Here is a 57,671-nt window from a genome sequence, read left to right on the forward strand (position 1 = left end):
TCTGACTCTGCTGACTCTGCTGACTCTGCTGACTCTGCTGACTCTGCTGACTCTGCTGACTCTGCTGACTCTGCTGACTCTGCTGACTTTGCTGACTTTGCTGACTTTGCTGAAGCAGCTTCTCTTACTGCATACCCAATATAATAAAAGGGCCACCCGGTTGGATGGCCCTTTTATTATGGCGATAATTCTGTTTCTTAAAGGGCGATTGATACCATCCCTTAAGTCATGTTATATGGGCCAATTTAGAACGGCCCTTTAAATAGACTACAATAATAAAATCAGTGGATTACCTGTGAGAGGAACGCACGGGTTCGCTCCGATTTAGGATGAGAGAAAAACTCCTGTGGTGGGGCCTGTTCGACAACCTCTCCACGATCCATAAAAATCACCCGATCCGCAACGGTACGCGCAAAGCCCATCTCATGGGTCACACAAAGCATCGTCATCCCGTCTTCTGCCAGACCAATCATCGTGTCCAGCACTTCTTTCACCATTTCTGGGTCCAGCGCGGAGGTAGGTTCATCAAACAGCATGATCTTCGGCTTCATGCACAGCGAGCGTGCAATCGCCACGCGCTGCTGCTGGCCACCCGACAGCTGGCCGGGAAATTTACGTGCATGTTCAGCAATGCGAACACGTTCCAGATAGTACATGGCCAGCTCTTCCGCCTCTTTCTTCGCCGTTTTACGAACCCAGATAGGCGCAAGCGTGCAGTTCTGCAGCACGCTGAGATGCGGAAATAAATTAAAATGCTGGAAAACCATGCCTACTTCGGTGCGAACACGCTCAATATTGCGCAGATCGTCGTTAAGCAGAGTTCCGTCAACCACAATACGTCCCTGCTGATGTTCCTCCAGATGGTTGATACAGCGTATCGTGGTGGATTTACCGGACCCCGAAGGCCCGCACAGTACGATTCGCTCACGTGGTTTGACGGCCAGGTTAATATTCTTCAACACGTGGAACTGACCGTACCATTTATTAACGTTTTCGAGCGTAATCATCATCGCATCGTCAGAAGGGGTAATAATTTGAGTCATTTAATTAACCTCAGTGCGGCGTACGCCCGGTGTGAAAGCGCTTTTCCAGATGCTGGCTGTAGCGCGACATGCTAAAACAGAAAATCCAGTAGACCAGTGCAGCAAAAACGTATCCCTCGGTTGACATACCCAGCCACGTAGGATCGACGGTGGCCTGCTGCACGCTGCTAAACAGATCGAATAACCCGATGATGATCACCAGGCTGGTATCTTTGAACAGGGCAATAATAGTGTTCACCAGGCTCGGGATCACCAGTTTCAACGCCTGAGGCAGGATAACTAACCTCTGCGTTTTCCAGTAGCCCAGCCCCAGTGACTCTGCGGCTTCGTACTGCCCCTTTGGTAGCGCCTGAAGGCCGCCGCGCACAACTTCAGCAACATAGGCCGACTGAAACAGGATAACCCCAACCAGTGCGCGGATAAGTTTATCAATGGTGCTGCCTTCCGCCATAAAGAGCGGCAGCATCACCGAGGACATAAACAGCACGGTAATGAGCGGAACGCCCCGCCAGAACTCGATAAACAGAATGCACAGCGTGCGTACAACCGGCATAGTTGAGCGACGACCCAATGCCAGCAGAACCCCCAACGGCAGCGCTCCGGCGATCCCGACCGATGCAATAATCAGCGTCAGCGTCAATCCTCCCCACTGGCGAGTTTCAACCCGTTCCAGACCGAAATAGCCGCCGTACATTAGTAGCCAGACGACTATCGGGTAAGCGATTACCCAGGCGGCAATATAACGTCCTCTGCGCGGAATACGGCTGATGAACATCGGAACGATCGATACCAGCCCGATAATCAGGGCCAGGTTGATCCGCCAGCGTAGCTCATGTGGATACAGACCATACATAAACTGGCCGAAACGTGCGTGAATAAAAATCCAACATGCCCCCTCTTTAGTACAGTCCGCACGGGTGCTACCAAACCAGTTAGCCTGAAAGACCAGCCAGTTCATGGTGGGGGGAATAACCGACCACATCACCCACAGACAAAGCAGAGTCAGCAGCGTATTGCTCCAGCTGGAAAACAGATTCTTCCTTGTCCAGGTCACCACACGCGCAAGCACGTTGGGAGCCGCGGGCGAAGTTTCATGAGTGACAACAGTCATAATTATCCGTTCTCTTAGCGCTCAATGAGGGCCATCTTGCGGTTATAAATATTCATGAGCAGCGATATCGACAGGCTGATAACGAGGTAAACCCCCATCGTAATAGCGATCGTTTCGATAGCCTGACCCGTCTGATTCAGCACCGTTCCGGCAAACAGCGACACCATATCCGGATAGCCAATTGCCGCGGCCAGCGAAGAGTTCTTCACGATATTGAGGTACTGACTGGTCAACGGTGGAATGATGACCCGCATAGCCTGCGGAATAATGACCTGACGCAGCGTAACTGGATTTGGTAAACCCAGCGAACGTGCAGCTTCGTGCTGGCCGTAGGGCACAGACTGAATACCCGAACGAATGACTTCTGCGATAAATGAAGACGTATAAATTGACAGTGCCAGCGTTAACGCCGCCAGTTCCGGTATCAGCACAAAACCACCGCGGAAGTTGAAACCGCGTAGCTCAGGGACATCCCAGTGCATTGGGCGGCCTGCAAACAGCGATGTTGCCAGTGGAAACAGGATCAGCAGAGCGGCAGCAGCAGGCCAGGTGGGGCGGAGCTGGCCTGTCTTCAGTTGATGCATTTTGTTGTAACGGAAGAGTGCTACGGTGATCACTACAGCCAGCAAAATCGCGATCAGGAACGGCCCGGTTCCTGGCGCATACTCAGGCCAGGGAATATACAGGCCACGGTTGCTGACAAACGCGATGTCGAAAGCGCTCAGTGCCTGGCGAGGGCCGGGTAAATTGCGCAATACGGCAAAGTACCAGAAGAAAATCTGTAACAGCGGCGGGATATTGCGGAATGTCTCAATATATATATTAGAGATCTTACGCAGCAGCCAGTTATCAGACAAACGCGCCAGGCCAATAAAGAAGCCGAGAAACGAGGCAAAGACAATACAGAGTGCGGAAACCAGCAGCGTATTGGTCAAGCCAACCAGGAACACGCGCCCGTAGGTATCGCCTTCACTGTAATCAATCAGGTGCTGGACAATACCGAAGCCAGCGCTGCGCTCCAGAAAGCCGAAACCGGAGGTAATGCCACGGTTTGCCAGGTTGATAATGGTGTTATGGATCAGATAACCCGCAACGAAAATTACCGCGGCGATCGCAGCGATCTGATAAAGCCATGCGCGAACCGCAGGATTACTGAATGAAAAATCCCTTTTTACGGTTGGGCGTTGAGACATGTTGAAACCTCAGTAACGAAAATTCTGATGCGGGCACCGCTGGAGCGGTGCCCGGTATTCGGAGGAATTAACGTACTGGCGGTGCGTACTGAATGCCGCCATCGTTCCACAGCGCATTCTGACCACGGGCAATCTTCAGCTGGCTGTCTTTACCGACATTGCGGTCAAAGACTTCCTGATAGTTACCGACCTGCTTAACAATGTTGTAAGCCCATTTATTATCGAGCTTCAGATCTTTACCAAAATCACCTTCTGCACCCAGCAGGTGAGCCATATCAGGCGTCGTTGGTTTTGCGGCCATCTGATCGACGTTTTTAGAGGTGATACCCATCTCTTCGGCATTCAGCATGGCGAACAGCGACCACTTCACAATCGTGAACCAGTCATCATCGCCGCGACGCACCACCGGCCCCAGAGGCTCTTTCGAGATCACTTCAGGAAGAACAATAAACTCATCAGGTTTGCCCAGCTTGATACGCAAGGCATACAGCTGAGACTGGTCAGATGCCAGCGTATCGCAGCGGCCGGTATCCAGCGCTTTAGCGGATTCGTCTGAGCGGTCAAAGGTGACCGGCGTGTACTGCATTTTGTTCGCTTTAAAGTAATCTGCCACGTTCAGCTCGGTATCGGTACCGGCCTGAATACAAACCGTTGCGCCATCCAGCTCTTTTGCACTTTTCAGGCCGGCTTTCTGGTGGGTCAGGAAGCCGATACCGTCGTAATAGTTCACGCCGGCGAAGATAAAGCCCATGCTGCCGTCGCGCGCGGAGGTCCAGGTGGTATTACGAGACAGAATATCAACCTCACCCGATTGCAGCGCGGTAAAACGCTCTTTAGCCGTAAGCGGGGTATATTTCACCTTCTCCGCATCACCAAACACCGCTGCGGCGGCAGCACGACAAACATCCACATCAATACCGGTGAACTTGCCGCTGGCATCCGCGTAGGAGAAGCCAGGCAAACCATCACTGATACCACATTGAATGAAGCCTTTCTTTTTAATGGCGTCCAGAGTGGTGCCCGCGTGGGCCTGATTGGCAACGGCAAACAGTGTTGCAGCGGCAATCAACGTGGAGAGCATCATTTTTTTCATAAAGCATCCTGTGTGGCGGGATCATATTGTTATGTTTTAACGCACGCTTTGGTGCGCTTGCCTGTCCGGCTATTCACTGCTTTGCAAACACGGTGCCAGGTTCGCATTACGCTGAATTCTTTGGAAAGCTTTACTAATAATCGGAAGGGGATTGAAAGTTTTATTAATATCGCGCACCGGAGCGGGGCGAAAATAGATGGTTTGGTCACAGTTGGTGCAAACAGTTTCACTATATGGAAACGCTGTGAGGAAGGTAACAATTTTGTAAGGATTTTGTAGGGGAATAGATAAAAGCCAGCGAGGATACGCTGGCTTTCAGACTTCAGTGGGGACTATCAGTAGAGGGAAGTCGCCCCAGTCGGGCGGGTTTTAAAGCGGCGATGTAGCCACATATACTGATTTGGCGCGCGCATAATTTCACGCTCAATTACCCGGTTCATATAGGCGGCGGCCTGTTGTTCATCATCGATCGGATAATCTTTTAGTTCTGGTTGGATAACCAACTCATAGCCGCTGCCATCCTCTTTGCGGATCAGCACGACGGTCACCATCGCCGGTTTTGCCATACGGGCCAGCATCCATGTACCGCTGGTGGTGGCGGCTTGGGGGACGGCGAACAGCGGGGCAAACACGCTGCCTTTCGGGCCATAATCCTGGTCCGGGGCAAACCACACGGCTTCACCCTGTTTAAGCGCCTGGACCATTCCGCGTAAATCACGGCGGTTGATCATCGCCTTGTTAGAACGCATACGCCCTTTGGTCTGCACCCATTCCATCAGCTTGTTATTGTGCGGACGGTACATCGCCATCATTGGCTGGCAGAGGCCCATCGCGCGGCCACCTAGCTCGAGCGACATAAAGTGCACGCCAATCACTAAGGCACCGCGGTCATCGCGCTGCGCTGCCTGAAGATTATGCAGGCCGTTAACCTTGAACCAGCGCTTAACACGACGATCTGACCAGAACCATGCCATTCCTGTTTCTATCAGCCCCATCCCAAGGGATTCAAAGTTTCCAACAATACGGTGCTCTAACTGTTCCCGGTCCATATCCGGGAAACACAGCTCCAGGTTACGGCGGGCGATGGAAACGCGGCGCTTCATGAAGCGCATTGACGTGCGCCCCATCCAGATGCCGAGTCGGTGTAATAACGGGTAGGGCAGCTGTACCAGCAAAAACAGTACGCTGACGCCAAACCAGGTAAGCCAGTAACGCGGGTGCAGATAGCCCCTCTGGAACTTAGGTGAATGCTTCATAATTACTCGTATAGCGTTAAGGGATGGTGAATCTGTATTGCATCAAAGAAACGGATAGCTGCGGTACAGTAACTCAGACACCCAATCAGGACGATGGTTTAATCGGTTTCCGCTACCGGCAAAACTTTACATTCGTGGGGGTTACGCACTGCGGTCAGAAAGGTGAGGGCGGCGGGCCTGCGAAGGCATTTCCATTGGCGCTGAGTGTACACAGGTTACAGGTCATCCTGGAAGGGGGTAAGCCGAATAATCTGAGAAGAATTGTAAGCGTGAAAATTGCCAGAACTGAATCTCTGAATTATCGGCAAAAAAACACGGTCAGATTTTTTTCCTTAAGCAGATCGGTATCGTTTATGCAGTTTATCAAACCATTAAAAAAGGCGCTTCCCATGCCGAGGAGCGCCTTTTATCAAACATGTAACTGATTAGTATCAGTTCATGCCGTATTTTTTTAGTTTCTTACGCAGTGTTCCGCGGTTGATACCCATCATCAGGGCTGCACGGGTCTGGTTGCCACGGGTGTATTGCATCACCATGTCCAACAGAGGCTGTTCTACTTCAGCCAGTACCAGCTCATACAGATCATTCACATCCTGACCATTCAGTTGAGCAAAATAGTTCTTCAGTGCCTGTTTGACCGAATCACGCAGTGGCTTTTGGGTCACCTGATCCTGTGAGTTCACGGTAGATACGGTCAGTACGTCAGAATTTACGCGTTGTTCGAACATAGTTCTGTCAGCTCTTTATTTCTAATTACGCAAGATTTTCGAAGTATGCCTCCAACGCCTCCAGCTGTTCGCTGGCATCCTCAATGGCGTTGAATGTGCGCCGAAACTGGTCGTTTGGGGCATGCTCCTGGAGATACCAGGAGACGTGCTTCCGGGCAATACGGTATCCTTTGCGGTGACCATAATAGTCGTGCAGTTCCCGTAAATGCTCGATAAGCAAGCGCTTTACTTCAGCTAGTGGCATCGGTGCCAGCAGCTCCCCAGTGTCCAGATAATGCTGGATTTCCCGGAAGATCCACGGTCTTCCCTGAGCCGCGCGTCCTATCATCAGGGCATCAGCCCCCGTATAGTCAAGCACAGCTCTGGCTTTATGCGGGTCAGTAATGTCTCCATTCGCGATAATCGGAATGGATACGTTCTGCTTAACTGTCCGAATGCTGTTGTACTCAGCTTCGCCGTTGAACAAACAAGCGCGTGTGCGTCCATGAATTGTCAGGGCCTGAATACCGCAGCGTTCAGCCAATTGGGCAATCTCTACGCAGTTGCGGTTGTCGCTGTCCCAGCCGGTGCGAATCTTTAATGTTACCGGTACGTCAACTGCATTGACCACCGCTGAGAGGATAGACTTCACCAGCTCAGGGTGCTGCAGCAGTGCTGAACCTGCCATTTTCCGATTCACTTTTTTGGCCGGACATCCCATGTTGATGTCAATGACCTGCGCACCTGATGCAGCATTGATACGCGCGGCTTGTGCCATCTCTTCCGGGTCACAACCTGCAATTTGCACGGTACGAATACCTGGCTCATCACTGTGTACCATACGCAACCGTGATTTATCGCTGGCCCAAACTTCAGGGTTAGACGACAACATCTCGGATACGGTCATTCCAGCGCCCATTGAATAGCAAAGGGCCCTGAACGGCCTGTCGGTGATCCCGGCCATCGGGGCTGCAATCAATCGATTACGAAGCTGGTGATTTCCTATGCGCATGAAAAAAAAGTGACCATAGTGTGTCCGCAAGGCGGCGTATATTACGCATTTTTTCAGGAAGATGAAAGGCCAAACTTTGAACAATCTAACGCTATCGATCAATGTCGCGCGTAGCTCAGCCCGTGTCGTATATTTTAATTCATATAAAACAACAAATTAAAAAAATATGCTGAAATGATGTACAAAGATTTTTCTTTTTTTGTGACCAATATAACAACATTTTTTACGTCAAATTGGGTGTTATTTGGCACATGTGACGTAAAGAACGCGCTGGCACAGTTCTAATGACCTGTGCCAGCGAAATTTTAGTGGCGGATACCGGTAATACGGCACCACTCCTCTTTCTCAGCGACCGGGTCGAGAGTAAAGGTGTCTGCGTAGGCTTCACAGACGCTTTCGGCCTGGCTCGCCAGTACGCCGGAAAGTCCCAAATGACCACCGCTTTTTGGCAACACGCTAATCAGCGGCGCCAGCTCGCGCAGCGGGCCTGCAAGAATATTGGCGACCACCACATCGGCACTCAGGTTGTCCGGCTGCTGGTGGGGCAGGTACAGCGACAGGCGTTCAGAAACACCGTTACGTTCAGCGTTGTCACGGCTTGCCTGAATGGCCTGAGGATCGATATCAATGCCAATCGCCTGTGCGGCCCCCAGTTTCAGCGCCGCAATGGCCAGAATGCCGGAGCCGCAGCCAAAATCAATTACTGTTTTACCCACCAGATCCAGGCCATCCAGCCACGCGAGACAGAGCGCGGTGGTTGGATGGGTCCCGGTACCAAAGGCGAGCCCCGGATCGAGCATGACGTTAACCGCCTCAGGGTCCGGCACATCACGCCAGCTTGGGCAAATCCACAGACGCTGACCAAAGCGCATCGGGTGGAAGTTGTCCATCCACTCGCGCTCCCAGTCTTTATCTTCAATCTGCTCGATCTTATGGTGAAAGCCCGATCCCAGCAGTGGGTGCTGTTCCAGCCCGGCAATCACGTCCGGCATCTCGGTTTCTGCATCAAACAGACCGATGACGTCGGTATCACCCCACAGGCGGGTTTCGCCCGGCAGCGGTTCGAAAACCGGATTATCGTGCGTATCCTGGAAGGTCACCGATACTGCGCCGTTTTCAATCAGTGCGTCACCGAGTTCTTCAGCCTGAGCGCCGGTGGTATTAATTTTCATCTGTATCCAGGGCATAGCAATTCTCTTATTCAAACAGGGTGGAGGCCTTCTGCGGTTCAGCAGCAGAATGGCCAAAACGGTTACCGGCAATAAACGCCAGCAGGCTGAGCAGCAGCGCAGGCACAATAGGATGGAAGCCCATCGGCTCAATGTGCAGGCTGGCCAGCAGTGTGTAGCAGGCGGCACCGGTAATCATGCTGCTCAGTGCGCCAGCGGCATTGGCCTTTTCCCAGTACAGCCCCAGCACCAGCGGCCAGAGGAATACGGCTTCAAGCCCACCGAACGCCAGCAGATTCAGCCAGATAATCATATCGGGTGGATTCCACGCCGCCAGAAGCAGCAGCAGACCCAGCACCAGCGTCACCAGGCTGGAGAAGCGTTTAAGCAGACGCTCGTTCGCCATATGCTCAGGTCGTACGCGCAGGTAGAGATCTTTCACGATCGTTGCCGATGATTGTAGCAGCTGGGCATTGATCGTTGACATTATCGCCGCCATTGGCGCAGCGAGAAAGATCCCGGCGGCCAGCGGCGGCAGTACCTGGATCATCAGTGTCGGGATCACCTGGTCGGGGATCGCCAGATCCGGTAGCACGGCGCGGCCCAGAGCACCGGCCAGATGCATCCCCGACATCAGAACGGCGACCACGATGGTGCCGAGGACGATGGCCATATGCACCGCTTTGCTGTCTTTATAAGAGATGCAGCGCACGGCAGTATGCGGCAGACCGATCACGCCAAAACAGACCAGCACCGAGAAAGAGGCGAGGAACGTCGGTGTCAGAATGTTATCCACCCCGGAAGGGGTTATCAGCCGGGGATCGATCGCTTCCAGTCGGGCAACGGCGCTGTGCATGCCGCCTGCCGCATGGATAACGGCGTACAGCAGTAGAAACGTTCCCAGCAGCATCACCAGACCCTGCATGGCATCGTTCAGCACACTGGCACGGAATCCACCAAAGGCGGTATACAGCGCAATGCTGCCGCCAAAAATCAGCAGTCCGGTATCGTAAGGAATGCCGGCGGCCGTTTCCAGCAGGCGCGCACCGCCGATAAACTGCACCGTCATCGCGCCGATAAAAGCCACCAGCAGACTCAGACTTGCCAGCCACACCAGCAGCGGGCTGCGGTAGCGGGCATACAGCATATCGTTGAGCGTGACGGCGTTATAGCGACGGGCAAGAATCGCGAACTTTTTCCCCAGTATGCCCAGCGCCAGCCAGACAGCGGGAACCTGTACCATCGACAACAGCACCCAGCCGAGGCCGTATTTATAGGCGGCACCTGGGCCACCGATAAAGGAACTGGCGCTGATATAAGTGGTGGTCAGGGTCATCGCCAGCACAAAGCCGCCCATGGAACGGCTGCCGAGGAAATACTCGGTGAGGAAGCTCCCTTCGCGGCGCTTGCGCACGGCAAACACCGACAGACCGGCGACCAGTAGTAAATAGCCAATCAGCGGTAAAATAATCTCAAGCTTCACTGTCATCCTCCAGGGGAATATCGCGGAAAACCACGCGAACCATCAGCCAGCAGAGAAAAATAAACAGGCCGGGCACCAGCAGGCAGGAGAGTTCAAACCAGTGCGGTAGCCCGGTGATGCCGGGCCGTTCGTCCCACAGCCAGGCAGTCAGCACCCAGCAGGCCAGATAGGCCACAGCAAGCCAGAACGACCAGCGGGCCTCTTTATTTGCCTGTAGAAAACGCGTATCCATCCGTATCTCCTCAGAGTGACGGCAAAGGTTGTTTCATGCTGGGATAGCAGAGTTAAGGCTCATGACCCGGCAATACCTTTAGAAGTGACTTACGGGGAAGGAGAATGGGCCTGACGATGCAGGCCCACGAGCAGGCAGGATTACTTCTCTTGCAGGCCGAGTTTCTTCTCCAGATAGTGGATGTTGGTTCCACCGTGCTGGAAGTTCTCGTCTGACATGATTTTCATCTGCAGTTCGATATTGGTTTTGATCCCGTCAATAATCAGCTCCGCCAGCGCATTTTTCATGCGGGAGATCGCCACATCGCGGGTTTCACCGTAGGTGATCAGTTTGCCAATCATTGAATCATAGTACGGCGGCACGCTGTAACCGGCGTAGATATGTGATTCCCAGCGCACGCCAAAACCACCAGGCGCATGGAAGCGGGTGATCTTGCCAGGGCTCGGCAGGAAGGTGTTCGGGTCTTCGGCGTTAATACGGCATTCCACCGCATGGCCGCGAACGGTCACTTCTTCCTGTTTGATTGATAGCGGTTGACCGGCAGCGATACGCAGCTGCTCTTTGATCAGATCCACGCCGGTGATCATTTCAGTAACCGGGTGCTCAACCTGAATACGGGTGTTCATTTCAATGAAGTAGAATTCACCGTTTTCAAACAGGAACTCGAAAGTACCCGCACCGCGATAGCCGATATCCACACAGGCTTTAGCGCAACGCTCACCGATATAGCGACGCAGTTCTTCAGTAATGCCCGGTGCTGGCGCTTCTTCCACCACTTTCTGGTGACGGCGCTGCATGGAACAGTCGCGCTCGGCCAGATAGATAGCGTTGCCCTGACCATCGGCCATAACCTGGATTTCGATGTGGCGTGGATTTTCCAGGTACTTCTCCATGTACACCATGTCGTTGTTGAAAGCCGCTTTGGCTTCCGCTTTCGTCATAGTGATGGATTGCTCCAGATCTTTGTCGCTGCGCACAACGCGCATACCGCGACCGCCGCCGCCGCCAGAGGCTTTGATAATCACCGGATAACCGATGCGTTTTGCAAAGGCACGGTTTTTATCCATGTCCTCGGTCAGTGGACCGTCAGAACCTGGAACGGTAGGTACACCGGCTTTTTTCATCGCGGTGATAGCGGAAACTTTATCGCCCATCAGGCGGATGGTATCCGCTTTTGGTCCGATAAAGATAAAGCCAGAACGCTCAACCTGCTCGGCAAAGTCCGCGTTCTCGGACAGGAATCCGTAACCCGGATGGATAGCCACCGCGCCGGTGATTTCTGCCGCCGAGATCAGCGCCGGAATATTCAGATAGCTTTTTACCGACTGAGCCGGACCGATGCAGACGGTTTCGTCTGCCAGCAGCACGTGCTTCAGGTCGCGATCCGCAGTGGAGTGTACGGCAACGGTTTTGATGCCCAGCTCTTTACAGGCACGCAGAATACGCAGCGCAATCTCACCACGGTTAGCAATTACAATTTTATCAAGCATGGTCCGCCTCGTTATTCGATGACTACCAGCGGCTCGTCAAATTCAACTGGCTGACCGCTTTCGACCAGGATCGCTTTCACTACGCCGGATTTATCGGCTTCGATCTGGTTCATCATTTTCATCGCTTCAACGATGCACAGGGTGTCGCCGGCGTTAACTTTCTGGCCAATTTCAATGAAGGCCTTCGCATCCGGGCTAGGAGTGCGATAGAAGGTACCTACCATTGGAGAGCGCACGATGTGGCCACTGATTTCAGCTGCAGCTGGTGCTTCCATAACCGGTGCGCTGGCAGGAGCAACGGCGGCGGCCAGAGCGGGCTGCGGCTGCTGCATCATTGGCGCAGCGTAAGCCTGCTGCATCATTGGATAGCCAACGTTAGCCGGGGAACGGCTGATACGAACTGACTCTTCGCCTTCAGAGATTTCCAGTTCAGCGATACCTGATTCTTCAACCAGTTCGATCAGTTTCTTAATCTTACGAATATCCATAAGTGTGGTTCCGTACTCTGTTTAATTAGATGGTGACAGGCGTTTTACCGCTGTCTGTAAAGCCCAGGAATAACCGTCGACGCCAAGTCCACAGATCACGCCGGCAGAAATATCAGAAAGATATGAATGATGGCGAAAAGGCTCACGGGCATGCACATTTGACAGATGAACTTCGATAAACGGGATGCTGACTGCCAGCAGCGCATCACGCAGTGCTACGCTGGTATGGGTGAATGCCGCCGGATTGATGACAATATAATCGACATTGCCTTTCGCTTCATGTATGCGATCAATTAACGCATGTTCCGCATTGGACTGAAGATGGCTCAGGGTAACGTTCAGCGCTGCGGCCTGTGCCGTCAGATCGCTGACAATCTCGCCCAGTGTTGTGTAGCCATACTTTTCCGGCTCACGCGTACCCAGCAGATTCAGGTTGGGACCGTTCAAAAGGAGTACATGAAACTTATCCGTCATCTTGCTGCTATCTCCTGCGATAATTGAGGCATCGCACAAAATACATCGTCAAAGCCGGTTTGTCACCTCATTCAGATGAAATTTGATGTCGGCTGGCAAACGAAGTCGGGCATTATAACGATATCAACGCAATTAGCAGCTAAATACTGGTCTTATCAGCGAAGATAATCCACAGCGCCCGTGAAAAAGACGCCGAAGATTTATCCCGTTGTGACAGAGAACACGCTATCTGCAGGGGCAGAACCGGTTACCACGGCCACCACTTGCGAAATGTTTTATAACGGAATGCCAGCAGGATCGCGGCAAGTAGCGCATAAATCCACGGCTGTGGCGAAAGTACCTTAACCGACCAAAGATAGTGAATGGGTGCCAGGATTGCCACCAGATAGACGGTGTAATGCAGCGTTTGCCAGTGTTTCCCTAATCGACGCTGGGCTTTCTGGAAGGAGGTGGCGGCCAGCAGCAGCAGGATAGTCCAGCTGATCAAGCCGAAGGTCAGATACGGTCGGTAAATCAACTCTGAACCCAGCAGGCCAATATTGTCGAACCCCAGTTCGAGCAGCGAATAGCTGACCAGGTGCAGGGTAGCCCAGGCAAAACACCAGAGGCCCAACAGACGGCGTACACGGATCAGCAGGGGTTGCTTGCCGTAGCGAGCGAGAGGCGTAACGACCAGGCTGGCCAGCAGAAACTTCAGCGCCATTCTGCCGGTAAAATGCTGGATATCTTTCGCCGGATCGGCGCTGAACCAGCCCTGATCGATTGAGAGCAACAGCCAAAGCAGCGGCAGAAATCCGGCCAGATGCAGCAGAACCTTCAGGGTGGTTATTTGTTTGGCGTTCAGGCGCATCACTTAAAAGTTTTCCCGTAAATCAAGACCGTGGTAGAGCGAAGCCACCTGTTCGGCATAGCCGTTATACAACAGTGTCGGCTGGCGCTTAACATCCAGAATGCCGCCGGAGCCTATCACGCGTTCACTGGCCTGCGACCAGCGGGGATGATCGACATGCGGATTCACGTTGGCAAAGAAACCATATTCGTTGGGTGCCAGCTGGTTCCAGGTCGTAGGCGGCATATCTTTAACCAGGCTGATTTTGACGATGGACTTGATCCCTTTAAAGCCGTATTTCCACGGTACGGTCAGGCGAATCGGCGCACCGTTTTGCGGCGGTAGCCCCTTGCCATAAACGCCGGTGGTCAGCAGGGTCAGCGGATGCATGGCTTCATCCAGCCGTAATCCTTCCACATAGGGATAATCCAGCCCGCCGCCGATAAAGCGATCCTGCTGACCGGGCATTTCGTCCGGAGCATAAACGGTCTGGAAGGCGACATAGCGCGCATTGCTGGTGGGTTCGGCGGCTTTTAGCAATTTACCCAGTTCGAAGCCAATCCACGGCACCACCATTGACCAGGCTTCAACGCAGCGCATGCGGTAGATTCGCTGCTCCAGTGGAAAGCGCTTAAAGATATCATCCATATCTAAAGTCAGTGGTTTCGCCACTTCACCGTCGATGGTGATCTTCCAGTCGGTGATTTTTAGCGTACCCGCATTGGCGGCGGGGTCTGCTTTATCCAATCCGAACTCGTAGAAGTTGTTGTATCCCGTGACTTTATCTTCCGGCGTTAGCGGCAAATCAGCCTGATACTGCGCGGGCTTGCTGAATTCCAGCACTTTACCCGGCATCGCTTTCGGGCGATCGTTGCCTTTAAACCAGGAAAGCACATCGGCCCGTGCGGCGTCGGGCAGGGTAAAAGCCGCGGCACTCATTCCCAGCATTTTTAACAACGTACGGCGGCGGGTATTAAATACGCTTTCCGGTGTGATGTCGTTTTCAGACAGCTTTTTCACGGATTTCATGGGATTTCTCGACAAAGACTGTGGTTGTTAGAGCATGGCCTGGAGAAGAAGTTTTAGCGAAGGTTTGCAGAAAAATGAAGTATGAATAGATAAATCAGCCCCGGCGAATACACCGGGGCGAAAGGATCAGCGAATGCGTACCAGCGTGCGGCCGGTTATCTGATTATTTAACAGTTTTTCAGCCGATTCTGCGGCCTGCGCCAGCGAAATCTCGGTAGTGGCCTGTTGATAGAACGAGGCAGGCAATACCTTGACCAGACGCTTCCAGGCGGTAATGCGTCGTGCGGTTGGAGCCATCACGGAATCTACTCCCTGCAGGCGTACATTGCGTAAAATAAACGGCATCACGCTGGTGGGCAGATCGAAGCCACCGGCCAGACCACAGGCGGCGACGACACCGCCCCACGAGGTTTGCGCCAGTACGCTGGCCAGTACCTGTCCCCCGGCGGCATCAATCGCGCCGGCCCAGCGCTGTTTTTCCAGCGGGCGGGAAGCTGCGCTGAACTCGCTGCGCGGCAAAATGTTATCCGCACCCAGCTGGCGCAGATAGTCGTGGGTTGACTCGCGCCCGCTGACGGCAGTGACCCGATAGCCCAGCGCATGCAGTAGTGCAATTGCCGTGCTGCCCACGCCACCGCTGGCAGCAGTCACCAGCACCTCACCACTTTCCGGGGTTACACCACCTTCTTCCAGCGCCATGACACAAAGCATCGCGGTCAGCCCGGCGGTGCCGATAATCATTGCCTGACGAGCCTCCAGGCCTTCAGGTAGAGCAACCAGCCAGTCTGCTTTTACCCGCGCCTGTTCGGCCAGCCCGCCCCAGTGATTTTCACCAACGCCCCAGCCGGTAAGCACCACCGACTGGCCGGTGTGAAAGCGTGGATCGCTGCTGGTGTGTACTTTTCCGGCAAAATCAATACCGGGTACCATTGGGAACTGGCGGATAATCTTTCCCTTACCCGTAATGGCCAGCGCGTCTTTATAGTTAATCCCTGACCAGTCAACATCAACCATGACCTCGCCCGGAGGAAGACTGCTGCTGTCGATCTGTTGAAGAGTGGCCAGCGTCTTGCCGTCTGCCTGTTCGAGAACCAGTGCCTGCATGTGAGTCTCCTGAGATTGCGTGTTCAATGAAAAAAGTACCTGGGACGACTATACTCGCAGAAACCTCTGATTATCTGACACCAGACAAGCAAACGGCATCCGGGTTATGGTATTTTTCCATCCCGTGTTACTCAGGCAAGGGGCCTGCTTTCCACCTGCCATTAATCTACGAGCGTGCATTACCGTTAATGGCGTATCTGTCACCGCAGTTGAATGGGCACAAGGATGCGATTAACCACCAAACTTTCTGCGATTATCACACTGCTCTGCACATTAGGAATGCTGCTAATGCTGGTGGGCTGCGTGCTGAGCTTCTTCTATATTAGCAACCAGAGAGCAGAATTTCGGGTTGAACGTATGGCTGACGATGTCGATCTTGCCTTACTAACCCAGTCTCCGCAGCAGATATCTCCCTGGCTCCACCAGGTCATGAACCCCTTACAGATTGAACGGATTGAGCTGAACGACGGCAGCAGTACCCTGCTGCAGGTTACCCGGCATCAGCAGTCGCTGCTGGATGATGAGCCGAACCGCTTTCGTCAGATCGATATTCATCTCCGCCAGCATCCTCATTTAACACTGCGCGTTATGTGGATCGATTCGACTAAAACCTGGTTCAGCTCGATGATCGGAGCCTCAACGTTATTGGCTATCTTTGCGGTAGTGGCGATCATGACATTTCTAATGGTGCAGGCCCACCGCTGGCTTTACCGGCAGTTGAAAGGCCTGGAAAAGCTGGAGGTGCGTGCGGAAGCAATCATCAAAGGTGAACGCCTCAGCGTCAGGCCGGGATCGATACATGAATGGCCGGCAAAAGCGAGTAGCGCAATAGACCTGCTGCTGGCGGATCTGAAGGAGGCAGGGGAGCAACATTACCGCGTCGATACGCTGATCCGCACCTTCGCCGCTCAGGACCCGCGTACCGGATTAAATAATCGCCTGTTCTTTGATAATCAATTGACCACGTTACTGGAGGACCCAGAGGCAGTTGGTACCCACGGCATGGTAATGATGATCCGTCTGCCGGATTTTGACACGCTGCGGGAGCGCTGGGGTCATACTGAGGTACAGGACTATTTGTTTGCGCTGGTTAACCTCCTTTCGACCTTTGTTTTACGTTATCCCGGTGCGCTGCTGGCGCGTTACTTCCGCAGCGACTTTGCCGTGCTGTTGCCGCATCGCAGCGTCAAAGATGCCGACGGGATTGCGTCACAGCTGATTAAGGCGGTCGATACACTGCCGCCAACGCGCATGCTGGACCGGGAAGATATGATTCATATCGGTATCAGCGGCTGGCGCAGCGGCCAGACTACGCAGCAGGTAATGGAAAATGCCGAACTGGCCACTCGTCAGGCAACGTTGCAGGGGGGAAACGGCTGGTCGGTCGGTGAAGGTGCACTTCAGGATCTGGGGCGGGGCAGCGTGAAATGGCGCACGCTACTGGAAAATACCGTTAATCGTGGCGGCCCTCGCCTGTATCAGAAACCGGCGGTGACCAGCGAAGGCAAGGTTCATCACCGTGAGATGATGCCGCGCATATTTGACGGCGAAAAAGAGCTGCTGGCGGCGGAATACCTGCCACTGGCGCAGCAGCTTGGACTGGCGGAGCGCTACGACCGCCAGATGGTGACGCGGATCTTGACGCTGGTCGATCTGTGGCCCGAAGAGACGCTGGCGATTCCCCTGACTCTGGACTCCCTGCTGCAGCGCAGTTTCCTCAACTGGCTGCGCGATAGTTTGCTGCAATGCACTAAATCACAAAGAAAACGTATTTTATTTGAACTTGCAGAAGCGGATGTGTGTCAACATTTCAACCGGTTGGACCCGGTGTTTCGTTTGATCTATGGTTTTGGCTGCCGCGTGGCCATCAACCAGGCAGGGTTAACCGTGGTTAGTACCGCTTATATACGGCAGTTTCAGGTGGAGCTGATTAAGCTGCACCCGGGACTGGTGCGTAATATTGAACGGCGCACGGAAAACCAGCTGTTTGTGCAGAGCCTGATTGAAAGCTGCAAGCACACATCAACCCGGGTTTTTGCTGCCGGAGTGCGTTTTAAAGAGGAGTGGCAAACCCTGGTTGAGCTGGGCGTTACCGGTGGTCAGGGGGACTTTTTTGCGTCCTCTCAGCCGGTCAGCAGCAACGTGAAAAAATATTCGCAAAGATATCGAGTTTAGCCTGCCGTTAGCCGGGTTTTCACGTAGAATAGCCACGCGGTGTGGTTCGAAGCGGCTTCCTTGCCAGCCGAAGCGAAACTAAAATGTTAAATATTATGTATGTTATGTCCGCTTTATCCGTCTAAACCCCAGGGCAGGATGCCGCGTTATCAGCATTTTTTGCAGAGGATGCTGCTGAAGGTTGTGACACCGGCGCGAGATAGCATGATTTTTCACCGAAGTAGACTGTTTTTGCGCCTTGTCGCTGCTTCGTGTGGTTGGTAAAGTAAGCGGATTTTATTTTCCGCTCCCAGCTTGCAGGATTATCCTTTAGTATGTTTAAAAAATTTCGTGGCATGTTTTCCAACGACTTGTCCATCGACCTGGGTACCGCCAATACCCTGATCTACGTGAAAGGACAGGGCATTGTTCTTAATGAGCCTTCCGTCGTTGCTATTCGTCAGGATCGTGCCGGTTCTCCTAAGAGCGTGGCGGCAGTAGGTCATGACGCAAAACAAATGCTGGGGCGTACGCCCGGCAATATCGCGGCTATTCGTCCAATGAAAGATGGCGTTATCGCTGATTTCTTCGTGACTGAAAAGATGCTGCAACACTTTATTAAACAGGTACACAGCAACAGCTTCATGCGCCCAAGTCCGCGCGTGCTGGTGTGTGTGCCGGTTGGTGCAACGCAGGTTGAGCGCCGTGCTATTCGTGAGTCTGCCCAGGGGGCAGGTGCGCGCGAAGTGTTCCTGATTGAGGAACCGATGGCGGCGGCAATCGGTGCTGGCCTGCCGGTATCTGAAGCGACCGGTTCAATGGTTGTGGATATTGGTGGCGGTACAACAGAAGTTGCCGTGATTTCCCTCAACGGCGTGGTTTATTCCTCTTCCGTACGTATTGGTGGTGACCGCTTCGATGAAGCCATCATTAATTATGTGCGTCGTAACTACGGTTCACTGATCGGTGAAGCGACCGCAGAACGCATCAAGCATGGTATCGGCTCGGCATATCCGGGTGATGAAGTGCATGAGATGGAAGTGCGTGGTCGTAACCTGGCCGAAGGGGTTCCACGTGGTTTCACGCTGAACTCTAACGAGATCCTGGAAGCACTTCAGGAGCCTTTGACCGGTATCGTGAGCGCCGTCATGGTTGCCCTGGAACAGTGCCCGCCAGAGCTGGCATCTGACATCTCCGAACGTGGCATGGTACTGACCGGTGGTGGTGCGCTGCTGCGTAACCTGGACCGCCTGCTTATGGAAGAGACCGGTATTCCGGTGGTCGTTGCAGAAGATCCGCTGACCTGCGTAGCACGCGGTGGTGGTAAAGCGTTGGAAATGATTGACATGCACGGCGGCGATTTGTTCAGCGAAGAATAATTTGCCTGAAGGGAGTGACGGGACGCTGCCCGCACTCCTTTTACATGTTGTCGAGGAAAACGCCGATTTTATGAAGCCGATGTTCAGCAGGGGGCCTTCCCTGCAGTTACGCTTATTTTTAGCGGTTATAGTGGCAATAGGCGTGATTGTTGCCGATAGTCGTATGGGGTCTTTCACCCAAATACGTACCTATATGGATACCGCCGTTAGTCCATTCTACTTTTTGGCCAATGGGCCGCGTCAAATTCTGGACGATGTTTCTGAAACATTGGCCTCCCGCCAGCAGCTTGAGCTGGAAAATAAAGCCTTACGCCGTGAACTGATCCTGAAGAACAGTGAATTGCTGATGCTCGGTCAATTCAAGCAGGAAAACGCCCGCCTGCGCGAGCTGCTGGGTTCGCCGCTGCGTCAGGACGAACACAAAATGGTCACTCAGGTTATCTCCACCGGCAGCGATCCCTATACCGATCAGGTAGTGATTGATAAAGGCAGCGTAAACGGTGTTTACGAAGGACAGCCGGTAATTAGTGATAAAGGCGTGGTTGGGCAGGTGGTTGCCGTTGGCAAAATCACCAGCCGCGTGCTGCTGATTTGCGATGCCTCACACGCGCTGCCAATCCAGGTACTGCGCAACGATATCCGCGTGATCGCGGCCGGCAATGGCTGCACGGAAGATTTGCAGCTTGAGCATCTGCCGGGCAATACCGATATTCGGGTTGGCGACGTGCTGGTGACGTCGGGTCTCGGTGGGCGCTTCCCTGAAGGCTATCCCGTCGGCGTCGTGTCGTCGGTGAAAGTGGATACGCAGCGTGCCTACACGGTCATTCAGGCTCGTCCGACCGCCGGCCTTCAGCGTCTGCGCTATCTGCTGCTGCTGTGGGGAGCCGATCGAAATGGCACCATGCCAATGGCGCCTGATGAAGTTCACCGCGTGGCAAACGAGCGTCTGATGCAGATGATGCCTCAGGTGCTGCCGCCGGTGAGCGAAATGGGGCCTCCTGCACCGCCTGCCGCCAGCGAAAGTGGTAGCACCGCGCCCGGCACGGCTGCCGTGACGTCCCCCGCGCCAGCTGAAGCCGCGCCGGCTCGTCGCCAGTCTCCGTTGCGTGGAGGTCAGCCTTGAGTAGCTATCGCAGTCATGGTCGCTGGGTCATCTGGCTCTCATTTCTCGTCGCGTTGGTATTGCAAATCATGCCCTGGCCGGAACAGATTTATATGTTCCGGCCATCCTGGCTGCTGCTGATCTTGATTTACTGGGTGCTGGCGCTGCCGCATCGGGTAAATGTCGGTACAGGATTCGTGATGGGATCTATAATGGACCTCATCTCTGGTTCAACGCTGGGCGTGCGTGCGTTGGCATTGAGCATTATCGCTTATCTGGTGGCGTTTAAATTCCAGCTGTTCCGTAATCTGGCGCTGTGGCAGCAGGCACTGATGGTGATGGTGCTGTCGCTGGCGATGGATGTGATCGTCTTCTGGGCAGAGTTCCTGGTGATCAACGTTTCGTTCAGACCAGAAATTTTCTGGAGCAGCGTCATCGACGGCATCCTCTGGCCCTGGTTGTTCTTACTGATGAGAAAAATTCGCCGCCAGTTCGCCGTACAATAAAGGACAATTATGGTATCCCTGTATCTGGCTTCTGGTTCTCCCCGTCGTCGTGAGCTACTGACTCAGCTTGGTTTGTCATTCGAACGTATTTCTACTCAGGTAGAAGAGCAGCGTCGCGACGGCGAACAGGCAGAACACTACGTCCGCAGGCTGGCGCTGGAAAAAGCGCAGGCCGGCGTGGCCGCTGCCCGCCAGGATCTGCCCGTACTGGGGGCCGATACCATTGTCGTATTACATAATGAAGTGCTGGAAAAACCAGCCGATGCAGATGCCGCAGCCGTGATGCTGGCAAAGCTCTCCGGCCAGACTCACCAGGTGATGACTGCCGTAGCGTTTGCCGACCGCAAGCGGTCGCTTGATTGTCTCGTTGTCACCGATGTGACGTTTCGCTCACTGACACCAGAAGATATCAGGAACTATATCGCCAGCGGTGAACCGATGGACAAAGCCGGCGCGTATGGTATTCAGGGACTGGGTGGAAACTTTGTCAGAAAAATTAACGGAAGCTATTACGCAGTGGTGGGATTGCCGCTGGTTGAAACCGCCGAGCTGTTCAGCAGCTTTCTGGCGCTGCGTGAAGTGAGAGGACAATATGACAGCTGAGTTGCTGGTTAATATTACGCCGTCGGAAACCCGCGTTGCCTATATCGACGGTGGCATTTTGCAGGAAATTCATATCGAGCGCGAAGCGCGCCGAGGCATCGTCGGTAATATTTACAAAGGCCGCGTCAGCCGCGTTCTGCCTGGGATGCAGGCGGCGTTTGTTGATATCGGCCTGGAGAAAGCGGCTTTTCTTCACGCTTCCGACATCATGCCGCACACTGAATGCGTCGCCGGTGATGAACAGAAAAACTTTTCGGTGCGGGATATCTCCGAGCTGGTTCGTCAGGGGCAAGATCTGATGGTGCAGGTGGTGAAAGATCCGCTGGGTACCAAGGGCGCGCGTCTGACCACCGATATTACTCTGCCATCACGCTATCTGGTCTTTATGCCGGGAGCTTCACACGTGGGCGTTTCACAGCGCATTGACAGCGAAGCCGAGCGCGATCGCCTGAAAGCGGTGGTTTCAGGCTACTGCGATGAGCTGGGCGGCTATATTATTCGTACCGCTGCGGAAGGCGTGGGTGAAGAAGAGCTGGCCTCGGATGCTGCGTTCCTGAAGCGCCTGTGGACCAAGGTGATTGAGCGCAAAAAGCGTAATCAAACCCGCTATCGCCTGTACGGCGAAGTCGCTCTTTCACAGCGTATCCTGCGTGACTTTGCCGGTGCGGCGCTGGATCGCATTCGTATCGATTCGCGTCAGACTTTCGAACATCTGGTGGAATTCACCAGCGAATATATCCCGGAAATGACCGCCAAGCTGGAGCTGTATACCGGTAAACAGCCGATTTTCGATCTGTTCGACGTGGAAAACGAAATTCAACGTTCGCTGGATCGCAAAGTAGAGCTGAAATCCGGCGGATACCTGATTATCGATCAGACCGAGGCGATGACCACCATCGACATTAATACCGGTGCGTTCGTTGGCCATCGTAATCTTGAAGAGACCATCTTCAATACGAATATCGAGGCCACACAGGCCATCGCCCGGCAGCTGCGGCTGCGTAATCTCGGCGGCATTATTATTATCGACTTTATCGATATGAGTAATGAAGACCACCGCCGTCGGGTGCTGCACTCGCTGGAGCAGGCGCTGAGCAAAGACCGGGTGAAGACCGGTATTAACGGTTTCTCTCAGCTTGGCCTGGTGGAAATGACACGTAAACGTACCCGCGAAAGCATTGAACACGTGCTGTGCCAGGACTGCCCGGTATGTAAAGGGCGCGGTACGCTTAAAACGGTAGAAACCGTGTGTTACGAAATCATGCGTGAGATCGTTCGCGTACATCATGCTTATGATTCCGACCGATTCCTCGTCTATGTTTCTCCTGCGGTCGGTGAGGCACTGAAGAGCGATGAATCCCATGCGCTGGCAGAAGTAGAAATCTTCGTCGGAAAACAGGTTAAAGTACAGATTGAGCCTCTCTATACGCAGGAACAGTTTGACGTAGTGATGATGTAGAGTAAAAACTGTTACCCCGGAACGAAACAAGGAGAGGCATGTGAGGCAACTGCCGAGGATTTTGCTACTGGCTGGCGCAACGTTAGTTGTGGTTATTGCGCTGCTAGTCAGTGGCTTACGCCTGGTGATGCCGCATATGAATACCTGGCGTGAGCCGATTCTGGAGCGCGTATCGGCCGCGGTGGGCGGTAAGGTGACGGTCAGTTCACTGGCTGGTAACTGGGAATCTTTCGGCCCGCGGCTGGAAATCAAAGATATTCAGGCAGCGCTGTCTGACGGCGGCAGCGTCAGCATTCAGCGCGTTACCCTGGCGCTGGACGTCTGGCAATCGCTGCTGCATTTGCGCTGGCAGTTTCGCGATCTGACCTTCTGGCAGCTTAATCTGATCACCAATACCCCGCTCTCCGGTAGTGGCAGCCAAACCGATCTGCAGGCCGATCGCCTCAATAACCTGTTCCTGCGGCAGTTCGATCACTTCGACCTGCGCGACAGTGAAATCAGCTTCGTTACCCCTTCCGGCCAGCGCGCCAAACTGGCGATGCCTCAGCTCACCTGGCTGAACGAAAGTAACCGTCACCGGGCCGAGGGATTGGTCAGCCTCTCCAGCTTTACCGGCCAGCACGGCGTGGTGCAGGTTCGCCTCGATCTGAGTGACAGCAACGGTTATCTGGATACCGGCCGCGTGTGGATGCAGGCTGATGATGTGGATGTGAAGCCGTGGCTGGGGCAGTGGATGCGCGACAATACCAGCCTCGAAAGCGCAAAATTCAGCCTTGCCGCCTGGATGGAAGTGAAAAACGGTGAGGTCTGGGGTGGCGATGTCTGGCTGAAGCGAGGCGGAGCAAAGTGGGAGGGTTCCGATCGGCCGCATCACCTGCGCGTGGATAACCTGACTGCGCATATCAGCCGCTTTAACCGCGGCTGGCTGCTTAACATCCCGCAAACGCGCTTTATCACCGACGACAATCCGTGGCCAAAGGGCCAGCTTTCCATGCTCTGGCTGCCGCAAAGCGGCGAACTGCCGGGGCCTGATAAGCAGGCGGAAATGCGCGTGCGCGCCACGCATCTGGACTTAGGTTCACTCGACCCGCTGATTCCGCTATTCGCCAAACTGTCGCCGGAGCTGCTGGAAAACTGGCGTGCGCTGCAGCCGCGCGGTGAGATACAGTCGCTGGCCGCCGATGTTCCGCTGAACCAGCCCGAACTGACACGTTTTCAGGCCCGCTGGCAAAATCTCAGCTGGCAGCAGTGGAAGCTGCTGCCGGGCATGGAGCACCTTAACGGTTCGCTTTCCGGCAGCGCGGCGGACGGTCAGCTGGCGTTTTCCGTGCAGCAGGCGACAATACCCTATGGCGATATGTTCCGTGCCCCGTTGGAAATTAACCGGGCTTCCGGTGCGCTGAACTGGCAACATAATGCTGACGGATTGACGCTGTCCGGCGAGCAGCTTGACGTACAGGCCCGTTCACTCTGGTCCCGTGGTGATTTCCATTACCAGCAGCATCAAGGTCAGCCCCCACGTCTGGACATCCTGGCCGGTATCAAACTGACGGACGCCGCCGATGCCTGGCGCTATTTCCCGGAACCGCTGATGGGCACGTCACTGACCAACTACCTTAGCGGCGCGCTGAAAGGCGGACAGGTGGATAACGCCACGCTGATCTTTGCCGGCGACCCGCATCAGTTCCCGTTTAAGCACAACGAAGGCATGTTTGAAGTCGCGGTGCCGCTGCGAAAAGCCACCTACGAGTTTGAGCCCGGCTGGCCGCTGCTGGAAAACCTGGCGATCGATCTCGACTTTGTGAATAACGGCCTGTGGATGAAGGCGGAAGAAACAAAGCTGGGTGAGGTACAGGGGCGTAACATCTCGGCGGTCATCCCTGATTATCTGGAAGAGAAACTGCTGATTGACGGTGAAATTAGCGGCGGCGGTGACCAGGTTCGCGACTATTTCAACGATTCGCCGTTGAAGCCTTCGCTGGGTGCTGCACTGGATGAACTACAGGTTGGCGGAAATGTGAGTGGTAACTTACATATTGATATCCCGCTGGATGGCCAGCAGGTGCGCGCTACCGGCGATGTTAACTTTAAGAACAACTCTCTGTATATCAAACCGCTGGAAACCACCTTCGAACAGCTTTCCGGGCGACTCACCTACGATAACGGCGATTTGAAAAGCGACCTGATGCATGCACGCTGGTTTGGTCAGCCGCTTGCGGTCAGTTTTAACACGCAGGAAGGTGAGAAAGACTATCAGATTGGCGTAGATCTGCGGGCGGACTGGCAGCCAGGTGAGGTCACTGCGATACCGCCAGCGGTAAGGTCGCAGCTGGCGGGAAATCTGCCGTGGAAGGGGAAAGTTCAAATTACTCTACCGCACGGCGGTGGTGCAAATTATCAGGTTGATATCGACAGTGAACTGAAAAATGTAAGCAGTCACTTACCTGCGCCATTAGATCTTAGCAAACCCGCGAATATGCCGGTTAAACTAACGGCTAAAGGCAACCTCAACAGCTTCGATCTCAGTGGTTCGGTCGGCAGCAGTCATCGTTTTAACAGCCGCTGGCTGCTGGGTAAACAGCTGCGCATCGATCGCGGTATTTGGGAGAACGACGCGAAACGCACGCCGCCGCTGCCGGAGACTCAGGGGGTGGTGCTAAATCTGCCGCCGCTTGACGGTAGCGCGTGGATGGGGCTTATGGCCGCTGCTGGTTCTGAAAACGACAAAGCGGGCAGCAGCGCGTTACCGGGCGACATCCGGTTGCATACCCCCGCTCTGACGCTGGCGGGCCAGCGATGGCAGGATCTTAACCTCACGCTAAGTCAGGATGTTTCTGGCGACACGACGGTGGCGGCGAAGGGGAAAGAAGTGGAGGGGACACTACTGATGAAGCGCTCGACTCCCTGGGTAGCTCAGCTCAAATATCTCTATTACAACCCGCAGTGGCAGACCTCGGGCGGCGGTGCTCCGCTTCCTGCTGATGCTTCCAGCATCAACTTCAGCCGCTGGCCAGCACTGAATCTCAACTGCACCGAGTGCTGGCTGCGCGGGCAAAAATTTGGCCGCATGCAGGCCTCCCTGACTCCGACGGGTGACACGCTGAAGCTGGAAAACGGGCTGATTGACAGCGGTAACGCACGCCTGACGGTTAACGGTGAATGGGTAAACCGCCCGGATGGTCAGCGCACCTCATTGAAAGGTGTCCTGAGCGGCAAAAAAATCAACGAGGCGACTAACTGGTTTGGCATCAGCAGTCCGCTGCGCGATGCACCGTTCAACGTTGACTACGATCTGCACTGGCGTTCTGCACCGTGGCAGCCTTCGGAGGAAACGCTGAGCGGCGTGCTGAAATCGCACCTCGGCGCGGGGCAGATCACCGACGTCTCCACCGGGCGTGCCGGTCAGCTGCTGCGCCTGGTCAGCTTCGATGCGCTGATTCGCAAGCTGCGCTTTGATTTCAGCGACACCTTTGGCCAGGGCTTCTGGTTTGATTCGATTAACGGCACCGCGTGGATTGAAAATGGCGTAATGCACACGGATAACCTGCTGGTGGATGGCCTGGAAGCGGACATCGCGATGAAAGGCAAAATGGATCTGGTAAGACGGCAGATTGATATGGAAGCGGTGGTCGCGCCGGAGATTTCAACGACGGTCGGGGTTGGCGTGGCGTTTGTCGTCAACCCGGTGGTCGGTGCTGCCGTATTTGCCGCCAGCAAGGTACTGGGGCCGCTGTGGAATAAAATTTCAGTATTGCGCTATCACATCACCGGGCCAATTGATAAGCCCGAAATCAATGAGGTACTGCGTAAGCCGCGGGAAAACGACGATAAGTGAATTTGACGTGGCTTTGGAATTGCCTCACGCTGTAAACATAGCGAACCTAAATGAATATTGAGGGCCAGTCGCAGCTGGCTCCATACTGAGTGAGAATTCATGAGTCTGAATTTGGTGAGTGAGCAGCTACTGGCTGCCAATAACATTAGTCATAACGATCTGTTTGCCATTCTCGGCCAGCTGTCCGAACGCAAGCTGGATTATGCCGACCTCTACTTCCAGTCCAGTTACCATGAATCCTGGGTGCTGGAAGATCGCATCATTAAAGATGGTTCCTACAATATCGATCAGGGTGTGGGTGTGCGCGCGGTAAGCGGCGAGAAAACCGGTTTTGCCTATGCCGATCAGGTCACCTTGAATGCGCTGCACCAGAGCGCAACGGCGGCCAGAAGCATCGTGCGTGAACAGGGCAACGGCCAGTCGCACACTCTGGGTGCGGTGCTGCATCGCCCACTCTATCCGGCGCTCGATCCGCTGCAAAGCCTGACCCGCGAAGAAAAAATTGCCCTGCTGCATCGCGTTGATAGCGCCGCCCGTGCTGCCGACAAGCGCGTGCAGGAAGTTTCTGCCAGCCTGACCGGCGTCTACGAACTGGTACTGGTGGCGGCTACTGACGGTACACTTGCGGCGGATGTCCGTCCGCTGGTTCGTTTGTCCGTCAGCGTACAGGTTGAGGATAACGGCAAACGTGAGCGTGGTTCCAGCGGCGGCGGCGGTCGTCACGGCTATGAGTTTTTCCTGGCCAACGAAGACGGTGAAGTTCGTGCCGATGCCTGGGCGCGTGAAGCGGTCCGTATGGCGCTGGTAAATCTGAATGCCGTGGCAGCTCCCGCAGGTTCTGTACCGGTGGTACTGGGTGCCGGCTGGCCGGGTGTGCTGCTTCATGAAGCCGTTGGTCACGGTCTGGAAGGCGACTTCAACCGCCGTGGCACCTCGGTATTCAGCGGTCAAATGGGTGAACTGGTCGCGTCTGAGCTCTGTACCGTAGTGGATGACGGTACTATTGAAGGGCTGCGTGGTTCACTGACCATTGATGATGAAGGTGTTTCGGGCCAGTACAACGTACTGATTGAAAACGGTATTCTGAAAGGCTATATGCAGGACAAACTCAACGCGCGCCTGATGGGCGTTAAGCCAACCGGCAACGGACGCCGTGAGTCCTATGCGCACCTGCCGATGCCGCGGATGACCAACACCTATATGCTGGCGGGTAAATCTACCCCGGCAGACATTATCACCAGCGTTGAGTATGGCCTGTATGCGCCGAACTTTGGCGGCGGTCAGGTTGATATCACCTCCGGTAAGTTTGTGTTCTCCACTTCGGAAGCCTATCTGATTGAGAACGGCAAAGTGACTAAGCCGGTGAAGGGTGCAACCCTGATCGGTTCGGGCATTGAGGCGATGCAGCAGATCTCTATGGTCGGTAACGATCTGGCGCTGGATAAAGGCGTTGGCGTCTGCGGTAAAGAAGGGCAGAGCCTGCCGGTCGGCGTTGGCCAGCCAACGCTGAAACTGGATAAAATCACGGTAGGCGGCACGGCGTAACCCGCCGCCGGGCTGACGTCACACAGCATCGGTTTTATATCGGGCGATCGCACAGTCGGTTGCCCTATTTTTTTATATCTTCACGCTAGAGCTTGCGGAATTCCCGGTAGATCTCATCCACCTTATCGAAATAACTGATAAGGTAGTTAATACACACCTGAACTTTCAGCGGCAGCTTGTCTTTTTGTGTATAAAGCGCATAGACCGGGCGCGGCATCGAATGATAGTGGGTAAACAGGATCTCTACCTCACCGGCGTTAATCTCTTCTATCACCCACATCAACGGCACATAGGCGATACCAGTCCCGGCTTTCAGCCAGCGGATTAACGTTTGGGCATCATTGGTGGCAAAACGCCCCTGCGGCGATAATCGAACTGACTTGCCTTCCGGCGAAGTCAGTTCAAAGTCGTTGTCTGTCCGCACGCTGTATTCAAGCCAGGAAAAGTTACTGATATCAGTGGGATTTTGTGGCGTACCGTGCTGTGCCAGATAGCTTTTTGCCGCACAGACTACCATCGGCATCGATCCCAGACGTTTGGAAAACAGCCCTGAATCCTGAAGAGCGCCCACGCGCAGGACCAGATCCAGGCCATCTGCAATCAGGTCGGGGGCGGGAATCCCGGTGACCAGGTTAATGATCAGCCCGGGATACTCCTTCAGCATCTCTACGGTCATCGGGGCCAGCAGGTTTTGCGACATGGTCGAAGAACTGCCGATGCGCAGGGTACCGATTGGCGTATTATTAAATGCCCACAGCTGTTCATGAACCTGTTGAACCTCAGAAAGCATTCTCCGGCATCCCTGAAAATAGATCTTTCCTGCCTCGGTCAACCCGATACTGCGCGTGCTGCGATTCAGTAATTTAACCTGTAGCTCATCTTCCAGCCGGGTGACGATCTGGCTGACCGCAGAAACGCTGAGCTGTAGCTGCTGTGCTGCGGCAGTGAACGACCTCAGCTCCACCACTTTGGCGAAGACGGACATGCCTTTCAGTCTTTCCATTATTAACCCTGGCTTAAAAGTGATTTAGATCACATTTGGTAGATAACTTATAGTCAAGCACGTTACTATAGCAGTGCCGGACTACCGTTCTGAAGTCCTACTCCCTATTTTAAAACTCACTTTATAAGCTACCATTTTGTGAGTACCGGTTGTGATCCGGGCCCGACTTCGTGGCCATCATCAGCCTGAACTTTAAACTGCCCTGAAACAGGTGGGAGATCGTTATTGCGTCTTCGTATTCCGGCACTGTTTTTACAAGGATAAGAGATGAGTGTGCTTCCTGTTATTGTGGTTTTCGGGCTTTCTTTTCCGCCCATTTTTTTTGAAATTGTCGTGTCACTGATGCTGTTCTGGCTGGTTCGCCGCCTGCTTATGCCGACCGGACTCTATGATAGGGTCTGGCACCCAGCGCTGTTTAACACCGCGCTGTACTGCTGTCTGTTCTACCTTGTATCCCGCTTGTTCGTCTGAGGTCATCGTGAAAGCACTAATAAGAAAAATTTCCCGTTTCGCCATCACCCTGATTTTGGTGGCGATCGCGGTGGTTCTGATTTTCCGCGTGTGGGTGTTTTACACCGAATCCCCCTGGACCCGCGATGCTAAGTTCACCGCCGATGTGGTCGCGATTGCACCCGATGTGAGCGGCCTGATCACCGATGTGCGTGTGCGTGATAACCAGCTGGTTGAGAAAGGCCAGGTGTTGTTCGTTATTGACCAGCCACGTTATCAAAAAGCGCTGGAAGAGGCGGATGCCGATGTTGCCTACTACCAGGCAATTCTGGATGAAAAACGTCGCGAAGCGTCGCGCCGCAACCGGTTAGGCGTCTCCGCCATGTCGCGTGAGGCTATCGATCAGGCCAATAATGACTACCAAACCACGGAGCATCAGCTGGCGAAGTCAATCGCCACGCGCGATCTGGCGAAGCTGGATCTGGAACGCACCGTGGTGAAGGCACCGTCGGCCGGATGGATCACCAACCTGAATGTCTATGTCGGTGAGTTTATTACCCGGGGTTCCACGTCAGTGGCGTTGGTCAAGCGGGATTCGTTCTATGTGCTGGCCTTTATGGAAGAGACTAAGCTGGATGGTATCCGTCCTGGATATCGTGTTGAGATAACGCCGCTCGGCAGCAACCAGGTCATTCTTGGCTCCGTTGATAGCGTGGCCGCCGGGGTGACGAACAGCAGCAGTACCGTTGACAGCAAAGGCATGGCGACCGTCGATTCAAATCTGGAGTGGGTTCGTCTGGCACAACGTGTGCCGGTGCGTATTCGCCTGGACAAGCAGCCGGGTAACCTGTTCCCGTCAGGTACCACGGCGACCGTTGTGGTTACCGGTGCGCAGGATCGCCAGGAAAAAGACATCTCCCCGCTGATGAAACTGATGCATCGCCTGCGCGAGTTTGGCTAAGGTGGAGTAAATGATGCAGTGGTATCGTCTGCGATTTCCCATCAAGCTGACTTTTGCCATCATTCTGGCGCTGTTTGTCGGCTTTGAATTCAATCTTGAAACTCCGCGCTGGTCGGTGATGACCGCCGCTATTGTTGCCGGCGGCACGGCCTTTGCCGCCGGGGGCGATCCCTTCTCCGGTGCACTGCGCTACCGCGGAATGCTGCGTATTGTCGGGACCTTTCTCGGCTGTATAGCAGCATTGACCATCATGATCGCCACCATCCGCGCGCCGCTTCTGATGCTGCTGCTGTGCTGTCTGTGGGCCGGCGTGTGCGTGTGGCTGTCATCGTTAATCAAGCTTGAGAACTCCTACGCCTTAGGCCTGGCCGGTTATACCGCGCTGATTATCGTGGTGAGCGTTGATTCCAGTGGTTCGCTGTTGCTGGCCCCGCAGTTTGCCGTAGAGCGCTGTAGCGAAATCATTATTGGTATTGTTTGCGCTATTCTCGCCGATATGCTGTTTTCGCCGCGATCCATCAAGCAGGATATCGACCGTGAGGCCGATGCACTTCTGCTGGAACAGTATCGGTTGATGCAGCTTTGCGTCGCCCATGCCGACAAGGATGAAGTGGATAAAACCTGGGCTGGACTGGTTCGTCGTACCACGGCTCTGAAAGGAATGCGTTCGCTGTTGATGATGGAGTCGGGCGGATGGCCGAAGGTGGAGCGCCGAATGGCGGTGCTGAACACGCTTTCGCTGACGTTGATTACCCAGGCCTGCGAAACGTTCCTGATCCAGAACTCCCGCCCGGAATATGTGCCGCCACAGTTTCTACTGCTGTTTGAAAAGCCGGTTGAAAGTACGGCAGATATCCATAAGCGGATGAAAATCATGCGCCGGATTATCACCGTCAGCGGCAGCAAAAATACTCCGGCAACCATTCGCAGCTGGGTCGCTGCGGCCAGCCGCTATTTGCTGCTGCTGAAAGGAATTCACACCAACAGCAGCATCAGCCGTATCGAAGAAGAGGTGCTGAATGCCGAACCGGTGGTCAGAATGCGGTCGGCAGAAACTCGCCATGCGTTAATTAACGGTCTTCGTACTTTCGTTGCCACGGCCGTGGGCTCATTATTCTGGCTGTGGACCGGCTGGACCTCTGGCAGCGGGGCGATGATTATGCTGGCGGTCATTACCGCTCTTGCTATGCGTATGCCAAACCCGTTAATGATGGCCAAGGATTTTCTTTACGGGATGATTTTTGCCGTTCCGCTCGGAGCGCTCTACTACATGGTTATCATGCCCGCTACGCAGCAAAGTATGCTGTTGCTGTGTATTGCCCTTGGCGTGATGGCATTTGTGGCCGGTATCTTTATTCAGCGGCGTCAAATCGGTACGCTGGGCGCGCTGGTCGGCACAATTAACATTTTGACGTTGGATAACCCTATGACCTTCCACGTCAGTACTTTCCTTGACGGTGCGCTGGGGCAGGCTATTGGTTGTTTTGTGGCGCTGTTAGTGATTCTGCTTATTCGCGACAGCTCCAAGGCGCGTATAGGCCGCACGCTGCTGAATCGCTTTATGTATGCGGCGGTATCAGCGATGACGACCAATACGGCGAGGCGGCGGGAAAACCATCTACCCGCGCTGTATCAGCAGCTGTTTATGTTGCTGAATATCTTCCCTGGCGATATTGATAAATTCCGCCTGGCGTTGACGCTGATTATTGGCCATCAAAGGCTGCGCGATGCGGATATTCCGATTAATGACGATCTGTCGGCCTTCCATAAACAGCTGCGCCACACCGCTGACCGTGTTATTTCGGCGAGTACTGATGCGAAACGGCGTCACTATTTCACCCGTCTGCTGTCCGAATTTGATATTTACCAGCAAAAGCTGGCGCTGTATGAGGCACCGATCGGCGTGACCGAACCGGTTGCCCGGCTTGCTCAGATGCTGAAAAAATACCAAAACACCCTGATTCAGATTTGATCCTTCCGCCGGTAGCGCAGGCTACCGGCACCGACCCCGCATTTTCCTCCTGCCGATATCACTCCGTCACAAAACAGCATGGGTTTGCCATCTATACTTATTGAGATAATGGCAATCAAAACAGGAGGAATCATGACGATCTCATCATTTAAGGATAATGAACTGTTCCAGACCGGATACCTGGCGGCAGGAGAGTGGCTGCGAACGGAGTCCACGTTCCCGGTATTCAATCCTGCCACCGGCGAAACCATCGCTGAAGTTGCTAAAGCCGGTAAAGCAGAAACCGAACGGGCGATTGCAGCCGCGGCGGCCGCCTTCCCCACCTGGCGAGCGAAAACGGCAAGTCAGCGCTCGGAAATTCTTTATCGCTGGTATAAGCTGATACTGGAAAATAAAACCTGGCTGGCGCAGCTGATGACCGCCGAGCAGGGCAAACCACTCAAGGAAGCTGAAGGTGAGGTGCTGTATGCCGCCAGCTTTATTCAGTGGTTTGCCGAACAGGCCAAGCGCGCCAATGGTGAAATTATTCCACCTGCCCGGCCCGGAACGCGCATTCTGGCCACCCGTGAACCGATCGGCGTGGTGGCGGCCATTACCCCCTGGAATTTCCCGATGGCGATGCTGACCCGCAAGCTGGGTCCGGCGCTGGCCGCAGGCTGCACGGGGATTATCAAGCCGGCCAACAATACTCCGTTATCAGCATTCGCACTGTTAGCGCTGGCAAAAAAAGCCGGTGTACCGGACGGTGTACTTAATGCGGTAGCTGGCGATACCGCCGCCATCAGCGACGTGATTATGGCCAGTAAAGAGGTGAGAAAAATCTCCTTCACCGGTTCCACGCAGGTCGGCAAGCTGCTGATGCGCAACGCGGCGGAAACAATGAAAAAAGTGTCGATGGAGCTGGGGGGTAATGCCCCGTATATCGTTTTTGACGACGCGGATATTGATGCTGCGGTGAAGGGGGCGATTGCCAATAAGTTCCGCAACGCCGGCCAGGTTTGCGTCAGCGTCAACCGCTTCTATATCCAAAACAGTGTTTACGATCGCTTCGTGGAACGGCTGGCCGAGGAAGTGAAAAAGCTGAAGGTTGGCAACGGGGCTGAAGAAGGTGTCGTTGTCGGGCCATTGATTGAAGCTTCCGCATTGAAAAAGGTGGAAGAGCACGTTAACGATGCGGTGGCAAACGGGGGGCGCATCGTGGTCGGTGGTGCCCGGCACGCGCTGGGCGGAAACTTCTGGCAGCCTACGGTGATTGCCGATGCCAGTGAAAAGATGAAACTGGCAAAAGAAGAAACCTTTGGCCCGGTCGCCGCCTGTTTCCGCTTCAATGAAGAGGAAGAGGTGGTTCGTCGTGCCAACGATACCGAGTTTGGTCTGGCTGCATACTTTTACACGCAGGATCTGCAGCGGGTATTTCGCGTATCGGCGGCGCTGGAAAGCGGCATGGTAGGCATTAATGAATGTGCAGTATCGACCGAACTGGCTCCCTTTGGCGGTGTAAAAGAATCAGGCCTGGGGCGTGAAGGGTCGGTGCTTGGCCTGGAGGAGTTCCTTGAGGTAAAAGCCCTGCATATCGGCGGACTGTAATCCGACGGGCGACGAGCGTCGTCCGGCAGTTTTTTCAGCGGAGCAGCCTTAATGAGAAAAGAGATTTTTGACTTTAATGTGATTGTCGATCGGGCGCATTTTTATCGTCAGTTCAGCGAGCGCTTCGCTCTTGAGCCACACGGTATTACCGATCTCGACAGTTTATGGGATGTGCTGATCGCGGCGAAGGTGCCGTTGCCGCTGGAAATTGAGTTTATTCATCTGGGAAGTGGACAGAAGCGCCGCTATGGTGCGCTGATCCTGCTATTTGACGAAGCTGAAGAGGAGCTGGAGGGCCAGCTCCTCTTCAATGTCAGATAAGTTTTTATCAAAAAGGGCCCCGGCGAACGGGGCCAAAGGGTTCGTCATAGGCGGCTATCAATGGATAGCCTCGACGAGGAATTACTTGTAAATCTCAGCGGTCACGTGCCAGTTGTCCTGATTGCGGGCTTCTACCACGCGATAGGCGCTGGCACCCTGCATATCTGCTTTCTGTGACAGCTGCTGGCGAATATCCGAAGGTACTCCGGCCACACCGCTTAACGTAATTGTCCCCGCAGATTGCAAGTTCTCTGCCTGTTGGCTATTGACCAGTTCGGCGGCAGAAGCGCCGAAACCAATCATTGACAGAAGGCTCAATGCAGCGATGGTTGTTTTGATTTTCATAGATTATCTCCCATTTGTAATCAACAACCTACGGGCTACAGCATAATGACCAGGTCGTCGATATCACCACCGGATGCCACGCATCCGGCACGATCAATTATTTGTACAGTTCAGCCGTAGCGTGATAGTTGCCATCGTTATGCGCTTCAATCACGCGATAAGAGGTTGCACCCTGCTGGTCAGCTTTATCTGACAACTGCTGGCGGATATCGCTTGGCGCCGCATCAATGCCGCTGACGCTGATGGTACCGACAGACTGCAGATTCTGTTGAGCAACCTGAGCGTTAGTCACCAGCTGTGCAGCACTGGCACCGAATGAAAGAACAGAAGCAAGACCTAACGCAGCGATAGTAAATGTAGTTTTCATGATATTGACTCCAGATAATGTTTTTTCGGTAACCGAAAGGACTAAAAAGCATTTATTATTCTTGGGGTTACCGTACTGATCGTATTGATGCTGAATGATTTTTTTAAATCGGCTTTATTTATAGATCTCAGCGGTAGCATGCCAGTTACCGTTCTGATAGCTCTCGATAACGCGGTAGGCACTGGCACCTTTCTCCGTCGCTTTGCTATCCAGCGCCTGGCGGATATCCATTGGCGAACCGGTGATGCCGCTTACGCTGACCACACCAATTGACTGGAGATTCTGCGCCTGAGTGGCATTAACAGATTCGGCGGCAAATGTGCTGAATGACAGAGTAGAGAGTACGCTTAGAGCGGCAATAGTAGTTTTAACGTTCATGATTTTATTCCTCGTCAACTGTTTTTATCTTTTTAGTTACTGTGATTCTCATCACGGAAACAAGTATAGATCTGATAACGGGAAATATTAATAGCAGGCTAATAATATTTTTCTGGAAATTATTGCAACTGTGTGCGGTTTTAATAACTAGTAGTTATAAAAGATGCTTATATTTTGCTCTGGCTTTGTTAAATTCACGTAAAAACATCAACCTGGATGAATTTAACTATTTGTGCGGTTATTTGCGGTCGATCACACAGGTGAAATAAATAGCACTCTGCCAGGCAGGCTGTTTTCTCGCGAAAATCCAGTGATATCTACTGATGAAGGGGAGAAGAGGGAGAAGCTGGCTCGAAGAGTGAAGTAAGAGCTGCCTTACGACAGCTCAAGAATGGCCCATGTAACAGGTGTTAGCATGAGGTTAAGCGGTTGGGTACCACAGAACTGCTTATAACTCTTTCCTTTAAAGCTCCTGCTCAAACAGGACCAGGATCGCATCATGCAGCTGTTTAACGGTGAAGGTGCGGGCAGGGGTAATAAAGATGGTATCGTCCCCGGCAATAGTCCCAAGGATACCTTCGGCTTTCCCCAGCGAGTCGAGCAGGCGGGCAATCAACTGAGCGGCTCCCGGGCTGGTATGGATCACCACCAAAGCATCATTGAAGTCTACATCCAACACCAGGTTTTTCAGCGGGCTGGTGGTGGTAGGAACGCCTAGCTCGGCCGGCAGGCAGTAGACCATCTCCATTTTCGCGTTGCGTGTTCGTACCGCGCCAAACTTTGTCAGCATCCGCGAGACTTTTGACTGATTGATGTTCTCGAAGCCTTCTTCCTGCAGCGCATTGACGATTTCGCCCTGCGAGCTGAATTTTTCTTCTTTCAGTAAGGCTTTAAACGCCTTAATCAGTTCTTCTTGCTTTGATGGGTTACGCATAGGTTACCGATAAAAAGGAGGTTAATAGGGGAACCCCAAGCGGGATAGTACATTATTATGCAATTAAATGAATTTTTATGCAAACTAAAATTATGGTGCGAGGTGATAGCCTGGCAGGGGGCTGAAGTTTAACAAACTTGGTACTGAAAAGAAATCTAACCCTCCGGTACTACTTTGTACAATAAGTGAACAATTTGTTATAAAATTGATGTTGTTCGGATAAGTGCTATAGGTGTAAGGTACGCCGGATCACGATGTCTGCATGTTGCAACGACTGGCGACCAGCGATAACAGGATGTAATGCGGGCATATCTTCAGCATTTGCTGCTTTTTAGTGCTTAAGCACGCAAAACAGTAAACCCGCTATCGTCATTATCCCGCAGGTCGTCTAAGGTCGTAAGCAGACGGATTTCCCGGCATAACATGCTCAAAATAATAAGGAGTTTAGGATGAAAGTTGCAGTTCTCGGTGCAGCGGGTGGTATCGGTCAGGCTCTGGCCCTCCTTCTGAAAACCCAGCTTCCGGCTGGTTCAGAACTCTCTCTCTATGATATCGCCCCCGTAACCCCGGGCGTTGCGGTAGACCTTAGCCATATCCCTACAGCAATCAAAATTGAAGGCTTCAGCGGTGAAGATGCGACCCCGGCTTTGCAGGGCGCTGATGTGGTTCTGATTTCCGCTGGCGTAGCGCGTAAACCGGGTATGGATCGTTCCGACCTGTTTAACGTCAATGCCGGCATTGTACGCAACCTGATTGAACAGGTTGCGGCTACCGCGCCGAAAGCGTTGATTGGCATCATTACTAACCCGGTTAATACCACGGTGGCCATTGCAGCAGAAGTGCTGAAAAAGGCCGGTGTGTATGACAAAAACAAACTGTTCGGCGTGACCACGCTGGATATTATCCGTGCCAACACCTTTGTGGCTGAGCTGAAGGGCAAGCAGCCGCAGGAGCTCAACGTTCCGGTCGTGGGCGGTCACTCTGGCGTTACCATCCTGCCTCTGCTGTCGCAGATTGAAGGCGTCAGCTTTACCGAGCAGGAAGCGGCGGATCTGACCAAACGCATTCAGAATGCCGGTACTGAGGTTGTTGAAGCGAAGGCGGGTGGCGGGTCAGCTACGCTCTCAATGGGTCAGGCTGCGGCACGCTTCGGGCTTTCTCTGGTTCGCGCGTTGAAAGGGGAAAGCGATGTTGTCGAATGCGCCTATGTTGAAGGCAGCGGCGAATACGCCCGTTTCTTCTCACAGCCGCTGCTGTTGGGGAAAAACGGTATCGTTGAACGTCGTCCGATTGGCAAACTGAGCGCGTTTGAACAGCAGTCGCTTGATCACATGCTGGACACGCTGAAAAAAGATATCGCTCTTGGCGAAGATTTTATTAAGTAAGTCCGCATTTTGCCCCGTCGTCCGACGGGGCAATGCAGCCAGTTTTCCGCTACTGGCTTTTGTTCTCTTCCGGGTATGCCTGCACCGTGACCGGTAGCGTCATCTTCTTATTGTTACGCAGGATCTCAACTTCAATCACCGTTCCAGGACGGATCTCCGCGACCTGGTCCATGGTTTCCATGGCGGAAACGGCGGGAACATTATTCACCCGCGTAATAACATCGTGGATCTGTAAGCCGGCTATCTGCGCCGGGCCGGTAGGGTTCATACCGGTTATGACAATGCCCTGTGGATGCTCCAGCGTGGTATTCTGGCCGGTAAAGCGTGGGATTTCTTCCCCGGTGATACCGATATACCCACGGATCACTCGCCCGTCACGGATCAGCTTGTCCATAACCTTGGTCGCCAGCCGTGTCGGAATAGCAAAGCCCAGCCCTTCCGGCGTTTCGCCATCGCTGCTCTTATCGAATGAAAGCGTGTTGATCCCCATCAGTTCACCCAGCGAGTTAATTAGCGCGCCGCCGGAGTTACCGCGGTTAATCGAGGCGTCCGTTTGCAGGAAGTCCTGATGGCGCGATAGGCTCAGCCCCACGCGGCCGGTTGCACTAATAATGCCCTGAGTGACCGTCTGGCCAATGTTATACGGGTTGCCAATCGCCATCACCAGATCGCCGATATGTGCGACGCGTTTTGGATTGATGGGAATAACCGGCAGATTAGATGCGGTAATTTTCAGTACGGCAAGGTCGGTCAGCGAATCTGAACCCACCAGCATTGCCTCAAAGTAACGGCCATCCTGCAGGCGCACGATAATCTGATTCGCATCGTTGATGACGTGCTTGTTTGTCATAATATAGCCGCGAGGGTCCATGATGACTCCGGAACCCAGGACATTAGAAGAATTGCTGGTGCTGCGATTATAAACGTAAACCACCGCCGGTGCTGCGCGCCGCACGGCGTCGTTGTAGCTGACCGGTTTCTGGTCGGCATTGTCGCCAGACTGGGACAGCAGATCGCCACCGAACTTAAGGCTCGGAACGGCTACCAGGAGAATACCCGCCACGATCAGGCCGAATATCACGGAACGTAAAAGTTTAAGAAACATAGTTTTAAGCGGTGAATGAATGAACTAAATGCAGGATAACATGAGTTGCGCGGACACAGTAGCCTGTGCCCGCGCAGGGGGCTACTGAAGCAGTAAATAGATGCTGTCGCTGCCGCGAAGAATATTCAGCGCCAGTAGCGGAGGTTTGGCCTCCAGCAGCTTGCGCAGCTCAGCCAGATTCTGAACCGGGGTTCGATTCAGGCTGACAATAACATCATCTTTCTGCAGGCCAGCGAGCGCCGCAGGGGTACCTTTCTCAACGTTATCCACCTTGACACCTTTAGTGCCATCCGCTGCCGCTCCGTCACTGAGCGTTGAGCCCTGAAGGGCCGGAGCCAGCTGTTCTGCACTCACGGTGTCCTGGCTGCTGTTATCCAGCTTAACGCTGACAGTCGCCGGCTTACCTTCATGCAGCAGGCCAACCTTCACCTCCTGTCCCGGTGCGGTGGTGCCGATTTTCACCCGCAGTTCAGCAAAATTATTTACCGGTTTGCCGTCCACGCTGATGATAATGTCGCCGGCTTTAATGCCCGCTTTCGCCGCTGCCGAACCTGCCAGCACTTCGTTAACAAAGGCTCCACGCTGCACATCAACGTTAAAGGCTTTGGCCATATCGGCAGTCATTTCCGTGCCTTTAATACCGAGCTGTCCACGTTTGACTTCGCCAAATTTAATCAGCTGCTGGGCCAGGTTCATCGCCATATTGCCCGGAATCGCGAAACCGATGCCGATGTTGCCGCCCGCCGAAGAGAGAATCGCGGTATTTAAGCCAATCAGCTCACCGTTCAGGTTAACCAGCGCACCGCCGGAGTTGCCGTGGTTAATCGCGGCGTCGGTCTGGATAAAGTTTTCCAGTCCTTCCAGATTGAGGCCGCTACGCCCCAGTGCGGAAACAATACCGGAGGTTGCCGTCTGGCCTAAACCAAACGGGTTACCGATGGCAACGGTAAAGTCACCGACTTTTAGCTGGTCCGAGTCGGCAATACTGACCTGGGTCAGCTTGGTGGCGCCATTTAGCTGAATAAGTGCCACGTCGGTTTGTTCATCGTCTCCAATCAGTTTGGCGACAAATTCACGCCCGTCGCTGAGCTGCACTTTAATCTTGTCTGCGCCGTTCACCACATGGTAGTTGGTCAGTACATAGCCTTTCGCCGCATCGATGATGACACCGGAGGCCAGGCCTTCAAAAGGCTGCTTAGGTCCGTCATCCTGCTCGCCGTCCTGGCCCAGAAAGCGTTTCAACTGTTCAGGGATCTGCTGGTCCTGTTTCTGCGAGCCTTCTACGTAGACGCTCACCACAGCAGGTAACACTTTTTCCAGCATAGGGGCCAGGCTGGGCAACGGTTGCCCTTCAACTTGCGAAGGGAGAGAAGCCAGGGCCGAAGGAGTCATCAGTGCCAGATTAAGGCCGAGACTGAATGCTAATGCGCTTAACAGAAATGACTTTTTTTTCATCGCTACGACGCTCTCGCTACCGGAGAAGTGATATGAATACCCTGCATATGCAGGTTCTGGGGTGTGACTGACAGCGATACTTGCAACGAAATGGGGTGCCAGGCACCCCATAAGAATGGCTTATTTTCCTGCAGGGCGTTCACCACGCAGCAGGCCGGAAGCGCTGTCCGGGTAGTCCCGTGGCATCTGAACCGGTGCCTGATCGTTATCCGCTTCTGACTCAGTTAGCTGATAAGCAAAGGGATTTTTCTCTCCCGGCAGGTTCGGTAACAGGTCGTTAGACCCTTTTGCCATATGTTGGTACAGCTGGCGATAATCGCGGGCCATATTGTCCAGCAGCTCAGCGCTGTGGGCAAAATGGTTGGTCAGCTCTTCATGGTATTCCGCCAGCTCCGCTTTGCTTTTTTCCAGTTCATACTGCAGCGAGCGCTGCTCACGCAGTTTCTTGTTACCAAAACGCATTGCAACCGCGCCGATAATAATCCCAACAACTAACCCAATGAGCGCGTATTCCCAGGTCATAATAACTCCCGTTTTGTCTTCGTTGTTCCGTAGGGTCTTTCCATTCACTATTAGCCACTATAACCGCTAATGTTATGGAAGTGGAATCCTGTGGTCGCTTCGCTTAGTGTAGAACGACTTTTTTTTCGACGATCAACCCCCCGGCACGGCCATTTTTTCAGGGAATGTGACTAAATTATGCAAAAGATGTCCCCTCTGGCGCTCTATGAGCAGGCGCTGGAAAACGGCGAGTATCAGCCTGATGAAGTACAGCGCGCAGCAATCACCCAGCTTGACGGTATATGGCAGGCGCTAAGCGGTTCCCATCCCGCTCCGGCTCAGAGCAGCGGTGGGCTGTTTGGCAAATTAAATAAGCTGTTGGGCAAAGGGAAAGCCGATCCTCAGCCCCCGGCGCGTGGCCTGTATATGTGGGGTGGCGTTGGGCGCGGAAAGACCTGGCTGATGGACATGTTTTTTCAGGCAATTCCTGGAAAACGCAAGCAGCGTCTGCATTTTCATCGTTTTATGCTGCGTGTGCATGAAGAGCTGACAGAACTGCAGGGGAAAAGCGATCCGCTGCAAACCGTTGCCGACCGCTTCAAGGCAGAGACGGATCTGCTGTGCTTCGATGAGTTTTTTGTTTCCGATATTACTGATGCGATGCTGCTCGGCACGCTGATGGAAGCGCTGTTCAGCCGTGGGATTACTCTGGTCGCGACCTCAAACATCCCGCCGGACGATCTCTATCGTAACGGTTTGCAACGCGCACGTTTTCTGCCGGCTATCGAAATGATTAAGCAGCACTGCGACATTATGAACGTCGATGCCGGCATTGATTACCGCCTGCGTACGCTGACTTCCGCTCATTTGTGGATGACGCCGCTGAATGAGTCTACCTCAAAAGAGATGGAGCGGATGTTCGTTGCGCTGGCCGGTAAACCCCGTGAAGCCCATGAACCGCTGGAAATTAACCATCGCCAGCTCCCTACGCTCGGCATGGCGGAAGGCGTACTCGCGATGAGTTTCCTCACCCTGTGTGGTGAAGGGCGAAGCCAGCACGACTATATTGAGCTATCTCGCCGTTTTCATAGCGTATTGCTGTATGATGTGCCGGTGATGATTTACAAAACCGAAGATCAGGCCCGGCGTTTTCTGGCGCTGGTGGATGAGTTTTACGAGCGTCACGTGAAGCTGGTGGTTTCGGCGGAAACATCACTGTATGAAATTTATCAGGGCGCACGGCTGAAGTTTGAGTATCAGCGCTGTGTTTCCCGCTTGCAGGAAATGCAGAGTGAAGAATACCTGCGCCTGCCGCATCTGCCCTGAGTAAAAAAGGACCTGGCGGAACGGCAATTTTATCGTAGAAAGTGTTCGATTTTTATGGGCGACTTCTCTATAATCTTGCGACCCCACGTTACAACAAAGGTTTTTTTCCCAAAACTCTTTGTGTTCCAGTAACTCTATCCGAAGGGGTGGGCTTACTGGTCAAGATGGTCGTGTGAGCTCCAACCGTTTATTCAAGCGTTTGGGATTTCACCAACGTGTAACTTAATTTGGGTAAGCTTTTAGATGAAAACTTTTACAGCTAAACCAGAAACCGTCCAACGTGACTGGTATGTTGTTGACGCAACAGGCAAAACTTTAGGTCGTTTAGCGACTGAACTTGCTCGTCGTCTGCGCGGTAAGCACAAAGCGGAATACACTCCGCACGTAGATACTGGTGATTACATTATCGTTCTGAACGCTGAGAAAGTTGCCGTAACTGGTAACAAGCGTACTGATAAAGTGTATTACCATCACACCGGCCACATCGGTGGTATCAAGCAAGCGACCTTCGAAGAGATGATTGCTCGCCGTCCTGAGCGTGTGATTGAAATCGCGGTTAAAGGCATGCTGCCAAAGGGCCCGCTGGGTCGTGCTATGTACCGTAAACTGAAAGTTTACGCGGGCAACGAGCACAACCATGCGGCACAGCAACCGCAAGTTCTTGACATTTAATCGGGATTACAGGCAATGGCTGAGAATCAAAACTACGGCACTGGTCGCCGCAAAAGCTCTACCGCTCGCGTATTTATCAAGCCGGGCAGTGGTAACATCGTAATCAACCAGCGTTCTCTGGAACAGTACTTCGGTCGTGAAACTGCCCGCATGGTAGTTCGTCAGCCGCTGGAACTGCTGGACATGGTTGGTAAATTCGATCTGTACATCACCGTTAAAGGTGGTGGTATCTCTGGTCAGGCTGGTGCGATCCGTCACGGTATCACCCGCGCTCTGATGGAGTTCGATGAGTCTCTGCGTGGCGAACTGCGTAAAGCAGGCTTCGTTACTCGTGATGCTCGTCAGGTTGAACGTAAGAAAGTGGGCCTGCGTAAAGCACGTCGTCGTCCACAGTTCTCCAAACGTTAATTTATTCTGTTTCGGCAGAGTCAATTATCGAATAACCCGGCGCCTTGCGCCGGGTTTTTTATTTTCTACTGGTGCAAAAAGCGCGAAAGTTATCTTGCCTTATCACTTTTCCCTCGTAAATCGGCATTCGTCCCCGCACAAGCTGTCTAAAATCTGGTAGACTATGTGTCACTTTGTGCCCATTGGCCGGCAACAATGACGTGCACCTTCCGCCGACGGCTGGAGTGATCAATCATCGGGCTAATGGCAATAACGAGTCGCCGCGTGGATGGCTATTCGCAGTAATTTTCTGGATAAACTTGGAGGTTTACATGGCTGTCGCTGCCAACAAACGTTCGGTAATGACGCTGTTTTCTGGTCCGACTGACATTTTTAGCCATCAGGTTCGTATCGTACTGGCTGAGAAAGGTGTTAGCGTCGAGATCGAGCAGGTTGAAACGGATAATCTGCCCCAGGATCTGATCGACCTCAACCCTTACCGTACCGTGCCAACACTCGTCGATCGTGAGCTGACGCTGTATGAATCTCGTATTATCATGGAGTATCTGGATGAGCGTTTCCCACATCCTCCATTGATGCCGGTGTATCCTGTTGCGCGTGGTGAAAGTCGTCTGATGATGCATCGTGTTGAGCAGGACTGGTACAGTCTGATGCGTAAAGTTGAGAACGGTACAGCGCAGGAAGCAGACGCGGCCCGCAAACAGCTGCGTGAAGAGCTGCTGGCGATTGCCCCGCTGTTCTCCCGCACGCCGTTCTTTATGAGCGAAGAATTCAGTCTGGTTGACTGCTATCTGGCTCCGCTGCTGTGGCGTCTGCCGCAGTTAGGTATCGATCTGAACGGCGCCGGCTCTAAAGAGCTGAAAGCCTACATGACTCGCGTCTTTGAGCGTGATTCATTCCTTGCTTCGCTGACCGAAGCCGAGCGTGAAATGCGCCTGCAAACGCGGGGCTGATTACGATGGAAATGTCGCAACTTACCGCACGTCGCCCTTATCTGTTGCGCGCTTTCTATGAGTGGTTACTTGAGAACCAGCTCACCCCGCACCTGGTCGTCGATATTAATTTGCCGGGTGTGATGGTTCCTCTGGAATATGCGCGGGATGGTCAGATCGTACTGAATATCGCGCCGCGTGCCGTGGGAAATCTGGAGCTGGGCAACGATGAAGTTCGTTTTAATGCTCGCTTTGGTGGCGTTCCGCGCCAGGTGAATGTACCTCTGGCAGCGGTACTGGCGATCTACGCCAGGGAAAACGGTGCCGGTACGATGTTCGAGCCGGAGCCAGCCTACGACGGTGCCGGGGAGTTTGATGCTTCAACCGAGCAGGATGACGCACCGGAAACTCTGATGTCGGTGATCGATGGCGATCGTCCTGATGACGAAAACGACGATCATACGCCTGACGATGAGCCGCCGCCGCGCGGTGGCCGCCCGGCATTACGCGTTGTGAAGTAATCCATTAATAAGCAGCATAGAAAAACGGGCCATTCGGCCCGTTTTTTTTATTTAATATCAGCCATAAATGCGGGCTGGCCCGCATCCAGGGAATATTAATACACGTCGCGCAGGTAGCGCTTCTCTTTCTTCAGCTGATCGATGTAGTCTGCTGCGCGTTCGGCAGACATACCGCCAAACTGAGAAACGATTTCATACAGTGCTTTATCTACGTCTTTTGCCATACGGGAAGCATCACCGCATACGTAGAAGTAAGCCCCTTCCTGCAGCCACGCAAACAGTTCCGCACCCCGTTCCAGCATACGGTTCTGCACGTAAATCTTTTTTGACTGATCGCGAGAAAAAGCCAGATCCAGATGGGTCAGCAGACCGCTTTCCTGCCAGCCGTTCAGCTCATCCTGGTAAATAAAGTCGTGTTCCTGATGCTGATCGCCGAAGAACAACCAGTTTTTACCGCTGGCGTCGGTCGCCTGGCGTTCCTGCAGGAAGGCACGGAATGGTGCAATACCGGTACCCGGGCCGATCATGATCAGTGGCGCGTTGCCGTTTGACGGGACGCGGAAAGCTTTGTTAGGCGAAATAAAGATCGCCGGCTTGCCGCCGCGGCCAACGCGCTCCGCCAGATAGGTTGAGCAAACACCGTTACGCGCACGCCCCGCGCTGTGATAGCGCACGGAAGCGATCGTCAGATGTACCTGATTTGGGTGCGCCTTCGAGCTGGACGAGATGGAGTAAGCGCGATGCTGCAGCGGACGTAGCAGCGTAACAAACTCAGCGGCCGTCAGCGTGCGGGTCAGATCCAGCTGCAGAAGATCCAGAGTGTCTTTACCCCACAGCCAGACGCTAAGCGCATCTTTATCGTCGTGCTGCAGCACATGGCGCAGCTCCTGGTTAGTGGTGTTCTGGCCCACCCATTCGATCAGCTTGCGTGAAGGCTCGGAGATTTCGAACTGATAGGTCAGCAGATCGCCGAGGCTACGGTCAAAGCCGGGAACCGGGCTCTGATAATCGGATTTGAGCTGCGTCAGCAGCAGATCGACCAGTACCGGATCGTTGACCGGGATCACCCCGAGCGCATCGCCGGCTTCATATTTCAGGCCGCTGTCGGTCAGATCGAATTCAAAGTGGCGAATGTCTTTGCCGGACGCCTCGCCGGACAGGCGCTTATTGGTCACCAGGGCGGCGGCATACGGATTGTTCTTGTTGCTGCCCGGGATCACCGGCGCTTCCGGCAGGTTCTCCAGAGCTGCACCGGTGCTGCCTGCACTGGCGGCGAACTGCGGCATCGAGTTAGCAATCCACTCACCGGCAGGATCTTCGTAATCGATATCACAGTCGATACGATCGAATACGCGTTTCGCACCCAGCTGTTCAAGGCGCATATCGAAGAATTTACCCGCCTGGCAGAAACCATCGTAGCCGGTATCACCGATGGCCAGAATAGCAAAGTGCATTTGCTCCATACGCGGCGCGGTGCTGGCAGAAAGTGCCTGCCAGAACAGCTCGGCGTTATCCGGCATTTCGCCTTCACCGTAGGTGGAAGTAATGATCAGGACGTGACGCATGGTGGCGAAAACGTCGATATCGACTTCACCCAGACCCTGAACCACCGGCACCAGACCTTTGGCACGCGCAGCTTTCGCGGCGCTCTGTGCTAATGCTTCCGCATTACCGGTCTGTGAACCGAACAGAATATGCAGCTGCGTCGTGGTTGCCGCACCTGCGCTTGCTCCCGCCTGCGGTTTATCTTCCAGCACCAGCAAACGTGAATGTAACCCGGCGAGGAAGCCTGCCAGCCAGAATTTCTGCTCACCATTGAATGGTGCATCTTCAGGAATATAAGGAATTTTCATGGCTTATCTATACTCAATCCCGTTTTCGTCATGTTCAGTAACCTGCATTCCGGCGCGGCATCCCGTGGGATACCGCGCAGGTTAACGCGGTCGATTCAGGCTGTTATCAGGCCAGTTTGCCTACGGCAGCGGCTAACTCCGGCAGCGCGGCGCGGGCAAATAGTTCCTCAAAGTCAGGCAATCCACCCAGCACCTGACGGTTGCTGGTATCCTGATAGATGATCCAGCCGTAGGTGGCCAGACTATCCATTGAGCGGATGTTACGCTGAGTCAGCGCTGCCTTGTAGTCCGCCATACGTTTGGCAGCAATCAGGCAGGATAGCTCTTCGTCGTTGTAGTTCTCAATCGCTGCGCGAGCGTGACGCTGCAGCTTAGAGATCAGGGCAAAGTCTTCCGTCATCAGCAGGTTACGTACCGCTTTTTCAACGGCGGCATCATCTACCGCAGTGCCTTTCGGCAGACGGGAAAGCGCCAACTGCTGTGCAGAGCTAAGCACGGTATAGTTGTTCAACAGCACCAGCATTTCCGGCGTATCGGTGGCACCGTAGGCAGGTACTGCACCGTTTGCGATCGGCTTACCTTCACGCCAGGCGGCTTTGAATTTCGCTACCTGATGTCCGGCCAGAGCGGTAGACAGCTCTTCCAGCAGATCCTTACGGGTTTTCGCCTTGAGGATCTCAGCGCTATCCTGATACAGCAGCAGGGAGCGCGGCATCACGTAGACAAAGTTCTGGCACTCGGTTCCCCAGTGGTCCAGCAGCCAGGCGGCACGAGGTGAGTTCGTTGCCTCCAGATGCCAGGTCAGCATGGTGAACACCGCCTGTTTGTGCACGCGGGCCATTTCATTGTCTTCGGCGATAGAGCCGAACAGCACGGAATCACCGGCAGCGTGGCTGGCCAGCGAGCCGTACGGATCGTACTGATAGGCGAAGCCGCCGCTCATCCCGTTACCGAAACCTTTACCGAACGTACCGAGGTTCAGAACGGCACCGTTGGTCATATATTCGCAGCAGAAATCACCGACGCCTTCCACAACTGCGGTCGCACCCGAGTTACGCACCGCGAAACGGTCACCGGCCTGGCCCTGTACGAACAGTCGCCCACCGGTGGCGCCGAACAGCGCGAAGTTACCGATCAGCACGTTGCCTTCGGCATCTTCAGACCCGCCGCCAGGTGAAACAACGATGATCTCGCCACCGCACTGGCCTTTACCGACGCCGTCGTTACAGGTACCGGAATGCTTCAGCTGCATACCGTCATTACAGAACACGCCATAAGACTGGCCGGCAGAACCTGAGGTGAAGATGTTAACCGTACCCGGTGCCAGGTAGCGGCGACCGCGATCGTCCAGCAGCGAGGCGGGAATTTTTTCCCGTTGTTCTGCACTCAGCGTGTGGTTCAGCATACGCTCGATATCAATCGCCAACTGGCCACCGACACTTTTATTACGGTTATTCAGCGTGATGCCATTGCCCAGACGGATATCGGTGCTTCCCTGAACCACCAGTGCGTCGTTCAGCAGTTCCACCCAGTCGTCATCGAGAGCGAAATCTTTTTCCAGATAAACCGGCCTGGCGATCTTCACTTCGGGTACCACGGTGAGCATAGCGCGCAGATCGAGCTTGCCGACTTCCAGAGGGTGCTCCATCAGATGCAGCAGGTCAGAGCGCCCGCGCGCTTCACGCAGTGAGCGTAATCCCAGGCGAGCGAGCATCTCCCGGACTTCATGCGCGACGTTGATGAAGTACTGCGCCAGCTGGCGAGGATCGCCATCAAAGGCTTCAGCATTGGTCGTCAGACCCGCCGGGCATTTCACGTTACAGTTTTTTGCCATCACGCACTTCAACATCATCAGCGCGGTGGTGCCGAATTCGAAGCTGTCGCCACCGAGCAGCGCAGACTTCACCACGTCGCTGCCGGTTTGCTGTGCGCCGGAACAGCGCAACAGGACTTTTTCGCGCAGGCCGTTGGCGCAGAGCGCCTGGTGAACTTCAGCAATACCGATTTCCGCCACGCGACCGGTGTATTTCAGACTGGTCACCGATGCTGCACCGGTTCCACCCGTGTTACCCGCCACGTTAATCACATCGGCACCGGCTTTCGCCACGCCGACCGCGATAGTGCCGATCCCTTCAGAGGAAACCAGCTTCACGATGACGCGAACGCGTGCGGCCTTACAGTCATGGATCAGCTGTGCCAGATCCTCGATGGAGTAAGTATCGTGGTGCGGAGGAGGGGATACCAGCTCCACGCCCGGCGTACCGCCACGGGCAGCGGCGATCTCTACCGTGACTTTTGGTGCTGGCAACTGACCGCCTTCACCTGGTTTTGCACCCTGACCGATTTTGATTTCCAGCTCGGATAGCATCGGATCGGCCAGATAGGCTGCCCAGACGCCAAAACGACCGGATGCCAGCTGTTTAATACGAGAAGCACGGATGGTGCCGTGGCGCGAATAGTGCTCGCCGCCTTCACCGCAGTTGCTCATACCGCCAACCATATTGGTACCGTGGGCCACCGCTTCGTGAGCCGGAGCGACCAGCGCCCCGTGGCTCATCGCGCCGGAGGCGAACGTCTGGGTGATCTCGCAGGCAGGCTGCACTTCGCTCAGCGGCAGGGAAGGCTGAGTAGCGAAAATACGCGACAGATAGTCAGCCGCTTTGCCCCGTGCGGTGATCTGCAGGCCGTCAGCGGTAATTTCAGTGTGTTCAATTTCATCCAGGAAGCGGTTTTTCAGCGCGGTAGAGAGCACCAGCAGACGCTCATGCTCCGGCTTCAGACCTTCAATCGCATCGGTCAGACGTAGGATAAACTGGCCAGCGCTTCCCGCTTCACAAGCCAGTCCACGTACGGCGAAACTGTTGTTTATCAGCGAGTAGCGGCCCAGCTTGCGGCTGAATTCGGCCAGGCTGTCAACGTGGGTCAAATCGCACGGGAAGGCCAGGATATCGCGCAGCGCAGCCGGACGGCGTTTACGCTCTTCGTGCATCAGGCTGGAGAACTGACGATAATCCGGCGTGATGGTAAAGGCGTTGATCACATCGTCAGGGATGCGCTCAAAGCTGCTGTCAGCAAAGGATTTCGCTTTGATATTGAAGGCGTTATCCAGTTTGGCCAGCGTCAGCAACCGAATAAACTGATCTTCTTCACGCTGCTTATCAGAAAAACGGATAGGCTGCTCGGTCATATCGATAAAGGTACGTACGGCGATGGTGCCGTAAGAGTGACCTGCACCTTCTGCACGTTCTTTAAACAGACCCAGCAGCGGGACTTCGGTTTCTCCCTGAATTTTCAGGGCGCTCTGATGCCAGTCCACCGCCATCTGCGCGATGGAAGCAAACCCTGCACCGCCCACCGGGGTTTTAATATTCGGGAAGTATTTCTTCAGAACGCGATCTTCCGTATCGAGGAAGTTTGGCTCGAAGAATTCGCCGCAGCTGTAGCTCTCAACGGTACACAGGCCCACTTTGCCCATGGTTTTCATCAGTGCTTTTTCAGCCGCTTTGGCATAGCGCTTAAAGGCTTTGTTGCCTTCTTCGCCTTCGCCATATTTTTCTTCGGCACGCATCTGCACGCCTAGCGGATAGATGGCGGAAGCACCAAAGCCCAGCGCAGCGGCAATGTGATGCGAAGAGATACTCTGGCCGCTTTCAACCACCAGAGAAACGTCAAGGCGCAGACCTTCCTGCACCAGGCGCTGGTTGATGGCGGACACCACCAGCAGCATCGGCATCGCCGCCTGAGTCGAGGAAATGTGGCGGTCGCTCAGCACCGCGATGCCGCCCTGTTCACGGGCGAAATCCACCACCTGCTGGGCCAGATCGTCAATCGCCTGCTCCAGAGCGTCGGCATTTTTCTGACGGCTGGCTGCATCGGTGCCGAGTACCGGTGCGTAGAGCATTTCAAAACGGGCATACGGTGCCACATCCTGCTCGCGCAGCTGTAGCATATCCAGGTGGGTCAGGATCGGTGTTGGTACGATGATCTGACGCCCTTTGCTACGGCCCAGATGCGGTTTGGCACCCAGAGCCACGCGCAGCGTCATGCCGTCAACTTCACGGATGGAGTCTAACGGTGGGTTCGTCACCTGCGCAAAGCGCTGGGAGAAGTAGTGCGCCATACCGCCTTCATGATCCGATAAGGCGTTGATCGCGTTGCCATAACCCATCGCTGAGATTTTTTCAGCTCCGGTATTCAGCATCGGGTCCATCATGAATTTGAAGCTTTCCTGATTGTAGTAGTAAGCCACAAAACGCTGATAGGTTTTCAGATCGCCGCTGTAGCGCAGCGGAGAACCCTGTTTTTCCGCCGGGATCACCGGCAGTTCTTGCAGCGTGATGCGTGCCTCTGTGACCAGCGCCGGGTAGTCTTTCTCCGCCGCCAGTTTTTCCAGCGCTTCTACGGTGGTGTAGCTGCGTTTTTCGCTGTGATCGTAGTACAGCATGCCGCCCGCTTCGATACGGCCACGGCGCAGTACGCTTTCCGGTGGGAAGGCGATCTGGCCAGCTTCGGACATCGCACCAATATATTCGGCAGTTTCCACTGAACGCAGCGGGCGCAGGCCCAGACGGTCGAGGCGGGCACCGATAATTTCGCCATTACCAAAGATCAACGCCGCCGGGCCATCGTTCTTCTCTTCATAAAGAGAGAAATACTCGAGCATGGCGCGAACGTTATCGGAGAGAGAATCATCGTTTTCCCAGGCCGGTGGCATCATGGAAACCACGGCGTTAATCAGGTCGAGATTATCTTCCATCAGACGGCTGTGGATGCTCTGGTCCAGACGTGAACTGTCCGACTGACCTTTTGGACGCACGATTTTCTTACCGCGGGCGGAGGCCAGCGCGGATTCGGCGATGCGGTTTTTACGGTCGGTATTCAGCTCACCGTTGTGCGCCATCAGACGGAATGGCTGCGCCATTGTGGTGTGCGGATCGGTGTTGGTTGAAAAACGGGTATGGAAGAACAGACCGCGAACTCGATGATCGGGATCGGTCAGATCTTTGAAGTAAGGGATCACTTCATTGGAATTCAGGCGCGCTTTAAATACCTGGGTGCGCGAAGAGAGCGACAGCGGATACAGACCGCCAAACTCGCTTTCGATAAAGGCACGGGCTTCAATATCCAGCAGAGCACGATAAATGCGTTTTTCGAAATCGTTTTGATTATCGATATCCTGGGGAACAGCGAAGATCCACTGCGCAATAGGCAGCTGTGACACAATGGCGGCCGGACGTAGTACGTCAGTGTCCAGTGGCATATCACGTTTTAGAATCACCGACATACCGTAGGCCGCAAGGGTTTCCTCAACCAGACGTTCTGCATTGGCACGCAGGGCACTGTCTTTCGGCACAAAGAAATTGCCTACGCCAAAACGACCTGGCTCAAGTTGCTGACCGGTGATTTTGCGGAAGAAATGCAGAGAGATATCGACGTTGACGCCCGCGCCGTCGCCCACGCCTTCAGCGGACATGCCGCCGCGATGAGGAACGGTACACAGGGCACTGTGTGCCATCTGGAGGACCTCATGAGTTTGCTCGCCGTCCTTACGCGTAATGAAACCCACGCCACAGCTATCACTCTCTTTAGTTGGATCATACAAGCCATAGGGATAAGGTTTTGAGTCAGACATCGAGGGCCTCCTTAACTTCTTTTGTACATTACCTATATTGTTCAGGCACAGAACGCAGCTGAGCGGTCACCTCAGGGCCTGTATCAATTTTCTTTGCCGCTTAAACGCGGACACCATGACTCCGAGCATTTCATCCTGAGACATAAGCACATCGTCCGTGAATGAAAAACTCTCTAGATTCCTGGTCTCATTTAATGAAGATATCCGGTATCACGAGGGAGTCGTCTAACTGCATATATATGCCGAGACACTGGCCCGTAAGGAAAGCTTCCAGCGGATTCCCAACTTATCGGGAAAGCGTACAGAGGTCAAATACCGATATTTCTTATGCCTTTTTATGACTTATAATGGTTAACTTTATGATAAATAACATTATATTGTCACATTTTGCTGCTGTTGATGTAGGGTTGTCGTGTAAAGAAGTGTGAGCTGTCTCACTATAGTGCAGCGAGCAAATTGCTGCACCATGCTGGAATGTCGTCCGATTACGACATAATATGCTGAATAAGGAGTGATGCCCACATCAACGCACTGTTTTTAATCAGTGGGGATATTTGAATTAAACAGGGGGAGGGATTAGCAAAATTAATCACCAGATGTATGACTAAAACATCGTATTTTATGAATTATTATTCGTTTTGATGTAACCAAGGAGTGGTGAGCGATCTGCATCATCACTATGAATTATATCGGTGAAGCGGGTTGCTCTGGATTTTGAGCGGCCTTATAGATTATGCAGTTATAAAATTTAGTCAATATATACGACGGCAACTTTTTGCTCTGAAGGTAAAATAATTAAAAAATCTTCCGGGGGCCGCGCCAGTAAAGGCGATAGAGCGGATCTCGCAGGGAGAATTCAGACTTCATCAGGCGACGATAATTCCGTAATAACACCTTTCAGGAGATAGAGTGTTCTGCACTAATATTGTGCAATAGTTTCATTAATAAAAAAGACGTGAACTATTATTGTGCAATATATGTTTTGGTTAACATTTAATGAGCTATAACTGTGCAAATGTCCTGATTGTTATTGTGTATTGCACTATTTTTGTGCATTTTTCTCCTCGCGTTAACCTGTGGGACTTTTATCCGAATCCGGTATGATTGAGTGATTCAGACCGGAAAGGACCCTACATGAAACAAATTCGATTATTAGCCCAGTACTACGTTGATTTGATGGTCAAGCTGGGACTGGTGCGCTTCTCTTTGCTGCTGGCCTCCGCCCTGGTGGTTTTGGCAATGATCGTGCAAATGGCCGTGACCATGGTGCTGCGCGGGCATGTGGAAAGTATCGACGTGGTGCGCTCGGTGTTTTTCGGCCTGTTGATTACGCCCTGGGCGGTGTATTTCCTTTCGGTTGTGGTTGAACAGCTTGAAGAATCACGCCAAAGACTGGCACGGCTGGTCGATAAGCTTGAAGAGATGCGCAATCGCGACCTTGAGCTGAATCAGCAAATGCAGGAAAACATCACGCAGCTCAATCAGGAAATTGCCGATCGTATCAAGGCGGAAGAAGCTCGCCTGCAGGTGATGACCAGGCTGAAAGAGGAAATGGCACGGCGCGAGCAGGCACAAATCGAACTGGAGCAGCAATCAACTTTTCTGCGCTCGTTTCTGGATGCTTCGCCGGATCTGGTCTTCTACCGTAACGCCGATCAGCAGTTCTCCGGCTGTAACCGGGCCATGGAACTGCTGACGGGCAAAAGTGAAAAGCAGCTTATCGGGTTAACGCCTAATGACGTCTATGACGACGATGCGGCGCTAAAGGTGCTGGAAACTGACGAAAAAGTTTTCCGCCACAATGTTTCTCTGACCTATGAACAGTGGCTTCAGTACCCCGACGGGCGTAAAGCCTGTTTCGAGATCCGCAAAGTACCTTATTACGATCGCGTGGGTAAACGCAGCGGCCTGATGGGCTTCGGACGCGATATAACGGAACGTAAGCGTTACCAGGACGCGTTAGAGAATGCCAGCAGGGAGAAGACTACCTTTATCTCTACAATCAGCCACGAGCTTCGTACGCCGCTTAATGGCATTGTTGGGCTGAGCCGTATTCTGCTGGATACCCATCTGAACCAGGAGCAGCTCAAGTACCTTAAAACTATTCATGTTTCCGCTATCACCCTTGGCAATATCTTCAACGATGTGATTGAGATGGACAAAATCGAGCGGCGCAAGGTGCAGTTGGATAATCAGCCGCTCGATTTCACCGGCCTGCTTGCCGATCTGGAAAATCTGTCCGGCCTGCTGGCTGAACCTAAGGGACTGAAGTTTATCCTGCAGCCTGAGCTGCCGCTGCCGCACAAAATTATTGCTGACGGCACGCGCCTGCGGCAGATCCTGTGGAATCTTATTGGCAACGCAGTGAAGTTCACCCAGAGCGGCGAGATTGTCGTGCGGGTAGGCTACCGCGACGAAGACTGTCTCTATTTTGAGGTAGAAGATTCCGGAATGGGCATCCCGCAGGATGAACAGGATAAAATCTTTGCCATGTACTATCAGGTTAAAGACCAGCGCGGTGGGAAACCGGCAACCGGCACGGGTATTGGACTGGCGGTGTCTCGCCGTCTGGCGCAGGCCATGGGCGGCGATATCAGCGTTCGCAGCGCACAGGGGCAGGGTTCCTGCTTTACGCTGACGCTGAATGCTCCCCGTGTGGCGGAAGAGGTTGAGGATGAACAGCCTGAAGACGACCTTCCTCTGCCCGCGCTGCATGTGCTATTGGTGGAAGACATTGAACTCAACGTGGTCGTGGCAAAATCGGTGCTGGAGAAACTGGGCAACAGCGTCGAAGTGGCGATGACCGGGCAGGAAGCGCTGGATATGTTCGATCCGGATGAGTTCGATCTGGTTCTGCTGGATATTCAACTGCCGGATATGACCGGACTGGATGTGGCACGTGGCATTCATCAGCGTCACGCCGGTAAGCAGTTGCCTCCGCTGGTGGCGTTAACCGCCAACGTGCTGAAGGACAAACGAGAGTACCTGGATGCAGGCATGGACGATGTGCTGAGTAAACCCCTGGCGGTGCCTGCACTGACGGCGATGATTAAGAAATACTGGGACTACCAAAGCGAGGATCAGGTGATGCCTGCGCAGGAGATCAATATGGATGAGAAAAAACTGGCTCTGCTGGATGTGGTGATGCTGGAGCAGTATATCGAACTGGTTGGGCCGAAGCTGATTCATCAAAGCCTGGAAATGTTCGAGCAAATGATGCCGGGCTATCTGGAAGTGCTGGATTCCAACATGATGGCGCGGGACCAGAAAGGGATTGCGGAAGAAGGGCATAAGATCAAAGGTGCGGCAGGTTCAGTTGGGCTGGTGCATTTGCAGCAGATTGCCAAACAGATCCAAAGTCCTGAACTCCCTGCGTGGTGGGACAACGTACAGGAGTGGATAGACGAGCTCAAACAGGAATGGCGTAACGACGTGAATGTGTTACGTGAATGGGTTAAGGCCTCTGAAAAAAAATGACCCCGACCGAGGCCGGGGTGCGCGAATACTGCGCCAACACCAGGGAAAATGGAAACCCACGCTATTTTGATAAGAATCGTCTGGAGCGCAGGCCGGGTATTGGGTAAAACTCTCAGCCACTACCTTAGCAAATCTAACATCACATGTTACCAGATTCATTAAAATGTGTGATGTTGAGCAATATTTGTAAATAGAAGACATCAAATTACTTTCTCAGTCAAGCAGGTAATTCATTTTGCCTTTTTTATGATGGATTATTGTACGATTGTTGTATTTTACTCATCGAAAGTCTTGACGGATTAGGTCATCGTATTGGATTGTCGTGACCCCGCAGTTGAAATGCTATTTCAGCACTTTTTATGCGTTTAATATCCTGTTTGTACTGCATTTTTTGTGGTTTTCGCTGAATTTCTCCGAAACGTTTTGGTTTCTGCTAACACAAACAGACTTCAGGGCGTGATTCGGAGAAAGAATGCTGACACAGTTCAGCAAGATAAACCTCACGCTTTAGTCGAAAACACGACAAAAAAGATGTTCTATTGTTTCATTTATCGATGGTTTTCTATTTCGAGTTTTGTGATTTCGAAATGTTCTCAGTAAAATTTATAAGCAATGCAAATCAATTTGGAAATGTTTTTTCGCTCTGAATAGCGGCCCCCTAAAATGTATTAAACTATGGCGCATCATGGAACCGATTCCTGGGTAAGCAGCTCATGAGAGGAACCTGGCCAAAATAATTTGCTCTGTCTGAAGATGATGGTAATGGAGTCGAAGAATGAGCCGTAACCGACGCCCGGGGTGGGTATGGATGAAAAAGGCCATGTTGCGTCTGCTGATGGGGATTATAGGTCTTTGGCTGACCGGTATTGTGCTCTTCACCTTTGTTCCGGTGCCTTTCTCTGCGGTTATGATCGAAAGGCAGCTAGGCTCCTGGTTACAGGGTAATTTTAGCTATGTCGCCCATTCAGACTGGGTTGGGCACGATGAGATTTCTCCATGGATGCCGCTGGCGGTCATCGCTTCTGAGGATCAAAAATTCCCCACGCACTGGGGTTTTGATGTTGACGCCATTCAGTCTGTACTTGGTAGCAACGGCGAAAACTCTCGTATGCGAGGCGCTTCAACGTTGTCTCAGCAAACCGCAAAGAATCTGTTTCTTTGGGACGGACGTAGTTGGGTGAGAAAAGGACTGGAAGCAGGATTGACGGTCGGCATTGAAACGGTGTGGACTAAACGACGTATTCTGACCGTTTACCTCAATATTGCTGAGTTTGGTGACGGTGTGTTTGGCGTGGAAGAGGCGGCGCAGCGTTATTTCAACAAGCCTGCCAGCCGTCTGACGATGTCCGAAGCCGCGCTGCTGGCAGCGGTGCTGCCTAACCCAATACGCTTTAAGGCGGCTGCGCCTTCAGGTTATGTTCGCCAGCGTCAGCAGTGGATTATGCGACAGATGCGTCAGTTGGGCGGTGAAGCGTTTCTTTCCAGAAATCACCTTAATTAACTGGAAATGATCGCTACCCGGGCAATTATTCTTCGTCGAATCCGGCATCGAACAGTTCAATAACTGCAGCCAGTGCTTCCGCTTCCTGTGGTCCGCTGGCTTCAATTTCAATATGACCGCCCTTGGCGGAATCCAGCATCAGTAGCGCAATAACGCTGCTGGCTTCGGCCTCAGTACCGCTTTCGTTTCTCAGCAACACTTCAGCGTCAAAGCTCTGTACCAGTTCAAAAAGTTTCATTGCCGGGCGAGCGTGCATGCCCAGCTTATTCCTGATTTCCACAGTTTGCTT

At 53.5% G+C, this 57,671-nt stretch carries 48 protein-coding genes (1 of these 48 only partly in view); 21 read left to right on the forward strand and 27 right to left on the reverse strand.

The genetic code is table 11. The features are described from left to right. Positions 1–281: 281 nt before the first annotated feature. The 16 genes from AC07U6_RS13410 to acuI all read right to left on the reverse strand — a co-directional run bounded on the left by AC07U6_RS13410 (position 282) and on the right by acuI (position 15,713). Positions 282–1,043, reverse strand: a complete 762-nt coding sequence (locus AC07U6_RS13410) for an amino acid ABC transporter ATP-binding protein (RefSeq protein WP_494761334.1) — start codon at positions 1,041–1,043, stop codon at positions 282–284. A gap of 10 nt (positions 1,044–1,053) precedes the next feature. Continuing rightward, complete coding sequence (locus AC07U6_RS13415; RefSeq protein ID WP_494761335.1) at positions 1,054–2,154, reverse strand: amino acid ABC transporter permease; 1,101 nt, start codon at positions 2,152–2,154, stop codon at positions 1,054–1,056. A gap of 14 nt (positions 2,155–2,168) precedes the next feature. Then, positions 2,169–3,347: an amino acid ABC transporter permease gene (locus AC07U6_RS13420; protein WP_494761336.1), complete on the reverse strand. Its 1,179-nt coding sequence runs from the start codon at positions 3,345–3,347 to the stop codon at positions 2,169–2,171. Positions 3,348–3,414: 67 nt separating this feature from the next. Continuing rightward, a complete protein-coding gene (locus AC07U6_RS13425; protein ID WP_494761337.1) occupies positions 3,415–4,440 on the reverse strand; it encodes an amino acid ABC transporter substrate-binding protein in 1,026 nt (341 codons plus the stop codon). Positions 4,441–4,775: 335 nt separating this feature from the next. Continuing rightward, complete coding sequence (gene lpxP, locus AC07U6_RS13430) at positions 4,776–5,696, reverse strand: kdo(2)-lipid IV(A) palmitoleoyltransferase (protein ID WP_494761338.1); 921 nt, start codon at positions 5,694–5,696, stop codon at positions 4,776–4,778. Positions 5,697–6,127: 431 nt separating this feature from the next. Beyond that, positions 6,128–6,424: a DNA-binding transcriptional regulator Fis gene (fis, locus tag AC07U6_RS13435; protein ID WP_000462905.1), complete on the reverse strand. Its 297-nt coding sequence runs from the start codon at positions 6,422–6,424 to the stop codon at positions 6,128–6,130. A 25-nt stretch (positions 6,425–6,449) separates the two neighbouring features. Beyond that, positions 6,450–7,415 carry a tRNA dihydrouridine synthase DusB gene (gene dusB / locus AC07U6_RS13440; RefSeq protein WP_494764416.1) on the reverse strand — a complete coding sequence of 322 codons (966 nt, stop codon included), beginning with the start codon at positions 7,413–7,415 and terminating at the stop codon, positions 6,450–6,452. Between the two features lie 305 nt (positions 7,416–7,720). Further along, positions 7,721–8,602 (reverse strand): 50S ribosomal protein L11 methyltransferase, encoded by an 882-nt coding sequence (prmA, locus tag AC07U6_RS13445; protein ID WP_200561796.1) that lies wholly within the window; start codon positions 8,600–8,602, stop codon positions 7,721–7,723. Between the two features lie 10 nt (positions 8,603–8,612). Continuing rightward, positions 8,613–10,067 (reverse strand): sodium/pantothenate symporter, encoded by a 1,455-nt coding sequence (gene panF, locus AC07U6_RS13450; RefSeq protein WP_494761339.1) that lies wholly within the window; start codon positions 10,065–10,067, stop codon positions 8,613–8,615. Next, a complete protein-coding gene (locus AC07U6_RS13455) occupies positions 10,057–10,299 on the reverse strand; it encodes a YhdT family protein (RefSeq protein WP_105592878.1) in 243 nt (80 codons plus the stop codon). The genes panF and AC07U6_RS13455 overlap by 11 nt, the downstream gene beginning before the upstream one ends. A gap of 140 nt (positions 10,300–10,439) precedes the next feature. Continuing rightward, positions 10,440–11,789 carry an acetyl-CoA carboxylase biotin carboxylase subunit gene (gene accC, locus AC07U6_RS13460; protein ID WP_105592879.1) on the reverse strand — a complete coding sequence of 450 codons (1,350 nt, stop codon included), beginning with the start codon at positions 11,787–11,789 and terminating at the stop codon, positions 10,440–10,442. Positions 11,790–11,800: 11 nt separating this feature from the next. Next, on the reverse strand, positions 11,801–12,277 hold the full coding sequence (gene accB, locus AC07U6_RS13465; RefSeq protein WP_494761340.1) for an acetyl-CoA carboxylase biotin carboxyl carrier protein: 477 nt from the start codon (positions 12,275–12,277) through the stop codon (positions 11,801–11,803). Between the two features lie 21 nt (positions 12,278–12,298). Further along, the gene (gene aroQ, locus AC07U6_RS13470; protein WP_494761341.1) at positions 12,299–12,751 is read right to left on the reverse strand and encodes a type II 3-dehydroquinate dehydratase; all 453 of its coding nucleotides are present in this window, start codon (positions 12,749–12,751) and stop codon (positions 12,299–12,301) included. Positions 12,752–12,998: 247 nt separating this feature from the next. Beyond that, positions 12,999–13,601, reverse strand: coding sequence for a protein-methionine-sulfoxide reductase heme-binding subunit MsrQ (msrQ, locus tag AC07U6_RS13475; RefSeq protein ID WP_494764417.1), 603 nt, complete (start codon positions 13,599–13,601; stop codon positions 12,999–13,001). A gap of 3 nt (positions 13,602–13,604) precedes the next feature. Continuing rightward, positions 13,605–14,609, reverse strand: a complete 1,005-nt coding sequence (gene msrP / locus AC07U6_RS13480; RefSeq protein WP_494761342.1) for a protein-methionine-sulfoxide reductase catalytic subunit MsrP — start codon at positions 14,607–14,609, stop codon at positions 13,605–13,607. A gap of 126 nt (positions 14,610–14,735) precedes the next feature. Next, entirely contained in the window at positions 14,736–15,713 is a 978-nt protein-coding gene (gene acuI / locus AC07U6_RS13485) for an acrylyl-CoA reductase (NADPH) (protein WP_494761343.1), read from the reverse strand. 225 nt (positions 15,714–15,938) lie between these two features. Here acuI and csrD point away from each other — a divergent pair, with 225 nt between their 5' ends. From csrD to tldD, 8 genes are all read left to right on the forward strand, one after another. Then, positions 15,939–17,888, forward strand: a complete 1,950-nt coding sequence (gene csrD / locus AC07U6_RS13490; protein ID WP_494761344.1) for an RNase E specificity factor CsrD — start codon at positions 15,939–15,941, stop codon at positions 17,886–17,888. A gap of 314 nt (positions 17,889–18,202) precedes the next feature. Continuing rightward, the gene (mreB, locus tag AC07U6_RS13495; protein WP_105592886.1) at positions 18,203–19,246 is read left to right on the forward strand and encodes a rod shape-determining protein MreB; all 1,044 of its coding nucleotides are present in this window, start codon (positions 18,203–18,205) and stop codon (positions 19,244–19,246) included. 70 nt (positions 19,247–19,316) lie between these two features. Next, positions 19,317–20,369, forward strand: a complete 1,053-nt coding sequence (gene mreC / locus AC07U6_RS13500) for a rod shape-determining protein MreC (protein WP_494761345.1) — start codon at positions 19,317–19,319, stop codon at positions 20,367–20,369. Next, entirely contained in the window at positions 20,366–20,854 is a 489-nt protein-coding gene (mreD, locus tag AC07U6_RS13505; RefSeq protein ID WP_105592888.1) for a rod shape-determining protein MreD, read from the forward strand. Before mreC ends, mreD begins: the two co-directional genes overlap by 4 nt. A gap of 9 nt (positions 20,855–20,863) precedes the next feature. Continuing rightward, complete coding sequence (locus AC07U6_RS13510) at positions 20,864–21,457, forward strand: Maf family protein (RefSeq protein WP_494761346.1); 594 nt, start codon at positions 20,864–20,866, stop codon at positions 21,455–21,457. Next, positions 21,447–22,916 carry a ribonuclease G gene (gene rng, locus AC07U6_RS13515; protein ID WP_494761347.1) on the forward strand — a complete coding sequence of 490 codons (1,470 nt, stop codon included), beginning with the start codon at positions 21,447–21,449 and terminating at the stop codon, positions 22,914–22,916. The genes AC07U6_RS13510 and rng overlap by 11 nt, the downstream gene beginning before the upstream one ends. Positions 22,917–22,956: 40 nt before the next feature. Next, positions 22,957–26,751, forward strand: a complete 3,795-nt coding sequence (gene yhdP / locus AC07U6_RS13520; RefSeq protein WP_494761348.1) for an AsmA2 domain-containing protein YhdP — start codon at positions 22,957–22,959, stop codon at positions 26,749–26,751. 99 nt (positions 26,752–26,850) lie between these two features. Further along, complete coding sequence (gene tldD / locus AC07U6_RS13525) at positions 26,851–28,296, forward strand: metalloprotease TldD (protein WP_494761349.1); 1,446 nt, start codon at positions 26,851–26,853, stop codon at positions 28,294–28,296. A gap of 85 nt (positions 28,297–28,381) precedes the next feature. Here the strand turns inward: tldD and aaeR are convergent, their stop codons facing one another. Beyond that, the gene (gene aaeR / locus AC07U6_RS13530) at positions 28,382–29,299 is read right to left on the reverse strand and encodes an HTH-type transcriptional activator AaeR (RefSeq protein WP_494761350.1); all 918 of its coding nucleotides are present in this window, start codon (positions 29,297–29,299) and stop codon (positions 28,382–28,384) included. A 267-nt stretch (positions 29,300–29,566) separates the two neighbouring features. Between aaeR and aaeX the strand changes: the two genes are divergently transcribed. The 5 genes from aaeX (at position 29,567) to AC07U6_RS13555 (ending at position 34,590) form a co-directional block, all read left to right on the forward strand. After that, on the forward strand, positions 29,567–29,770 hold the full coding sequence (aaeX, locus tag AC07U6_RS13535) for a p-hydroxybenzoic acid efflux pump operon protein AaeX (RefSeq protein ID WP_105592894.1): 204 nt from the start codon (positions 29,567–29,569) through the stop codon (positions 29,768–29,770). A 7-nt stretch (positions 29,771–29,777) separates the two neighbouring features. Next, complete coding sequence (gene aaeA / locus AC07U6_RS13540) at positions 29,778–30,710, forward strand: p-hydroxybenzoic acid efflux pump subunit AaeA (RefSeq protein WP_494761351.1); 933 nt, start codon at positions 29,778–29,780, stop codon at positions 30,708–30,710. Between the two features lie 13 nt (positions 30,711–30,723). Next, positions 30,724–32,682, forward strand: coding sequence for a p-hydroxybenzoic acid efflux pump subunit AaeB (aaeB, locus tag AC07U6_RS13545; protein WP_494764418.1), 1,959 nt, complete (start codon positions 30,724–30,726; stop codon positions 32,680–32,682). A gap of 132 nt (positions 32,683–32,814) precedes the next feature. Next, a complete protein-coding gene (locus AC07U6_RS13550; RefSeq protein ID WP_494761352.1) occupies positions 32,815–34,269 on the forward strand; it encodes an NAD-dependent succinate-semialdehyde dehydrogenase in 1,455 nt (484 codons plus the stop codon). Between the two features lie 51 nt (positions 34,270–34,320). Further along, the gene (locus tag AC07U6_RS13555) at positions 34,321–34,590 is read left to right on the forward strand and encodes a barstar family protein (protein ID WP_494761353.1); all 270 of its coding nucleotides are present in this window, start codon (positions 34,321–34,323) and stop codon (positions 34,588–34,590) included. A gap of 81 nt (positions 34,591–34,671) precedes the next feature. Here AC07U6_RS13555 and yhcN (AC07U6_RS13560) read toward each other — a convergent pair whose 3' ends face one another. The 4 genes from yhcN (AC07U6_RS13560) to argR form a co-directional block, all read right to left on the reverse strand. Further along, positions 34,672–34,935 (reverse strand): peroxide/acid stress response protein YhcN, encoded by a 264-nt coding sequence (gene yhcN, locus AC07U6_RS13560; RefSeq protein WP_105592899.1) that lies wholly within the window; start codon positions 34,933–34,935, stop codon positions 34,672–34,674. A gap of 97 nt (positions 34,936–35,032) precedes the next feature. Then, a complete protein-coding gene (gene yhcN, locus AC07U6_RS13565; RefSeq protein ID WP_494761354.1) occupies positions 35,033–35,302 on the reverse strand; it encodes a peroxide/acid stress response protein YhcN in 270 nt (89 codons plus the stop codon). A gap of 114 nt (positions 35,303–35,416) precedes the next feature. Next, positions 35,417–35,680: a peroxide/acid stress response protein YhcN gene (yhcN, locus tag AC07U6_RS13570; protein ID WP_494761355.1), complete on the reverse strand. Its 264-nt coding sequence runs from the start codon at positions 35,678–35,680 to the stop codon at positions 35,417–35,419. Positions 35,681–36,143: 463 nt separating this feature from the next. After that, entirely contained in the window at positions 36,144–36,614 is a 471-nt protein-coding gene (gene argR / locus AC07U6_RS13575) for a transcriptional regulator ArgR (protein ID WP_494761356.1), read from the reverse strand. A 449-nt stretch (positions 36,615–37,063) separates the two neighbouring features. On the opposite strand from argR, the gene mdh reads away from it, so the two are divergent. Next, positions 37,064–37,999, forward strand: coding sequence for a malate dehydrogenase (gene mdh, locus AC07U6_RS13580; RefSeq protein WP_494761357.1), 936 nt, complete (start codon positions 37,064–37,066; stop codon positions 37,997–37,999). A 49-nt stretch (positions 38,000–38,048) separates the two neighbouring features. On the opposite strand, the gene degS is transcribed toward mdh, so the two are convergent. From degS to zapG, 3 genes are all read right to left on the reverse strand, one after another. Next, on the reverse strand, positions 38,049–39,104 hold the full coding sequence (gene degS, locus AC07U6_RS13585; protein ID WP_494761358.1) for an outer membrane-stress sensor serine endopeptidase DegS: 1,056 nt from the start codon (positions 39,102–39,104) through the stop codon (positions 38,049–38,051). Between the two features lie 81 nt (positions 39,105–39,185). Next, positions 39,186–40,559, reverse strand: coding sequence for a serine endoprotease DegQ (gene degQ, locus AC07U6_RS13590; protein WP_494761359.1), 1,374 nt, complete (start codon positions 40,557–40,559; stop codon positions 39,186–39,188). Between the two features lie 120 nt (positions 40,560–40,679). Beyond that, entirely contained in the window at positions 40,680–41,081 is a 402-nt protein-coding gene (gene zapG, locus AC07U6_RS13595) for a Z-ring associated protein ZapG (protein WP_494761360.1), read from the reverse strand. A gap of 177 nt (positions 41,082–41,258) precedes the next feature. Between zapG and zapE the strand changes: the two genes are divergently transcribed. The 5 genes from zapE to sspB all read left to right on the forward strand — a co-directional run bounded on the left by zapE (position 41,259) and on the right by sspB (position 44,919). Beyond that, positions 41,259–42,386, forward strand: coding sequence for a cell division protein ZapE (gene zapE, locus AC07U6_RS13600; protein ID WP_494761361.1), 1,128 nt, complete (start codon positions 41,259–41,261; stop codon positions 42,384–42,386). A 243-nt stretch (positions 42,387–42,629) separates the two neighbouring features. After that, positions 42,630–43,058 (forward strand): 50S ribosomal protein L13, encoded by a 429-nt coding sequence (gene rplM / locus AC07U6_RS13605; RefSeq protein ID WP_105592908.1) that lies wholly within the window; start codon positions 42,630–42,632, stop codon positions 43,056–43,058. Positions 43,059–43,073: 15 nt separating this feature from the next. Then, the gene (gene rpsI, locus AC07U6_RS13610; protein WP_056231096.1) at positions 43,074–43,466 is read left to right on the forward strand and encodes a 30S ribosomal protein S9; all 393 of its coding nucleotides are present in this window, start codon (positions 43,074–43,076) and stop codon (positions 43,464–43,466) included. A 311-nt stretch (positions 43,467–43,777) separates the two neighbouring features. Beyond that, complete coding sequence (gene sspA, locus AC07U6_RS13615; protein WP_494761362.1) at positions 43,778–44,419, forward strand: stringent starvation protein SspA; 642 nt, start codon at positions 43,778–43,780, stop codon at positions 44,417–44,419. A gap of 5 nt (positions 44,420–44,424) precedes the next feature. Next, complete coding sequence (sspB, locus tag AC07U6_RS13620) at positions 44,425–44,919, forward strand: ClpXP protease specificity-enhancing factor (RefSeq protein WP_494761363.1); 495 nt, start codon at positions 44,425–44,427, stop codon at positions 44,917–44,919. Positions 44,920–45,014: 95 nt separating this feature from the next. Here sspB and AC07U6_RS13625 read toward each other — a convergent pair whose 3' ends face one another. Together AC07U6_RS13625 and AC07U6_RS13630 are read right to left on the reverse strand one after the other, a co-directional pair. After that, positions 45,015–46,772, reverse strand: coding sequence for a sulfite reductase subunit alpha (locus AC07U6_RS13625; protein ID WP_494761364.1), 1,758 nt, complete (start codon positions 46,770–46,772; stop codon positions 45,015–45,017). A gap of 106 nt (positions 46,773–46,878) precedes the next feature. After that, positions 46,879–52,404 carry a glutamate synthase-related protein gene (locus tag AC07U6_RS13630; protein ID WP_494761365.1) on the reverse strand — a complete coding sequence of 1,842 codons (5,526 nt, stop codon included), beginning with the start codon at positions 52,402–52,404 and terminating at the stop codon, positions 46,879–46,881. A gap of 1,134 nt (positions 52,405–53,538) precedes the next feature. On the opposite strand from AC07U6_RS13630, the gene arcB reads away from it, so the two are divergent. Both arcB and mtgA read left to right on the forward strand, forming a co-directional pair. Continuing rightward, positions 53,539–55,881, forward strand: coding sequence for an aerobic respiration two-component sensor histidine kinase ArcB (arcB, locus tag AC07U6_RS13635; protein WP_494761366.1), 2,343 nt, complete (start codon positions 53,539–53,541; stop codon positions 55,879–55,881). Between the two features lie 808 nt (positions 55,882–56,689). Next, positions 56,690–57,382 carry a monofunctional biosynthetic peptidoglycan transglycosylase gene (mtgA, locus tag AC07U6_RS13640; protein WP_494764419.1) on the forward strand — a complete coding sequence of 231 codons (693 nt, stop codon included), beginning with the start codon at positions 56,690–56,692 and terminating at the stop codon, positions 57,380–57,382. A gap of 25 nt (positions 57,383–57,407) precedes the next feature. On the opposite strand, the gene npr is transcribed toward mtgA, so the two are convergent. Beyond that, positions 57,408–57,671: the 3' portion of a PTS phosphocarrier protein NPr gene (npr, locus tag AC07U6_RS13645; protein WP_105592915.1), read on the reverse strand. The gene runs 9 nt beyond the window's last position; 264 of the gene's 273 nt are visible here — the last part of the coding sequence; the start codon falls outside the window, past its right edge — the gene reads right to left on this strand; its stop codon occupies positions 57,408–57,410.

The sequence above is a fragment of the Erwinia sp. GW821-FHT03D09 genome (assembly GCF_059420805.1).

What these genes read in the sequence shown, in the direction of transcription:
- AC07U6_RS13410 (WP_494761334.1), bottom strand. Translation starts at nt 1,043, where the DNA reads ATGACTCAAATTATTACCCCTTCTGACGATGCGATGATGATTACGCTC.
- argR (WP_494761356.1), bottom strand. Translation starts at nt 36,614, where the DNA reads ATGCGTAACCCATCAAAGCAAGAAGAACTGATTAAGGCGTTTAAAGCC.
- aaeB (WP_494764418.1), top strand. Translation starts at nt 30,724, where the DNA reads ATGCAGTGGTATCGTCTGCGATTTCCCATCAAGCTGACTTTTGCCATC.
- mreC (WP_494761345.1), top strand. Translation starts at nt 19,317, where the DNA reads ATGAAGCCGATGTTCAGCAGGGGGCCTTCCCTGCAGTTACGCTTATTT.
- AC07U6_RS13425 (WP_494761337.1), bottom strand. Translation starts at nt 4,440, where the DNA reads ATGAAAAAAATGATGCTCTCCACGTTGATTGCCGCTGCAACACTGTTT.
- aaeX (WP_105592894.1), top strand. Translation starts at nt 29,567, where the DNA reads ATGAGTGTGCTTCCTGTTATTGTGGTTTTCGGGCTTTCTTTTCCGCCC.
- rpsI (WP_056231096.1), top strand. Translation starts at nt 43,074, where the DNA reads ATGGCTGAGAATCAAAACTACGGCACTGGTCGCCGCAAAAGCTCTACC.
- msrP (WP_494761342.1), bottom strand. Translation starts at nt 14,609, where the DNA reads ATGAAATCCGTGAAAAAGCTGTCTGAAAACGACATCACACCGGAAAGC.
- tldD (WP_494761349.1), top strand. Translation starts at nt 26,851, where the DNA reads ATGAGTCTGAATTTGGTGAGTGAGCAGCTACTGGCTGCCAATAACATT.
- AC07U6_RS13625 (WP_494761364.1), bottom strand. Translation starts at nt 46,772, where the DNA reads ATGAAAATTCCTTATATTCCTGAAGATGCACCATTCAATGGTGAGCAG.
- aaeR (WP_494761350.1), bottom strand. Translation starts at nt 29,299, where the DNA reads ATGGAAAGACTGAAAGGCATGTCCGTCTTCGCCAAAGTGGTGGAGCTG.
- rplM (WP_105592908.1), top strand. Translation starts at nt 42,630, where the DNA reads ATGAAAACTTTTACAGCTAAACCAGAAACCGTCCAACGTGACTGGTAT.
- AC07U6_RS13420 (WP_494761336.1), bottom strand. Translation starts at nt 3,347, where the DNA reads ATGTCTCAACGCCCAACCGTAAAAAGGGATTTTTCATTCAGTAATCCT.
- mreB (WP_105592886.1), top strand. Translation starts at nt 18,203, where the DNA reads ATGTTTAAAAAATTTCGTGGCATGTTTTCCAACGACTTGTCCATCGAC.
- accC (WP_105592879.1), bottom strand. Translation starts at nt 11,789, where the DNA reads ATGCTTGATAAAATTGTAATTGCTAACCGTGGTGAGATTGCGCTGCGT.
- aroQ (WP_494761341.1), bottom strand. Translation starts at nt 12,751, where the DNA reads ATGACGGATAAGTTTCATGTACTCCTTTTGAACGGTCCCAACCTGAAT.
- zapE (WP_494761361.1), top strand. Translation starts at nt 41,259, where the DNA reads ATGCAAAAGATGTCCCCTCTGGCGCTCTATGAGCAGGCGCTGGAAAAC.
- yhcN (WP_494761354.1), bottom strand. Translation starts at nt 35,302, where the DNA reads ATGAAAACTACATTTACTATCGCTGCGTTAGGTCTTGCTTCTGTTCTT.
- dusB (WP_494764416.1), bottom strand. Translation starts at nt 7,415, where the DNA reads ATGCGCATAGGAAATCACCAGCTTCGTAATCGATTGATTGCAGCCCCG.
- AC07U6_RS13630 (WP_494761365.1), bottom strand. Translation starts at nt 52,404, where the DNA reads ATGTCTGACTCAAAACCTTATCCCTATGGCTTGTATGATCCAACTAAA.
- fis (WP_000462905.1), bottom strand. Translation starts at nt 6,424, where the DNA reads ATGTTCGAACAACGCGTAAATTCTGACGTACTGACCGTATCTACCGTG.
- sspB (WP_494761363.1), top strand. Translation starts at nt 44,425, where the DNA reads ATGGAAATGTCGCAACTTACCGCACGTCGCCCTTATCTGTTGCGCGCT.
- mtgA (WP_494764419.1), top strand. Translation starts at nt 56,690, where the DNA reads ATGAAAAAGGCCATGTTGCGTCTGCTGATGGGGATTATAGGTCTTTGG.
- zapG (WP_494761360.1), bottom strand. Translation starts at nt 41,081, where the DNA reads ATGACCTGGGAATACGCGCTCATTGGGTTAGTTGTTGGGATTATTATC.
- yhcN (WP_105592899.1), bottom strand. Translation starts at nt 34,935, where the DNA reads ATGAAAATCAAAACAACCATCGCTGCATTGAGCCTTCTGTCAATGATT.
- AC07U6_RS13415 (WP_494761335.1), bottom strand. Translation starts at nt 2,154, where the DNA reads ATGACTGTTGTCACTCATGAAACTTCGCCCGCGGCTCCCAACGTGCTT.
- AC07U6_RS13550 (WP_494761352.1), top strand. Translation starts at nt 32,815, where the DNA reads ATGACGATCTCATCATTTAAGGATAATGAACTGTTCCAGACCGGATAC.
- AC07U6_RS13510 (WP_494761346.1), top strand. Translation starts at nt 20,864, where the DNA reads ATGGTATCCCTGTATCTGGCTTCTGGTTCTCCCCGTCGTCGTGAGCTA.
- accB (WP_494761340.1), bottom strand. Translation starts at nt 12,277, where the DNA reads ATGGATATTCGTAAGATTAAGAAACTGATCGAACTGGTTGAAGAATCA.
- csrD (WP_494761344.1), top strand. Translation starts at nt 15,939, where the DNA reads ATGCGATTAACCACCAAACTTTCTGCGATTATCACACTGCTCTGCACA.
- mdh (WP_494761357.1), top strand. Translation starts at nt 37,064, where the DNA reads ATGAAAGTTGCAGTTCTCGGTGCAGCGGGTGGTATCGGTCAGGCTCTG.
- arcB (WP_494761366.1), top strand. Translation starts at nt 53,539, where the DNA reads ATGAAACAAATTCGATTATTAGCCCAGTACTACGTTGATTTGATGGTC.
- prmA (WP_200561796.1), bottom strand. Translation starts at nt 8,602, where the DNA reads ATGCCCTGGATACAGATGAAAATTAATACCACCGGCGCTCAGGCTGAA.
- AC07U6_RS13555 (WP_494761353.1), top strand. Translation starts at nt 34,321, where the DNA reads ATGAGAAAAGAGATTTTTGACTTTAATGTGATTGTCGATCGGGCGCAT.
- yhcN (WP_494761355.1), bottom strand. Translation starts at nt 35,680, where the DNA reads ATGAACGTTAAAACTACTATTGCCGCTCTAAGCGTACTCTCTACTCTG.
- rng (WP_494761347.1), top strand. Translation starts at nt 21,447, where the DNA reads ATGACAGCTGAGTTGCTGGTTAATATTACGCCGTCGGAAACCCGCGTT.
- sspA (WP_494761362.1), top strand. Translation starts at nt 43,778, where the DNA reads ATGGCTGTCGCTGCCAACAAACGTTCGGTAATGACGCTGTTTTCTGGT.
- msrQ (WP_494764417.1), bottom strand. Translation starts at nt 13,601, where the DNA reads ATGCGCCTGAACGCCAAACAAATAACCACCCTGAAGGTTCTGCTGCAT.
- degQ (WP_494761359.1), bottom strand. Translation starts at nt 40,559, where the DNA reads ATGAAAAAAAAGTCATTTCTGTTAAGCGCATTAGCATTCAGTCTCGGC.
- acuI (WP_494761343.1), bottom strand. Translation starts at nt 15,713, where the DNA reads ATGCAGGCACTGGTTCTCGAACAGGCAGACGGCAAGACGCTGGCCACT.
- degS (WP_494761358.1), bottom strand. Translation starts at nt 39,104, where the DNA reads ATGTTTCTTAAACTTTTACGTTCCGTGATATTCGGCCTGATCGTGGCG.
- lpxP (WP_494761338.1), bottom strand. Translation starts at nt 5,696, where the DNA reads ATGAAGCATTCACCTAAGTTCCAGAGGGGCTATCTGCACCCGCGTTAC.
- AC07U6_RS13455 (WP_105592878.1), bottom strand. Translation starts at nt 10,299, where the DNA reads ATGGATACGCGTTTTCTACAGGCAAATAAAGAGGCCCGCTGGTCGTTC.